Source organism: Chryseobacterium sp. T20, assembly GCF_047345655.1.
Classification (GTDB): Bacteria; Bacteroidota; Bacteroidia; order Flavobacteriales; family Weeksellaceae; genus Chryseobacterium.
On the sequence record NZ_JBLFDU010000001.1, the window covers coordinates 807,134 to 864,804 of the forward strand.

57 protein-coding genes and 1 pseudogene (2 of these 58 running past the window's edge) are annotated in these 57,671 nt (G+C 36.3%); 26 read left to right on the top strand and 32 right to left on the bottom strand.

All coding sequences use genetic code 11. The annotated features are described in order from the left end of the window. The 4 genes from ACMA47_RS03640 to gyrB form a co-directional block, all read right to left on the bottom strand. Positions 1-1,243: the 5' portion of a transglutaminase-like domain-containing protein gene (locus tag ACMA47_RS03640; protein ID WP_413928714.1), read on the bottom strand. The gene continues 692 nt to the left of window position 1, outside the view; 1,243 of the gene's 1,935 nt are visible here — the first part of the coding sequence; the start codon lies at positions 1,241-1,243; its stop codon lies beyond the left edge, outside the window. A 2-nt stretch (positions 1,244-1,245) separates the two neighbouring features. After that, positions 1,246-3,138: a DUF3857 domain-containing protein gene (locus ACMA47_RS03645; RefSeq protein ID WP_413928715.1), complete on the bottom strand. Its 1,893-nt coding sequence runs from the start codon at positions 3,136-3,138 to the stop codon at positions 1,246-1,248. Positions 3,139-3,540: 402 nt separating this feature from the next. Continuing rightward, the gene (locus tag ACMA47_RS03650; protein ID WP_034695994.1) at positions 3,541-3,963 is read right to left on the bottom strand and encodes a DUF5684 domain-containing protein; all 423 of its coding nucleotides are present in this window, start codon (positions 3,961-3,963) and stop codon (positions 3,541-3,543) included. Between the two features lie 82 nt (positions 3,964-4,045). Then, positions 4,046-5,980 (bottom strand): DNA topoisomerase (ATP-hydrolyzing) subunit B, encoded by a 1,935-nt coding sequence (gene gyrB, locus ACMA47_RS03655; protein ID WP_079241114.1) that lies wholly within the window; start codon positions 5,978-5,980, stop codon positions 4,046-4,048. A 234-nt stretch (positions 5,981-6,214) separates the two neighbouring features. On the opposite strand from gyrB, the gene ACMA47_RS03660 reads away from it, so the two are divergent. The 3 genes from ACMA47_RS03660 to ACMA47_RS03670 are packed head-to-tail and all read left to right on the top strand — an operon-like array spanning position 6,215 to position 9,082. Beyond that, positions 6,215-7,558, top strand: coding sequence for a cytochrome ubiquinol oxidase subunit I (locus ACMA47_RS03660; RefSeq protein WP_114820577.1), 1,344 nt, complete (start codon positions 6,215-6,217; stop codon positions 7,556-7,558). After that, positions 7,555-8,559, top strand: a complete 1,005-nt coding sequence (locus tag ACMA47_RS03665) for a cytochrome d ubiquinol oxidase subunit II (RefSeq protein WP_034695999.1) — start codon at positions 7,555-7,557, stop codon at positions 8,557-8,559. Before ACMA47_RS03660 ends, ACMA47_RS03665 begins: the two co-directional genes overlap by 4 nt. A 7-nt stretch (positions 8,560-8,566) precedes the next feature. Next, entirely contained in the window at positions 8,567-9,082 is a 516-nt protein-coding gene (locus tag ACMA47_RS03670; protein WP_413928716.1) for a ClbS/DfsB family four-helix bundle protein, read from the top strand. 20 nt (positions 9,083-9,102) lie between these two features. Here the strand turns inward: ACMA47_RS03670 and ACMA47_RS03675 are convergent, their stop codons facing one another. The 5 genes from ACMA47_RS03675 to ACMA47_RS03695 form a co-directional block, all read right to left on the bottom strand. Then, positions 9,103-9,846 (bottom strand): hypothetical protein, encoded by a 744-nt coding sequence (locus ACMA47_RS03675; protein WP_413928717.1) that lies wholly within the window; start codon positions 9,844-9,846, stop codon positions 9,103-9,105. A 127-nt stretch (positions 9,847-9,973) separates the two neighbouring features. Next, positions 9,974-11,671 carry a lysine--tRNA ligase gene (gene lysS / locus ACMA47_RS03680; RefSeq protein ID WP_034696005.1) on the bottom strand — a complete coding sequence of 566 codons (1,698 nt, stop codon included), beginning with the start codon at positions 11,669-11,671 and terminating at the stop codon, positions 9,974-9,976. Positions 11,672-11,869: 198 nt separating this feature from the next. Further along, complete coding sequence (rlmF, locus tag ACMA47_RS03685) at positions 11,870-12,799, bottom strand: 23S rRNA (adenine(1618)-N(6))-methyltransferase RlmF (protein WP_413928718.1); 930 nt, start codon at positions 12,797-12,799, stop codon at positions 11,870-11,872. 3 nt (positions 12,800-12,802) lie between these two features. Then, positions 12,803-13,177, bottom strand: coding sequence for a c-type cytochrome (locus ACMA47_RS03690; protein ID WP_413928719.1), 375 nt, complete (start codon positions 13,175-13,177; stop codon positions 12,803-12,805). Continuing rightward, complete coding sequence (locus ACMA47_RS03695) at positions 13,177-13,392, bottom strand: hypothetical protein (protein ID WP_034696013.1); 216 nt, start codon at positions 13,390-13,392, stop codon at positions 13,177-13,179. The genes ACMA47_RS03690 and ACMA47_RS03695 overlap by 1 nt, the downstream gene beginning before the upstream one ends. Positions 13,393-13,591: 199 nt before the next feature. Here ACMA47_RS03695 and ACMA47_RS03700 point away from each other — a divergent pair, with 199 nt between their 5' ends. The 14 genes and pseudogenes from ACMA47_RS03700 (at position 13,592) to ACMA47_RS03765 (ending at position 25,362) form a co-directional block, all read left to right on the top strand. After that, complete coding sequence (locus ACMA47_RS03700; RefSeq protein WP_413928720.1) at positions 13,592-14,044, top strand: cupin domain-containing protein; 453 nt, start codon at positions 13,592-13,594, stop codon at positions 14,042-14,044. A 156-nt stretch (positions 14,045-14,200) separates the two neighbouring features. Beyond that, positions 14,201-14,836, top strand: coding sequence for a hypothetical protein (locus ACMA47_RS03705; protein ID WP_413928721.1), 636 nt, complete (start codon positions 14,201-14,203; stop codon positions 14,834-14,836). A 255-nt stretch (positions 14,837-15,091) separates the two neighbouring features. Further along, entirely contained in the window at positions 15,092-16,516 is a 1,425-nt protein-coding gene (locus tag ACMA47_RS03710) for an anthranilate synthase component I family protein (protein WP_413928722.1), read from the top strand. Positions 16,517-16,573: 57 nt separating this feature from the next. Beyond that, positions 16,574-17,176 carry an anthranilate synthase component II gene (locus ACMA47_RS03715; protein ID WP_413928723.1) on the top strand — a complete coding sequence of 201 codons (603 nt, stop codon included), beginning with the start codon at positions 16,574-16,576 and terminating at the stop codon, positions 17,174-17,176. Between the two features lie 41 nt (positions 17,177-17,217). After that, the gene (gene trpD, locus ACMA47_RS03720; RefSeq protein ID WP_413928975.1) at positions 17,218-18,204 is read left to right on the top strand and encodes an anthranilate phosphoribosyltransferase; all 987 of its coding nucleotides are present in this window, start codon (positions 17,218-17,220) and stop codon (positions 18,202-18,204) included. Positions 18,205-18,330: 126 nt separating this feature from the next. Further along, positions 18,331-19,104 (top strand): indole-3-glycerol phosphate synthase TrpC, encoded by a 774-nt coding sequence (trpC, locus tag ACMA47_RS03725; RefSeq protein ID WP_413928724.1) that lies wholly within the window; start codon positions 18,331-18,333, stop codon positions 19,102-19,104. Between the two features lie 11 nt (positions 19,105-19,115). Beyond that, positions 19,116-19,814: a phosphoribosylanthranilate isomerase gene (locus ACMA47_RS03730; protein ID WP_413928725.1), complete on the top strand. Its 699-nt coding sequence runs from the start codon at positions 19,116-19,118 to the stop codon at positions 19,812-19,814. Positions 19,815-19,833: 19 nt separating this feature from the next. Continuing rightward, complete coding sequence (locus tag ACMA47_RS03735) at positions 19,834-20,343, top strand: hypothetical protein (protein WP_413928726.1); 510 nt, start codon at positions 19,834-19,836, stop codon at positions 20,341-20,343. Beyond that, positions 20,340-20,885, top strand: a complete 546-nt coding sequence (locus tag ACMA47_RS03740) for a GNAT family N-acetyltransferase (RefSeq protein WP_413928727.1) — start codon at positions 20,340-20,342, stop codon at positions 20,883-20,885. Before ACMA47_RS03735 ends, ACMA47_RS03740 begins: the two co-directional genes overlap by 4 nt. Positions 20,886-20,890: 5 nt before the next feature. After that, a complete protein-coding gene (gene trpB, locus ACMA47_RS03745; protein WP_413928728.1) occupies positions 20,891-22,075 on the top strand; it encodes a tryptophan synthase subunit beta in 1,185 nt (394 codons plus the stop codon). 83 nt (positions 22,076-22,158) lie between these two features. Next, a pseudogene (gene trpA, locus ACMA47_RS03750) lies at positions 22,159-22,896 on the top strand (tryptophan synthase subunit alpha); the annotation flags it as partial. Between the two features lie 31 nt (positions 22,897-22,927). Then, positions 22,928-23,656 (top strand): lipoyl(octanoyl) transferase LipB, encoded by a 729-nt coding sequence (gene lipB, locus ACMA47_RS03755; RefSeq protein ID WP_413928729.1) that lies wholly within the window; start codon positions 22,928-22,930, stop codon positions 23,654-23,656. Positions 23,657-24,021: 365 nt separating this feature from the next. Then, the gene (locus ACMA47_RS03760) at positions 24,022-24,981 is read left to right on the top strand and encodes a protein-glutamine glutaminase (protein WP_413928730.1); all 960 of its coding nucleotides are present in this window, start codon (positions 24,022-24,024) and stop codon (positions 24,979-24,981) included. 69 nt (positions 24,982-25,050) lie between these two features. Then, entirely contained in the window at positions 25,051-25,362 is a 312-nt protein-coding gene (locus ACMA47_RS03765; protein WP_413928731.1) for a hypothetical protein, read from the top strand. A gap of 6 nt (positions 25,363-25,368) precedes the next feature. Here ACMA47_RS03765 and ACMA47_RS03770 read toward each other — a convergent pair whose 3' ends face one another. Next, positions 25,369-26,121, bottom strand: coding sequence for an SDR family oxidoreductase (locus tag ACMA47_RS03770; protein ID WP_413928732.1), 753 nt, complete (start codon positions 26,119-26,121; stop codon positions 25,369-25,371). Between the two features lie 277 nt (positions 26,122-26,398). Between ACMA47_RS03770 and ACMA47_RS03775 the strand changes: the two genes are divergently transcribed. The 3 genes from ACMA47_RS03775 to ACMA47_RS03785 are packed head-to-tail and all read left to right on the top strand — an operon-like array spanning position 26,399 to position 27,924. Then, complete coding sequence (locus ACMA47_RS03775) at positions 26,399-27,031, top strand: NAD(P)H-dependent oxidoreductase (RefSeq protein WP_413928733.1); 633 nt, start codon at positions 26,399-26,401, stop codon at positions 27,029-27,031. 32 nt (positions 27,032-27,063) lie between these two features. Further along, complete coding sequence (locus ACMA47_RS03780) at positions 27,064-27,498, top strand: MarR family winged helix-turn-helix transcriptional regulator (protein ID WP_114820596.1); 435 nt, start codon at positions 27,064-27,066, stop codon at positions 27,496-27,498. Further along, the gene (locus ACMA47_RS03785) at positions 27,499-27,924 is read left to right on the top strand and encodes an organic hydroperoxide resistance protein (RefSeq protein WP_413928734.1); all 426 of its coding nucleotides are present in this window, start codon (positions 27,499-27,501) and stop codon (positions 27,922-27,924) included. A gap of 174 nt (positions 27,925-28,098) precedes the next feature. Here ACMA47_RS03785 and ACMA47_RS03790 read toward each other — a convergent pair whose 3' ends face one another. From ACMA47_RS03790 to ACMA47_RS03830, 9 genes are all read right to left on the bottom strand, one after another. Continuing rightward, the gene (locus tag ACMA47_RS03790; protein ID WP_051934330.1) at positions 28,099-28,734 is read right to left on the bottom strand and encodes a peptide deformylase; all 636 of its coding nucleotides are present in this window, start codon (positions 28,732-28,734) and stop codon (positions 28,099-28,101) included. Positions 28,735-28,983: 249 nt separating this feature from the next. Further along, positions 28,984-29,856, bottom strand: coding sequence for a ChaN family lipoprotein (locus ACMA47_RS03795; RefSeq protein ID WP_413928735.1), 873 nt, complete (start codon positions 29,854-29,856; stop codon positions 28,984-28,986). Between the two features lie 119 nt (positions 29,857-29,975). Further along, complete coding sequence (locus ACMA47_RS03800) at positions 29,976-31,004, bottom strand: hemin-degrading factor (protein ID WP_034696052.1); 1,029 nt, start codon at positions 31,002-31,004, stop codon at positions 29,976-29,978. A 4-nt stretch (positions 31,005-31,008) separates the two neighbouring features. Further along, positions 31,009-31,659, bottom strand: a complete 651-nt coding sequence (locus ACMA47_RS03805) for a class I SAM-dependent methyltransferase (protein ID WP_413928736.1) — start codon at positions 31,657-31,659, stop codon at positions 31,009-31,011. 2 nt (positions 31,660-31,661) lie between these two features. Next, positions 31,662-32,435, bottom strand: a complete 774-nt coding sequence (locus tag ACMA47_RS03810) for a heme ABC transporter ATP-binding protein (protein ID WP_413928737.1) — start codon at positions 32,433-32,435, stop codon at positions 31,662-31,664. After that, positions 32,435-33,475, bottom strand: coding sequence for a FecCD family ABC transporter permease (locus ACMA47_RS03815; RefSeq protein ID WP_413928738.1), 1,041 nt, complete (start codon positions 33,473-33,475; stop codon positions 32,435-32,437). Before ACMA47_RS03815 ends, ACMA47_RS03810 begins: the two co-directional genes overlap by 1 nt. Further along, positions 33,459-34,337 (bottom strand): heme/hemin ABC transporter substrate-binding protein, encoded by an 879-nt coding sequence (locus ACMA47_RS03820; protein WP_413928739.1) that lies wholly within the window; start codon positions 34,335-34,337, stop codon positions 33,459-33,461. Before ACMA47_RS03820 ends, ACMA47_RS03815 begins: the two co-directional genes overlap by 17 nt. Positions 34,338-34,358: 21 nt before the next feature. After that, entirely contained in the window at positions 34,359-35,474 is a 1,116-nt protein-coding gene (locus ACMA47_RS03825) for an HmuY family protein (protein WP_413928740.1), read from the bottom strand. 16 nt (positions 35,475-35,490) lie between these two features. Beyond that, on the bottom strand, positions 35,491-37,596 hold the full coding sequence (locus ACMA47_RS03830; RefSeq protein WP_413928741.1) for a TonB-dependent receptor plug domain-containing protein: 2,106 nt from the start codon (positions 37,594-37,596) through the stop codon (positions 35,491-35,493). Between the two features lie 95 nt (positions 37,597-37,691). Between ACMA47_RS03830 and ACMA47_RS03835 the strand changes: the two genes are divergently transcribed. Further along, positions 37,692-38,498, top strand: a complete 807-nt coding sequence (locus ACMA47_RS03835) for a choice-of-anchor J domain-containing protein (protein ID WP_413928742.1) — start codon at positions 37,692-37,694, stop codon at positions 38,496-38,498. 194 nt (positions 38,499-38,692) lie between these two features. Further along, the gene (locus ACMA47_RS03840; protein ID WP_413928743.1) at positions 38,693-39,985 is read left to right on the top strand and encodes a T9SS type A sorting domain-containing protein; all 1,293 of its coding nucleotides are present in this window, start codon (positions 38,693-38,695) and stop codon (positions 39,983-39,985) included. Between the two features lie 173 nt (positions 39,986-40,158). Here the strand turns inward: ACMA47_RS03840 and ACMA47_RS03845 are convergent, their stop codons facing one another. From ACMA47_RS03845 to ACMA47_RS03860, 4 genes are all read right to left on the bottom strand, one after another. Then, positions 40,159-40,449 carry a putative quinol monooxygenase gene (locus tag ACMA47_RS03845; RefSeq protein ID WP_034696070.1) on the bottom strand — a complete coding sequence of 97 codons (291 nt, stop codon included), beginning with the start codon at positions 40,447-40,449 and terminating at the stop codon, positions 40,159-40,161. An 88-nt stretch (positions 40,450-40,537) separates the two neighbouring features. Continuing rightward, positions 40,538-41,425: a sulfite exporter TauE/SafE family protein gene (locus ACMA47_RS03850; RefSeq protein WP_413928744.1), complete on the bottom strand. Its 888-nt coding sequence runs from the start codon at positions 41,423-41,425 to the stop codon at positions 40,538-40,540. Next, entirely contained in the window at positions 41,419-41,613 is a 195-nt protein-coding gene (locus ACMA47_RS03855; RefSeq protein ID WP_413928745.1) for a hypothetical protein, read from the bottom strand. The genes ACMA47_RS03850 and ACMA47_RS03855 overlap by 7 nt, the downstream gene beginning before the upstream one ends. 88 nt (positions 41,614-41,701) lie before the next feature. Next, positions 41,702-42,109, bottom strand: a complete 408-nt coding sequence (locus ACMA47_RS03860) for an RrF2 family transcriptional regulator (protein ID WP_047432274.1) — start codon at positions 42,107-42,109, stop codon at positions 41,702-41,704. A 152-nt stretch (positions 42,110-42,261) separates the two neighbouring features. Here ACMA47_RS03860 and ACMA47_RS03865 point away from each other — a divergent pair, with 152 nt between their 5' ends. From ACMA47_RS03865 to ACMA47_RS03875, 3 genes are all read left to right on the top strand, one after another. Beyond that, positions 42,262-42,690, top strand: a complete 429-nt coding sequence (locus tag ACMA47_RS03865) for a DUF4268 domain-containing protein (RefSeq protein WP_413928746.1) — start codon at positions 42,262-42,264, stop codon at positions 42,688-42,690. Between the two features lie 111 nt (positions 42,691-42,801). Next, a complete protein-coding gene (locus ACMA47_RS03870) occupies positions 42,802-43,440 on the top strand; it encodes a hypothetical protein (RefSeq protein ID WP_034696080.1) in 639 nt (212 codons plus the stop codon). Between the two features lie 36 nt (positions 43,441-43,476). Then, positions 43,477-44,295 carry a DUF2314 domain-containing protein gene (locus tag ACMA47_RS03875; RefSeq protein ID WP_413928747.1) on the top strand — a complete coding sequence of 273 codons (819 nt, stop codon included), beginning with the start codon at positions 43,477-43,479 and terminating at the stop codon, positions 44,293-44,295. Positions 44,296-44,562: 267 nt separating this feature from the next. Here ACMA47_RS03875 and gldG read toward each other — a convergent pair whose 3' ends face one another. From gldG to kbl, 5 genes are all read right to left on the bottom strand, one after another. Next, positions 44,563-46,233, bottom strand: coding sequence for a gliding motility-associated ABC transporter substrate-binding protein GldG (gene gldG, locus ACMA47_RS03880; protein ID WP_413928748.1), 1,671 nt, complete (start codon positions 46,231-46,233; stop codon positions 44,563-44,565). A 4-nt stretch (positions 46,234-46,237) separates the two neighbouring features. Next, entirely contained in the window at positions 46,238-46,966 is a 729-nt protein-coding gene (locus ACMA47_RS03885; protein WP_034695387.1) for an ABC transporter permease, read from the bottom strand. A 59-nt stretch (positions 46,967-47,025) separates the two neighbouring features. Then, positions 47,026-47,577, bottom strand: coding sequence for a CopD family protein (locus ACMA47_RS03890; RefSeq protein WP_413928749.1), 552 nt, complete (start codon positions 47,575-47,577; stop codon positions 47,026-47,028). 93 nt (positions 47,578-47,670) lie between these two features. After that, positions 47,671-48,321, bottom strand: coding sequence for a hypothetical protein (locus ACMA47_RS03895; RefSeq protein ID WP_413928750.1), 651 nt, complete (start codon positions 48,319-48,321; stop codon positions 47,671-47,673). A gap of 245 nt (positions 48,322-48,566) precedes the next feature. Beyond that, positions 48,567-49,763, bottom strand: a complete 1,197-nt coding sequence (gene kbl, locus ACMA47_RS03900; RefSeq protein ID WP_413928751.1) for a glycine C-acetyltransferase — start codon at positions 49,761-49,763, stop codon at positions 48,567-48,569. A 158-nt stretch (positions 49,764-49,921) separates the two neighbouring features. Here kbl and ACMA47_RS03905 point away from each other — a divergent pair, with 158 nt between their 5' ends. Continuing rightward, the gene (locus ACMA47_RS03905) at positions 49,922-50,800 is read left to right on the top strand and encodes a cupin-like domain-containing protein (RefSeq protein ID WP_413928752.1); all 879 of its coding nucleotides are present in this window, start codon (positions 49,922-49,924) and stop codon (positions 50,798-50,800) included. A 69-nt stretch (positions 50,801-50,869) separates the two neighbouring features. On the opposite strand, the gene ACMA47_RS03910 is transcribed toward ACMA47_RS03905, so the two are convergent. From ACMA47_RS03910 to ACMA47_RS03925, 4 genes are all read right to left on the bottom strand, one after another. Next, complete coding sequence (locus ACMA47_RS03910) at positions 50,870-52,801, bottom strand: M1 family aminopeptidase (RefSeq protein WP_413928753.1); 1,932 nt, start codon at positions 52,799-52,801, stop codon at positions 50,870-50,872. Positions 52,802-52,884: 83 nt separating this feature from the next. After that, positions 52,885-54,354: a D-alanyl-D-alanine carboxypeptidase/D-alanyl-D-alanine-endopeptidase gene (dacB, locus tag ACMA47_RS03915; protein WP_413928754.1), complete on the bottom strand. Its 1,470-nt coding sequence runs from the start codon at positions 54,352-54,354 to the stop codon at positions 52,885-52,887. A 161-nt stretch (positions 54,355-54,515) separates the two neighbouring features. Further along, the gene (priA, locus tag ACMA47_RS03920; RefSeq protein WP_413928755.1) at positions 54,516-56,963 is read right to left on the bottom strand and encodes a primosomal protein N'; all 2,448 of its coding nucleotides are present in this window, start codon (positions 56,961-56,963) and stop codon (positions 54,516-54,518) included. A 244-nt stretch (positions 56,964-57,207) separates the two neighbouring features. Next, positions 57,208-57,671: the 3' portion of an AEC family transporter gene (locus ACMA47_RS03925; protein WP_079241068.1), read on the bottom strand. Its footprint extends 445 nt past the window's final position; the window shows 464 of its 909 coding nt (coding positions 446-909); the start codon falls outside the window, past its right edge; it ends in the stop codon at positions 57,208-57,210.

The following is a 57,671-nucleotide window of genomic DNA, read 5'->3' on the forward strand; positions in this document are numbered from 1 at the left end:
TAAGAGGAATTTCATCCAGCGAAGACTGTTTAGAGGTAGCATCATAAATATGCAGCTGATTATCTATATTGATGGCACTCAACACGAAGTTCATATTGGATATATTGGGAGATACCAAATTAATCAGCCCGTTTTCTACTGTAGAAATAACCAACGGATCGGCTTTAAGACCAGCTTCACGAAGCATCATAACCAGAAAAAGATTGATTTCTGCAGCATTTCCGGTTTTAGTTTCCAAAAGCTTTTTAATTCCATCTTCAGTGTAAATACCTTTATCTTTATTCCAGGTAAAAGTCTTTTGAACATATGAAAAAATAGCATTTGCTTTTTCAAGGTCAGTTTTCATTCCTAAAACTCCTGCCGGCATATTTTCTTTTGCCAGTTTTGATCTTTTCAGCTCACCACCAAAATCATCGCTTTCATAAAGTCTCTTAGAAATCTGATCCCATGAAGATGAATACAGTTTAAGCTCACCGAAATTCGTAGAGTTTAGCTCGGCACTGATTTTTGTTCTGAAATTTCTATCATTTCGCACAAATTTCTCAGTTTTAAAGCCATTCAGATTTTCATAAGCAAATCTAAAGGTTTTGTATTGAGCACCATACAGATATCTTTCTTCCATTTCTCTATACTTAGGACTGATTCCTCCCGTATAGTTTACATTATAAGACATATTGATGGGCGTATCAAAAACATATTCCGTATTCAGTGAAGGAGTATCAGATTCTATCAATACCTCTGGAATCATAAATCGGAACGGAGATATAATTTCATATTGATATTCTATTACCGATCCGTTTTTCACGCTTGGAAAAGCAAATTTCGTTAAAGTAACATATTTATTCTCTTTGCTTTTATATTGAGAACTTTTTTCCACTTTTACGGGAACTGTAGCTCCATTTTCAAGATTATAGGTAAAAGCTTTGAACTTTCCTAGTGATTCTCTGTTGGTTCCTACATTATAAATAGGAATTTCAAGATTCAACCAATCTTCAGCTTTATCTTTATTATAAATCTTAACTCTGTAAAAATACCTTTTGTGAAGATTTCCTGTATTGGCATCTACCATAAAATAAGCAGACTTATACAAAATTTCGGCAGGAGCATTTTCATCTAATAATGATTTTGCTTTAGATAAATCTGCATCATTAAATTTAGGAGGATTCAGAAATTCATATTTCTTCTGAGCACTGATCAATATTGTATTGGCAGAGCAAAGAAGCAATACTATAATTTTTTTCATGGTTATATTTTTGTTATTAAAATTTTTGAGTTGTCCATATTCAGAATCTTTTTTCTGAAATTGATATAATCATTGTACTTTTCTTTTGGATATAATCCTTTATTAACCTGCATTTTTCGGATCACCTTTACCTCGCCATCGGTTTTAACATAGCTTAGCTTATAAGAGCCAAATTCAGAAGTAATGTTTGAATTATCTGGTATTTCATCCACTTTATACCCCATAGGAAGAACAAAAGCAATTTCATATTCATCTTCGTAAGACATATTTACTTCAAAAGGGAGTTCACGATTTTCGTCTGTTTTAAAGATCAAATCTGAAAAAATAGGAACCGATCTGAAGAGAAGGCTGTTTCCTGCTTTTTTAGAGAAATTGTTGGTTTTAAAATCAACATCATAAGTAATAACAGCATTATCTCTGTCATTATTAAAGTTTTTCATTTCAACTTTTTCAAAGTTTAAAACATCAAAAGTTCCCTTCAGGGCATCATTTTTTTCTTTCGGATTAAGATTAGCAAATCTTAAATTATAATCATACTGATTTCCTGTATAGGAAAAGTTTCCTGTTCCGGTAATGCTGTTATCTTCATTAAGGTTAACTCTTAATATTTGTTTTTCTTTGTTCTGTTCAGCTTTATAAACCGGTGTATTGATCAGCTCAATTCCTTTTGATGTTACAGCAAGTACATTTCTATCCGTAGTACTGTAACTTAAGTGGTTAAAAGCTATTTGCTGAGAAGTATTTTCAAGCCAGATATTTCCCTTTTCCGTTGGGACCATCAGAATAATATGATTCCCGCCCATAGAAGGAAATTCCGGATCAAATGAAACCTGTGAACGACCGGAATTGATAATACAATAATTGGAAGGAATTCCAGCTTCATTCAAAAGAATCTTCATATAGTTGGTGAGCCCTTTACAGTCTCCATACCCTTTTTTCTGGACCTCATCCGGCAACATGGGCTGCCAGCCTCCTATTCCTAATGAGACAGCAATATATCGGGTTTTGTTCTGCATGTACTGATAAATTTTCTTTACTTTATCTTCTACAGATCCTTGTAATTGCAAAGAAGCTACTTCAGCTTTAATAGCAGGAGTAGATGCAGAAACAGGTACCAAAAGATCATTGTAAATCCAGGTTCCAAAATCTGTCCAGGTATTTAAAGTTCCCTGCTTTCCTGCCAGATTAAATTTCGCAAGTGCGAAGTTGACTGCAGGTAAAATTTTAACAGGTTGTGGAATTATAAAAGCATCATCAATTGCTGGAACATTTTTATATGAATACGTTTTATCATTTCCACTCCCGCTTTCTATCACTGAGGTATAATTATATTTTGAAGGGTAAATCTTAGATCTAAGTTCAATTCCCGAAGTGTTAATGATTTTAAACTGTGCTTCTTCCAAAGAGATTTTGGGAGAAGTAAACGGTACAAAATCCGGAATAAAAACAGTATCTTCATCTTCCGCTTCATACGAAAAGTCAATAGTGTAGGGATATTGAACTGGAGTATATGAATAAACCAATATCCTGTTATCAGAATAAAAAACTCCCTGAGGATTGTTAGCTACATCTTTAAAATCAGATTTTGAAACACTTTTAATTTTTTTCCCAGCTTCATCATAGATCGTCACTTTGATGTTTGAAATACTTTTTGATTTATCATAAGAAATATAAGCTACGGCTTCATTATCCCCATCTTTATTTAAGACTGTAGTTACCTTATTTTTCTGATATTTTATTTCATCAATTTTATTGATCTGAATTGTTGTAAAATCCTTCCGAATCACAACATCTGCATTTTTCTTTAAATTCTCAGGAATAGCAGAGGCAGGATAGCTCTGTGCGAAATACAATGAGGCGGTAGATAAAGCCCCCAAGACTAATATTTTCATCATAGTTATTAAGATGGTACAAAAATAATAAAATCTTAATAACTGTTAAAAAAAATATAAAAGGCTTCAACATGTGAAGCCTTAACCTATTACTTAAAAAAGTACTGTATTAAATGTACCTATAAGAAAATGAACACATTATCAACTTTTCATCATTCAATTTTGAAAAGTTAAAAACAGAATATTTATACTCATTCTATATTGGGAGAAGGGTGTATCTATTCTGTGGCATGAAGGGATAAACTTCATATTATCTGCATTTCAAATTTAAAATAAATTACAATTCGTGTAATTTAAATAATGTAGAATTAATAACAATAAGAAGTACAATAAATTCTACAGTTGAAAAATTATTTATAAAAAAAGACCTCAAAAATGAAGTCTTTTAATTTTTTTGTTTCTTTTTTAATCATTTGGGACCAGTTTACTATCAAACTGATCACTTCCAAGTCCCAATACAGGAATAAAAATAAATCCGAAAAGGAGAATCAGAATCGTGTAGAGAGGAGTTTCTTTGGCAAAGCCTTTGGCTAGTCTGTCATATACAACCCAGCATGCATAGATATTTACCAATGGAATAAAGAAAAGAATGATCCACCAAATTGGTTTTTTCACAATTTCCAGCAGTACGATGGTATTATAAATAGGAATAAAGGCAGCCCATGCATCTTGTCTTCCTGCTTTCTGGAAGATTTTGTACATGCAATATCCATAGAAAATATAGCAAAGTAAGCCGAAGAACATTGTTCCGATCCCTAATCCTGCAGCTACTGCTCCAGAAGCTGCATCTGCCCCGTTGTAAGGGTCTGTTTGTAAAAGAGTTAACATATTATTGTTTTTTTGGTTTATCCAAATATAAAAAAAGCTTCTAAATAATTAGAAGCTTTTTTTATTATATTTTTAAAAACGTTTATGCATCAATTTTTGCATATTTCGCATTTTTCTCGATAAACTCTCTTCTTGGCGGAACTTCATCTCCCATCAACATTGAGAAAACACTATCAGCTTCTACAGCATTATCGATAGTTACCTGCTTCAGAATCCTGTGTTCAGGATTAAGGGTAGTTTCCCAAAGCTGCTCAGGGTTCATTTCTCCAAGACCTTTGTAACGTTGTACTTCTACTCCTTTACCGTCCGGAGCCATTTCTAAAGTAAACTCTTCACGTTCTTTTTCGTTATAAGCATATACTTTTTTGTTTCCTTTCTTTAATAGGTATAAAGGAGGTTGAGCAATATAGATATATCCGTTTTCAATAAGCTCCTTCATATATCTGAAGAAGAAAGTAAGGATCAGTGTCGAAATATGAGATCCGTCAATATCGGCATCGGTCATGATAACGATCTTGTGGTATCTCAGCTTAGCCATATTCAATGCTTTGCTATCTTCTTCAGTACCTACAGAAACCCCAAGAGCTGTATAGATATTTCTGATTTCCTCGTTATCATAAACTTTATGAAGCATAGATTTTTCTACGTTCAGAATTTTACCTCTTAAAGGAAGGATAGCCTGGAAGTGTCTGTCTCTTCCCTGTTTAGCTGTTCCACCTGCGGAATCTCCCTCTACAAGGAAGATCTCTGATTCTGCCGGATCTTTTGAAGAACAGTCAGATAGTTTTCCCGGAAGACCAGAACCTCCCATCGGAGATTTTCTCTGAACCATTTCACGGGCTTTTTTAGCAGCCTGTCTTGCTTTTGCAGCTAAAACAACCTTTTGAACGATCAGCTTAGCTTCATTAGGATTTTCTTCAAGGAAATTGGTAAGCATTTCCCCTACAATTTTATCTACAGCCCCTGAAACTTCAGAGTTTCCTAATTTTGTTTTAGTCTGTCCTTCAAACTGAGGCTCCATTACTTTTACAGAAACTACAGCTGTTAACCCCTCACGGAAGTCATCTCCTGTAACTTCTACTTTTTCTTTCTGTGGAATCCCAAGATCATCAGCATATTTCTTAAGGGTTCTCGTTAAAGCACGTCTGAAACCTGCCAGGTGAGTTCCTCCTTCATGCGTATTGATATTGTTTACGTAAGAGTGAAGATTTTCGTTGAAAGATGTATTGTAACGCATTGCCACTTCTACAGGGATATCATCTCTTTCGCCTTCCATGAAAATTACGTGTTCCATGATAGACTCACGGTTTCCGTCAATGTAAGCAACGAATTCTTTTAATCCACCTTCTGAATGAAAAATTTCTGAACGGAAAGATCCGTCTTCTAATTTCTCTCTTTCATCAGTTAATGTAATGGTAATTCCTTTATTAAGATAAGAAAGTTCTCTTAAACGGCTTGCTAATGTATCGTAATTATAAATTAATTCTGTAAAGATGGTATCATCCGGTTGGAAAAACTGTTTGGTACCTCTTCTTTCACTGTGACCAATTTCCTCTACACCTGTCTGAGCTTTTCCTCTTGAATAGATCTGCTGGTATACGTTTCCATCTCTGTAAACAGTAGTGATCATCTCATTGGAAAGTGCATTCACACACGAAACCCCAACCCCGTGAAGACCTCCGGAAACCTTATAAGAGTCTTTGTCAAACTTACCTCCGGCTCCAATTTTCGTCATTACAACTTCAAGGGCAGATTTCTGTTCTTTTTCGTGGAAATCAACCGGGATACCTCTACCGTTATCACTTACCTCAATTCCGTTTCCTTCCTTGATGCTAACGAAGATCGTGTCGCAGTATCCTGCCAATGCCTCGTCAATAGAGTTATCTACTACTTCATAAACCAAGTGGTGAAGTCCTCTGACCCCTACATCACCAATGTACATTGAAGGACGCATACGAACGTGCTCCATTCCTTCCAATGCCTGAATACTACTAGCTGTATATTGTTTTTGACTCATATTAAATATTAAAAATCCTGCTATATGCAAAGACTTACAAATATCGTGATTTTTTTCGAGGTATGAAAGTTAAAAAGTGTCAAAAAAATGTAGAGTTTTCTTAGTAAAAACATAAGAAAAAGGAAGCCAATAAAAGATTCAAAATTAAAAGGTATTGGTGAAATACCAACTGTTGTAAATCATATTCAACATCAATAATTTATGCGTAAATTTATTTACTGAAAAGTTGATATTATGGATGATTTTATAGCAGCACGCGCTCAGATGGCACTCTCTCTGGGCTTTCATATCATATTCTCCTGTGTGGGTATGGTGATGCCTTTTCTGATGGCTTTTGCCCATTGGAAATACCTAAAGACCAATAATGAAGTATATAAAGGACTGACAAAAGCATGGAGCAAAGGGGTAGCCATCCTTTTTGCTACCGGAGCGGTTTCAGGAACAATGCTTTCCTTTGAACTTGGACTTCTATGGCCTGGATTCATGAAACATGCAGGTCCGATTTTCGGGATGCCGTTTTCTCTGGAAGGAACAGCCTTTTTCATTGAGGCTATTGCTATCGGCTTCTTTTTATATGGATGGGAAAGGTTCAATAAATGGTTTCACTGGTTCTGTGGATTTCTTGTAGGAGTAAGCGGACTCGCTTCCGGAATTCTGGTGGTTGCCGCCAACTCATGGATGAACTCTCCCACCGGTTTCGATTATATCAATGGACAGTATCTTAATATAGATCCTATCAAAGCAATGTTCAATGATGCATGGTTTCCTCAGGCTCTTCACATGACGGTTGCAGCATTTTGTGCGACAGGATTTGCTGTAGCTGGAGTACACGCCTTTATGATCATGCGAAAAAGAAATGTTGAATTTCACACCAAGGCTTTTAGAATTGCCGTCGGATTTGCTTTGATTGGAGCCTTCGGAGCACCTTTAAGTGGTGATGTTGCTGCAAAATCAGTGGCAGAAAGACAACCTATCAAACTGGCAGCTATGGAAGCTCATTTTGAAACTGAAAAAGGGGCTTCATTTGTAATTGGAGGAATTCCTGATGAGGAAAAAGAAGAAGTGAAATATGCGGTGAAAATTCCGAAAGTTTTAAGTTTTCTGGTGAGCAATGATTTCAATTCTGAAGTTAAAGGTCTTAAGGATTTCCCTAGAGATGAATGGCCTCCGATTGCTGTGGTTCATTATGCTTTTCAAATCATGATTTTCTTCGGAGTGGTGATGATTGTTATTGGAGCTATTTATTTATATGCTTTCTTTTTCAAAAAAGAATGGCTGAACAAGCACTGGTTACTGAAAACATTTTTAATAGCAACACCTTTTGGATATATTGCGCTGGAAGCCGGATGGACAGTAACAGAAGTCGGAAGACAGCCTTGGATCATTTATGGGATTATGAGAACGGTTGATGCCGTAACTCCTATGCCGGGAATACAGTATTCATTCTATTTCTTTACTGCTATTTTCGTATCATTATCATTAATCCTTGTTTTCCTTTTAAAGAGACAGATTCAAATGGTACCGAAGCTTTACGATCCTACCGATGCTCAGTTTAACGATAAAAACAAAAAATCATGATTTACATTGTAATAGGTTTTCTCTGGCTATCCATCTGTCTTTATATTATTTTAGGCGGAGCTGATTTCGGGGCTGGAATTGTGGAACTTTTCACACATAAAAAAGCCAGAAATAAGACCCAGGAAATCATGTATGAATCCATAGCTCCTGTGTGGGAAGCCAATCATATGTGGCTCATCATCGCCATTGTAATCCTCTTTGTAGGGTTTCCCGAGATTTATACCACCATGTCTACCTACCTTCATATTCCTTTAGTACTGATGCTTTTGGGAATTATTGCAAGAGGAACAGCCTTTACCTTCAGACATTATGATGCTGTAAAGGATAACTGGCAGGTTTTATATACTCAGATCTTTTACTATGCCAGCCTTTTAACTCCTTTCTTTTTGGGATTAATTGCTGCTGCTACCGTTTCACATTCTATCAATCCTGATGCTGTAGGTTTTCTGGATTTGTATGTGTTCAGCTGGCTGAACTGGTTTGGAGTTTCCGTAGGTTTATTTACGGTAGCGCTTTGTGCTTATCTTGCTTCTATTTTTTCATTAAGAGAAACGCGTGATAAGGCTGATCTTTTATTAATGATCAGAAAATCCAAGCAGACGATGATCTTCGTGGTGATTACAGGAATTTTGGTATTTGTGACCGCTTATATTTCAGACATTCCCCTTTTGATGTGGGTATTTTCTAAACCTTTGGGGATTATGGCGATTGCCTTTGCTACGATTGCTTTATTGCTTATTTTAAGAGCGATGAACCGTCAAAAACTACTTCCTGTACGTGCTTTGGCTGGATTCCAGATGGTGATGATTTTAGTGGCAGCAACGTATCAGCATAATCCGGATATTATTTTATTAGGAAACGGGCAGCACCTTTCATTACTGGAACATATGGCTCCTCCAAAAACTATTGCTGCGTTGGGATGGGCATTGATGCTGGGTTCATTATTTATTCTTCCGTTTTTATTTTATCTGATGGCTTCTTTCAGTAAGTTGAGAAAATAGGTAAAATATGCAGACTTATAAAGACAAAACAGAACTCATTGAAGAGCTCAAGAAAAGATATCTGCTCTATGATCAGGAATTTAATGATGTAAAAGAAGAGGAAAAAGATCTTCTGCAACCAGGAGTTGACAAAACTCCGTCCCAAAATATTTCCTATCAATTGGGCTGGACTCACCTGCTTTTACAATGGGAATCTGATGAAAACAAAGGAATTGAAGTGAAAACTCCCACTCCTGAATATAAATGGAATAATCTGGGAGGATTATATCAGTCTTTTTATCATGAATACGGTTCTTATAGTTTACAACAGCAACGAGAACTGCTGCGAAGTAAGGTTGATGAGATTATCACTTGGATAGAAAATCTTGACGATGAAACATTATTCACTCCCGGACAGAGAAAATGGGCAACTACTCCCGCCCAGTGGCCGGTTTGGAAATGGATTCACATCAATACTGTAGCTCCGTTTAAAAACTTCAGGGCACAGCTTCGGAAATGGAAAAAAGAAAAAGGTACAGCATAGTTCTGTACCTTTTTTATTGTTTAAAAACGCTTTCTGATCCTCTGAAAAAAGAAATTGAGTATTCCTAGTGTTATTTTGACAACAAGCATAATGACAAATGCTAATATAGCACCTGGAATCAAAAGAATTGGCCCTATAACGATCCATCCGGTTTTAAAAATTACGACAAACGCAAGAATCGCTACAGCAATCATGATGATATACATAAGGGGCTTCATCCACCAGTCTTTACTTTCAGAATAATCTACATTGGAAAGAATGTACCCGGTTCGTTTACCATATAAAATTTCAAGAAAAACTTTGTTTTCAGAAGTAATTTCAAATTTATCTTTTTTTACAAGTGTTTTAACACTCACATCTGCATTATTTTTATCATAAAAAAGTTCCAGATACTTTTCCTTTTTCCCTGAATCATAATTCCTGCTTAGTTTTACTGCCGTATTATTTTCTTCATTTTCTATTCTTGAAGCGCTGAATACTTCAGAAAAAGACCGTTTTCTACCCTCGTTTTCTTCAATAAATACAACGGTGCAGGAATCATCGGAAAGCCTGGCATCTCTCACAATATACATTTTAGAAAAATCTTTCTTAATATATAAGGTCTTTCCGGCAATATAAATTTCCATCCAGTTAATCCCATTTCGTCTTTTTTCACGGTTAAATTCTACAATTTCTCCTTCGTGTAAAAAGTCAGAAGTTTTGGAATTTTCTTCATGAGCCGAATATAGTGCCACAGGCTGAAGAATCTTAATTCGCTTTGACATGTTTAATAGGTTTTCAGTTAGTTTTTCAGGAGATGAATATACAAATAAAACCTTCTTTTACAATGCCCTACAAAAAAAGACTGCCCAAAAGCAGTCTTTCTATTTATACTATTTATTGTATTAAATCTTAAGCCAATTTCATCAAAAGATTTTCATCAATCTTTTCTACTTTCACAATATTATTTTTTGTCAAAGTTTTAGAAGCTTTATCCCATTTTTTACCGGATAACTGGCTTCTTTCTTTTACTTCAGCTAGAGACATTGCTTCTTCCTGAGAGTTAAGGATTTCAAGGATTACTTTTTCATCCTCCCCTAATTCAATTTGTGGAACTGCTTTTTCAGGTCTCATCTGAGGGAAGAACAATACTTCCTGGATTGAGGCATTATTTGTTAAGAACATAATTAATCTGTCCATACCGATTCCTAACCCTGATGTTGGTGGCATACCGTATTCCAGGGCTCTTAAGAAGTCCTGATCGATGAACATTGCTTCATCATCTCCTCTTTCAGATAATGCCATCTGTGCTTCAAAACGTTCTCTCTGATCGATAGGATCATTAAGCTCTGAATAAGCGTTAGCGATTTCTTTACCGCATACCATTAATTCAAAACGCTCTGTTAAACCTTCTTTGCTTCTGTGTTTCTTTGTCAGTGGAGACATTTCGATCGGATAATCTGTAATGAAAGTCGGCTGAATGAAGTTTCCTTCACATTTTTCACCGAAGATCTCATCGATTAATTTTCCTTTCCCCATTGTCTCATTCACTTCAATACCGATAGACTTGGCAAAATCATATAATTCCTTCTCAGTTTTTCCAGTAATATCGAACCCTGTAAATTTAAGGATCGCTTCTGTCATGGAAACTCTTGGATAAGGAGCTTTGAAGTCTACATTATGTTCTCCGAAAGTAGCCGTAGTCGTTCCGTTTACCTGGATAGCACAGAATTCCAATAATTTCTCAGTGAAATCCATCATCCAGTTGTAATCTTTGTACGCTACATAGATTTCCATAGCCGTAAACTCCGGGTTGTGTGTTCTGTCCATCCCTTCATTTCTGAAGTTTTTAGAGAACTCATATACACCATCAAAACCACCTACGATCAATCTCTTCAGATATAATTCGTTGGCAATTCTTAAATATAATGGAATATCTAACGCATTGTGGTGCGTGATAAACGGTTTTGCTGCTGCTCCACCAGGAATTGACTGTAGAATTGGTGTTTCCACTTCAAAATACCCTGCATCATTAAAGAATGTTCTCATGGCATTGAACAATTTTGTTCTTTTCACGAAAATTTCTTTTACCTGTGGGTTTACCGTTAAATCTACATAACGCTGTCTGTATCTTAATTCCGGATCGGTGAACCCATCGTGTACAACACCGTTATCATCAGTTTTTGCCTGAGGAAGAGGACGTAAAGCCTTTGTAAGAAGCGTAAAGTTTTTCACTAAAACTGTCTTCTCTCCTACCTGAGTAGTAAACAATTCTCCCTCAATACCGATAATATCACCGATATCCAAAAGGTGCTTGTAAACTTCATTATATAGTTCTTTATCTTCACCCGGACAGATCTCGTCTCTGTTGAAATACACCTGGATTTTTCCTTTAGAATCCTGCAATTCTGCAAAAGAAGCTTTTCCTTGAATTCTGCGGGACATCAATCTACCAGCGATCTTCACCTGTTTACTTTCAGAAAAGTCCTGTTTTATAGATTCTGTAGTATCTGTAATTATATACTCATCCGCAGGGAACGCATTAATCCCCATTTCAGTAAGCTTATTAAGCTTTTCTCTTCTAATGATTTCTTGTTCTGATAATTGCATTTCTTATTTTTCTAAAAGCGTACAAATTTAGGCATTTTTGACATGACCATCAATGGCTTTTTTCAGAAATTTTAAAAAGTGGTTGAGATGCAGGGTATTGGGATACGTGTTGCGGGATACGGGGGATAAGAATGCGAGAGTTGAATTATTGCGCTATTAACCTTAAACTTTGAATATTAAACTTTAAACCCTCGAACTTTAAACCAACCAGGCTTTTCTGTTTTTTTGAGGAATAAACGTCCACGCCAGCATTCTACTAACTTTTTGTCCCTGAGCCATATCAATGGTTTTCACTTCTACAGCTTTGACGTTTTTTAAAAGGTTAGTCAACTTATTGAGATTATCTTTTTTAGAAACCAGACATGTGAACCAAAGAACCTGTGATGAAAATAATACGCTTTCATTAATCATTTTTGTGATAAATGCCAGCTCACCACCTTCACACCAAAGTTCCGACTGTTGCCCACCGAAGTTAAGAAGAGGTTTCGTTTTCTTTGATTTACTAAGGTTTTTGGTTTTCCTGATATTCCCTTTTATGGCAGATTCTTCAGAATCATGAAAAGGAGGATTGCACATCGTAAATGTAAATCTGTCGTCAGTATTAATGATATTGGTAAAGATATGATCAGCATCAGGCTGACTTTTCAACTGAATGACAGTGGATAAATCTTCATTCTGGTCCAGAATATTCTGAGCATTTTTCAATGAATCCTGATTGATATCTGTTCCCAGCATTGTCCAGCCATAAGATCTGTAACTGATTAAAGGATATACAAGATTGGCTCCTGTTCCTATATCCAGGCCTTTTACAGAATTTCCTGTCGGAATTGTATCAAATTGTTCAGCTAAAAGATCCGCAATATAGTGTACATAATCTGCCCTTCCCGGAATGGGTGGACAAAGATTGGTATCGGGAATATCCCAGCCTTTAATGTTGTAGAAATGTAAGAGTAAAGCTTTATTGAGCAGTTTAACTGCTTGTGGAATGCTGAAATTAATGGTTACCGTCTGATAAGCATTCACGAAAACATAGTGTTTCAGTTCCGGCACACAAGAAATAAGCTGATCAAAATCATAGGGATTACGATGCAGATTTCTTGTGTGCAGACTGGATTTTTCAGCAGACATATTTTATTTCTTCTGACTTAAAATATATTCTACCATTTTTTTGGCATCTTCTTTAGACACCTGTGGATGGGCGGCCATAGGCACACTTCCCCATACTCCACTTCCGCCTTCTATAATTTTGGAAGCCAGCAGTTCTGTATCCTTTTCAGAATACTTTCCTGCAATTTCCTTATAAGAAGGTCCTATCATTCTCTCATTAACAGCGTGACATCCTGAACAGTCCAATGTTTCGATGATCTGATCACCTGAAAGATTAGATTGAGCAGGTTCTGAAACAGCGGCTGTTTCAGAAGAAGATGCTACCTCTGCTGTATTTTCTTTTTTAGAACAGGAAATGATCATAAGACCTAAAGTTCCTGCTAAAAGTATTTTTTTCATTATTTCTTCGCTGTAGAATCTGTTTTAGCAGCTTCAGGTGCAGGAGCAGCCGGAGTTGCAGCAGCTGGAGCAGCAGTTTTAGCCGTAGAATCAACAGTAGCTACTTCTGGCTCTGGAAGCATTGTGTTGGTGTCCTGTAAAGAGTGATCTACTTTTTTAGAACAGCTTGCTAATAATAAACCTCCGATAAATGCGATTGCTAATACTTTTTTCATTTTTTTCTAATTTGGAAGCAAAAATATAAAAAATAACCTTTTAAACTTATGACAAATGTTTTCTTTGAGAAATATTTTTGCGGTCAGAGTTTTAATTTAACAATAAAAAATAATTCAATCAATAGGGAAATTTAAAATAGGTTATTATTTTTGTATATCTGATGATCCAAACCAAAACCGAAATATAAATATGAAGCTTATGACTAAAAAAAATTTGTTGGCTGCAGCTTTCTTTGTTGTATCCTCTTCCCTCTTTCTTTCGTGTGACAATTCATCTAACGAACCACAATCAGAATATTCTGATAAAATTGAATCGGTGACCCTTTTAAAAACAACTAAATCATGGGATGGAACGGTATATCCGGCCTATCCTACCACACAGCCGGAAATCACGGTTCTTAAAATTGCCGTACCTCCCAATTCTGCACTGAGTTGGCATAAACATCCTGTGATCAATGCAGCTTATGTAGAAAAAGGTGAAATTCAAGTGGAAAGAAAAGAAGATGGCAAAACACAGTGGATACGTAAAGGCCAGGTGCTGCCGGAAATGGTGAATGTAGGCCACCGAGGAAAAACGGGTGACAAAGGGGTGACTCTGATTGTTTTCTACAGCGGAACTCCTGATATTCCTTTGTCTGAACCGGTACAATAAATGGTTTTAAACGCTGAGTCCGCAAGGGCACTTCGTTTAGCTAATGATAGCGTCTTTTGCTGAGTGAAACGCCTTTGCGGACATTTTAACAATCATTTAATAACAACTTTGTGATCTTAGCATTTAACAAAAGATTATTATAGTTATCTTTAATCCATGGTTTTAATTTCAAAAATTCTGTTTTTCACCAGCCATCATGGTTTTTATACTGTGGTTCTGTTGTTTGCGTTCTTTGGATTACTCTCCTATCTGACCAAAAAAGCATGGTTTTTAATTCCAATTATTCCACTGGCTATAGTAAATGGTTTTGGCGGACAGTTTTTAAATGCATGGTTTTTAAACAAATACGGAGTAGAAAGTACTGCGATTATCACCTCTGATGTAGAAACCAATTCTACCCTCAATGATATGTACATCCACGATTATGAGGCTATTGTGAAAAAGCAGGACGGAAAATATACTTCAACCTTTTTCTCCACGACCAGCGCAGCGATTTATCCGATTGAAAATGCCATCAGGATTCCACAGGCAGAAGTTTCTTTCCCTGTAAAATATATTCCGGGATATGAAAAAAACATAGTCATTCTTTATTATCAATCTGATGAAGGACGGGCCAATCTTAAGTATTCCAAACTGGCTCCTGTTAACTCTGCAAGAATCAAATATGAAGCAGACAAGACGAATAAGGAATTTATAGAAGAATACATTTCTGCACTGGAAGACTATGTAAAATACTATGATGATGAAACTTATAAAGAAAAAATCAAAGAATTAAAACAGGAGCTCAAGTAGCTTAAATAAAGGATTTCTATATTAAGTTTTAGTATTTTCTGATATTTTTTAGTTTTTTTATTAAAAAAATTTCTACATTTGTCCCATGTTAAAAATGAACAACAATATTTGGTGGTGGCTTTCAAACTCTTCGTCGGGTCTGAAGGTATTGTCATGTTGTTAACTACAGCAGAAATAATCAAAAAACAATATATAGGCTTTGACGGATACCGTTAAAGCCTTTTTTTATTCCTTAATCTCACAAAAAACAATAAGATGTTGACCAACACAATTACAATAAAAACTGTTTCGAAAAAAACACTGGGAGACCTTCATACTCCCATGAATATTTATCTTAAGATCAGGGACAAATTCAGGGATACCATTCTTCTGGAAAGTTCAGATTCAAAGAGTATTGATAATAATTTTTCCTTCATTGCGGTGAATGCTATTGCCGGAATTGAAGTGAAAAACCTCAACGAATATGAAATCAAACTTCCTGCTTCTGCTCCCGTAAAGCAGTTTATTATGGAGCGAAATATCACAGATATATTTGAAGAGTTCCGAAAAATTTTTAACTGCAAAGAAACCAATGATCCGATTGAACAGACGGCTCAGAGTCTTTTTGGCTACACAAGTTTTGAAGCGGTACAGTTCTTTGAAAACATCAGTCTTAAACCACAGAGCAAGGAAGTAGAAATCCCTGTGATGAGATACAGATTATACCAATATGTAATTGCGATCAATCATTTCAATGATGAAATGCATATTATTGAAAACTTTATTGATGGGGTAAAATCTGAACTTCATCTGCTGGAAAACCTTATTAAAAATCAGAATACTCCGGTTTATCCTTTTGAGAAAACAAGTGAGGAAACCTCTAATATTACCGATGAAGATTATCTTGAACTTGTAAAAACAGCTCAGAAACATTGTATGCGTGGTGATGTCTTCCAACTGGTTTTAAGCAGAAGGTTTGAACAAAAATTCAAGGGAGACGAGTTTAATGTATACCGTGCTTTGAGAAACATCAACCCTTCCCCTTACCTGTTCTATTTTGATTATGGAAATTACAAACTATTCGGTTCAAGTCCTGAAAGCCAGTTAATCATTAAAAATAATAAAGCAATTATTCACCCGATTGCAGGAACTTCGAAAAGAACCGGAAACTTTGAAGCGGATCTTGAAGCTATTGAAGTTTTAAAAGCTGATCCCAAAGAAAATGCTGAGCATACCATGTTGGTAGATCTGGCAAGAAATGATCTTGGAAAGCTTGGAAAAAACGTAACAGTTACTAAACTTAAAGAAATCCAGCTTTTCTCCCACGTTATTCATATGGTAAGTGAAGTGACGGCAGATGTTGAAGATGATATCAATCCTCTTGAAATGGTTTCTGCCACTTTCCCTCAGGGAACATTAAGTGGTGCTCCAAAACATAAAGCACTTCAGTTGATCAACCAATATGAGAAAGACTCCCGTGGATATTATGGCGGCTGTATCGGAATTATCGGATTGAACGGAACCTGCAATCAGGCCATTATGATCAGAACCTTCTTAAGTAAAAACAATACGTTATTTTATCAGGCTGGTGCCGGCCTTGTGGCAAAATCTGTCCCTGAAAGCGAACTGCAGGAAGTCAACAACAAACTGAACGCCCTGAAAAAAGCCGTAGAAAAAGCTGAAAAAATAGTTGAAAAATAAATCAACCAACTATCTAACAGTAACAAAAACAACCAGCAACTCTCTAACAAAAAAGCAATGAACAACAATATAAACACTCAACAACCACAGCTTAAAGTTCTCGTTTTCGACAACTACGACAGCTTTACCTATAACCTTGTCCAGATTATCGAAAGAATTCTGAATCAAAGAGTTGATGTGGTAAGAAATGATAAAATTACTCTTGAAGAGATTGGAAAATATGACAAAATCATCCTTTCTCCAGGTCCCGGAATTCCTGAAGAAGCCGGTATTTTATTAGACCTTATTAAAAAATACGCCCCTACCAAAAGTATCCTTGGAGTATGCCTGGGTCAGCAGGCTATCGCCGAAGCTTTCGGAGGAAGTTTGATTAACCTTTCTGAAATCTTCCACGGAGTAGCCACCACTACTGAAATTGTAAAAGAAAACACCAAAGTTTTCAAAGATTTACAATCAGGATTGGAAGTAGGAAGATATCATAGCTGGGCAGTCAATCCGGAAGGATTCCCGGAAGAACTGGAAATTACGGCTGTAGATAAAGACGGAATGATCATGGCTTTACAGCACAAAACATATGATGTACACGGAGTACAGTTTCACCCTGAAAGTATTTTAACGCCGGAAGGAGAAGTAATCATTAAAAACTTTCTGTTGTCATGAAAACCTTAGAAATCTCTTCAACAACCATAAAAACACCACAAATGAAAGAAATACTGCAATATCTGTTTAATCATAACACACTCTCAAAATCTGAAGCAAAAGCGATGATGATTGAGATTGCACAGAATAAGTTCAACGCCGCAGAAGTGACTGCTTTTATGAGCGTTTTTCTGATGCGGAATATCACCTTGAAAGAGCTGGAAGGCTTCAGAGAAGCTTTATTACAGATGGCTGTTCCTGTAAACATCGACGCCAATGATGCTATTGATATTGTAGGAACGGGTGGAGATGGAAAAGATACCATCAATATCTCCACTCTGGCCAGCTTTGTAGTAGCCGGAGCCGGACAAAAGGTAACAAAACATGGAAATTACGGAGCTTCAACCACCACAGGTTCATCGAATGTACTGGAAGAACTGGGATATCAGTTTAAAAACAGCTCGGAACAATTGAATGAAGATCTTGAAAGAGCCAACATCTGCTTTTTACATGCACCTTATTTTCATCCTGCTCTGCAATCAGTTGGATTATTGAGAAAATCTTTGGGATTGAGAACATTCTTTAACCTTTTGGGCCCATTGGTAAATCCGGCAAAACCAAAATATTCAATGATTGGAGTTTATAATCTGGAAATTGCAAGAATTTATCAGTATCTCCTTCAGAAAGAGGAACGTGATTTTACTCTGGTCCATGGTCTTGACGGATATGATGAAATAAGCCTTACTGATGATAGTAAAATCATTACAAAAAACGGTGAAGAAATCTATTCTGCAGAAGATTTAGGTTTCAATCCGGTAACACTGGAAGATATTAAAGCCGGAAGTTCCATTCAGGAAACGGCAAAAATATTTATGAATATTCTGGAAGGAAACGGTACAGAACAGCAGAACTCTGTAATTCTTGCCAACGCTTCAGTAGCCTTACACAACACTCATAAATTCGGGACGTATGATGACTGTCTTTTAATGGCTCAGGAAAGCCTTCAAAGCGGAAAAGCATTGAATAGTTTTAATCTTTTAATTAATTAGTCTTACAATTTTTTTAACCGTTAAGAATTTTTAAGTAATGAAGTATACAATCTTAATGGTTCAAAAGAAAAAAGTTTAGACAGGTTCGAATAAAATAATCATTGATTAAATTTTAAACACAAAAAAATGACTATACTGGATAAAATTATTGAACGAAAAAAAGAGGAAGTTGCTGCAGCAAAATTGCGAATTTCCCTTGACCGATTAAAAAGCACAGCCTTTTTTGGAAGACCTACGTATTGTCTGAAAGAATCTATCAAAAATAAGAGAGGAATTATTGCTGAGTTTAAAAGACAATCTCCCTCAAAAGGAATCATAAACAATAGTGTACAACCATTGGAAGTAGCTTCTGCTTACGAAAATTTCGGAGCAAGTGGAATTTCTATCCTGACTGACCATGATTTTTTTGGAGGAAACCTCAATGATATTCTAAGCGTAAGAAATGAGATTACTATTCCGATTCTGCGAAAAGATTTTATGATTGATGAATATCAGTTTTACGAAGCCAAAAGTATTGGAGCTGATGTTGTTTTACTGATTGCTTCATGTCTATCACCAGCTCAGGTACAGGAATTCACAGAATTAGCTCATCAGCTGAAATTGGAGGTTTTACTGGAAATTCATACGGAAGATGAACTGAAACATTTCAATTCAAAAATCGACTTAGTTGGGATTAATAACAGGAATCTTAAAGATTTCAAGGTAGATCTTCAGCATTCGGTTCAGTTGAAAAATCAACTTCCAAAAGATGTTTTATCAGTTGCAGAAAGCGGTATTTACAGCCTTGAAGATTTCCAATTTTTAAAGGAAAAAGGATTTGACGGTTTCCTGATGGGAGAATATTTCATGAAAAATACAGATCCTGCCAAAGCTTTTGAAGAATTCGCTTCTCAAATTTAAACTCAACAACAATGAAACTGCAACCTACAACCACCAATCTGCTACCTCAACTCAAAGTCTGCGGTCTTACAAAACAGGGCCAGATTCAGGAATTGATTGCTATGAATACAGATTTTCTCGGTTTTATCTTCTACGAAAAGTCACCGAGATATGTTCTGAATCATCTGAGTCTGGAAGAGATCTCAACTCTTGAGCATCGCGGAAAAGTAGGTGTTTTTGTCAATGAAGAAGTAGATATCATTGTAAAGATCGTTCAGCACGCAAATTTGAATTTTGTACAGCTTCACGGTGATGAAAGCAATGATTTTATAACGGAGCTAAGACAAAAACTGAATCCTGAGGTTGGAATCATTAAAGTAATCAGAATAGGAAGTAATACGGCAGAAAATCAAAATAAAATAACACAAATTCTTGATCTGCAACAAGCAACCTGCAACCTGCAACCTATCACCTACTACCTATTCGACACTGACAGCAAAGCCTTTGGCGGAACGGGAAAACAATTCGACTGGAATATGCTGAATGAATTTGAAATTCCACTGCCCTACTTTTTAAGCGGCGGTATTTCTGAGGAAAATATAGAGAATATTGATACATTGAAACAACAACCTTTTGCTTTAGATATCAATTCGAAATTTGAAACAGAGCCCGGAAATAAAAATATTGACCGCATAAAAAAGTTTAAAACTTTATATCAGCAAAATAAATAACACATAAAAACACACAAGGATGAATATACATTTGCTCAAAAAGACATTTTACAAAACCTTATTTCCCCCTAAGTTCGGGAATGAAAAAATTCAGAATCTGTACCACTTTGTTGCACAGAACGACAGTAATACGGAACATTGGGAAGTGGGAGGACTATTGTCTGATTTCATTTGTATTATTAAAGATTTTGAAGAAACAGATATTCAGTATTTTTTTGAAAGAATCAGCTTATGGAACAGCTATTATCTGGTTATTATTTCAGATAAATTTTTAGAAAACCATGTCAGATCAAGTATAAAATATGACCTGGGATTAATTTATGCTAAAATATTCCTGTTGTATGAAGACTCTGACCCTTATTTTATGATTGATAACCTGGAAATTGCCATTACCATGTATCAGTCGAAAATAGATAAAGCGACCTTAATTGATTTAATGCACAAAATAGAATTACTGTATTATAAAAAACTGATTACCAAACAGCAAAATGATTACCATCTCACATTTATTAATAGCTTAAACCCATGAAATATAAGATAAAAGAAACGAAAGATTTAACGGAAGCCGAGATCAAACATATTCTTGAACTTTGGGACATTTCTGCATGGAACACGATGAAATCTACCTATTTCCGATCTTTTTTCAAAGATTCAGAATTTCATTTTCTGGTAGATGCCCATGAAAATATTCTGGCTGTTATAAGGGTGAATTTTGATTTTACCTTAAAAATAGCAGACACAGCATATACTTTTGCAGAAGCTGTAGGGCTTGTAGCAGCTCATAAAAAGAAAGGATATGGTGCTGCATTGGTAAAGAATTTCAAGGAAAATGTTATTCAGAGAAATTTGGAAACGATTGGTTTCTGCCATTCCGATCTTCGTTCCTTTTATGAAAAATGTGATATAGAAATTCTCCACGAAAAAGCCAAAATGATCAAAGAAAGTATCGGCTCGGATTGGGTGAATTCTGAAGATGATGATATTTTAATTTTTCATACCTCGCAGAAAAGAAAAGAACTGCTGAACCAGCTGAGTGTACAAAACAACGCTTATTTAATTACTAAAGAATAAAAAAAATGAATTATAAAAACCCCGATGAAAACGGATATTATGGAGAGTTTGGAGGTGCTTTCATCCCCGAAATGCTCTATCCTAATGTAGAAGAACTGCAAAAAAACTATCTTGAAATCATAGAATCTGAAGATTTTCAGGCTGAATATCAGGATTTGCTGAAAAATTATGTCGGAAGGGCTACACCACTCTATTTTGCTAAAAACTTAAGTCAAAAATACCAGACACAGATTTATTTAAAAAGAGAAGATCTCAACCATACCGGAGCTCACAAGATCAATAATGCTCTGGGACAGGTTTTATTGGCAAAACGTCTTGGAAAAACCAGAATCATTGCTGAAACCGGTGCAGGACAACATGGCGTTGCTACTGCTACAGCGTGTGCTTTGCTTGGTCTTGAGTGCATTGTTTATATGGGAGAAATTGATATCCAGAGACAAGCCCCGAATGTAGCAAGAATGAAAATGCTGGGTGCAGAAGTTGTAGCAGCTACTTCAGGTTCAAAGACCCTTAAAGATGCAGTAAATGAAGCATTAAGAGACTGGATCAACAATCCTGTGACGACTCATTATGTGATTGGAAGTGTGGTAGGACCTCATCCTTTCCCTGATTTGGTGGCAAGATTTCAAAGTATTATTTCAAAAGAAATCAAAGAACAGCTGAAAGAGAAAATTGGAAGAGAAAATCCTGATTATGTGATTGCCTGTGTAGGTGGAGGAAGTAATGCTGCAGGAACTTTCTATCATTTTGTAGAAGAAAAAGAAGTAAAAATCATTGCTGCGGAAGCCGGAGGATTGGGTGTAGATTCAGGAAAATCTGCTGCGACTACATTCTTAGGAACGCTTGGAGTTCTTCACGGAAGCAAAAGCCTTGTGATGCAGACGGAAGACGGACAGGTGATAGAACCTCATTCTATTTCTGCAGGGCTGGATTATCCTGGAATAGGCCCTTTCCATGCGCATTTGTTCAAAGAAAAAAGAGCAGAATTCTTTAGTATTAATGATGATGAAGCTTTACAATGTGCATTTGAATTAACCAAACTGGAAGGAATCATTCCCGCACTGGAAAGTTCTCATGCGCTGGCAGTTTTAGATAAGAAAAAATTTAATGAAAATGATATTGTCGTTATTTGTCTGAGCGGCCGTGGAGATAAGGATATGGAAACATATCTTAAAGAAATTAGAAGTTAGATACTAGAAATTAGTAAGTATTACCTAATAAAAAGTATTCACCTTCTAACTTCTAATCTCTAACTTCTAACCTCTATAATAAAAAAATGAAAAAACTAAATATATACTTCACAGCAGGAATTCCACAGTTGGAAGATACCGCTGATATTATACAACTGATTCAGGAATCCGGAGCCGATATGATTGAAATCGGAATGCCTTATTCTGATCCTGTGGCAGACGGACCTGTGATCCAGAAAGCTCACGAACTGGCTTTACAAAACGGAATGACCATTGAAAAACTATTGTCTCAGCTGAAAGCAATCAAAGACGAAATCAGAATTCCGATTATTTTGATGGGTTACATTAATCCTGTTTTGAGCTTCGGATTTGAGAAATTCTGTGCGGCATGTGCGGAAAGTGGTGTTTCAGGATTAATCCTTCCCGACCTTCCTCCTATTGAGTTTGAGAAAAACTATCACCATATTTTAAAACAGTACAATCTAAACTTCACCTTTCTGGTAACTCCGGAAACTTCGGATGAAAGAATGATCTATCTGGATTCTTTAAGCTCAGGATTCCTGTATGCCGTAAGCTCCTCTTCCACTACCGGAAATGAAAATGCTGTTTTGAAAAATGAGAGTTACCTTTCCAGAATCGCAGCTCTTCCACTTAAAAATCCGGTAATGATAGGATTCGGTATTAAATCGAAAGAAGATTTTGAAAATGTCACGGAAAAAGCAGATGGTGGTATCATTGGGACAGCCTTTGTGAATATTTTGCTTCAAGATAGAGACTGGAAGAAAAGTGCTATAGATTTTATCCATTCCATAAAAGGGTAAAATTCACTAAATTTGTATATCAAAAATTGAAATGAATACAAATCAAAATAAAGCAGTAGAATTTGAAGATTTAGGAGTCAAAGAATATCAGCCTGCCTGGGATTATCAGGAACAGCTGATGAAAAACATCATTGACACCAAAATAAAAAACAGAGATCTTCCTGCAGAACAGCATACCACTACTCCCAATCACCTTCTTTTTGTAGAACATCCTCATGTGTATACCTTAGGAAAAAGCGGGCATGAAGAAAATATGCTTGCCGGCATTGACAAGCTGAAAGAAATTGATGCTACTTTCGTGAAAGTAAATCGTGGCGGAGATATTACCTATCATGGTTATGGACAAGTTGTAGGTTATCCTATTCTGGATCTTGAAAACTTTTTCACGGATATTCATTTATATATGAGAAATCTGGAAGAAGTGATCATCAGAACCATTGCCGAATATGGTATTAAAGGAGAGCGCTCTCCGGGAGAAACCGGAGTTTGGCTGGATGTTGGAAAACCTTACGCCAGAAAAATGTGTGCGATGGGAGTGAAAGCTTCCCGTTGGGTAACTCTTCACGGCTTTGCATTGAATGTAAATACGGATATGCGTTATTTTGAATACATTATTCCATGTGGTATCAAAGATAAGCAGGTAACTTCATTAAAAAGAGAACTTGAAAGAGAATTGACACCAGAAGAAATGGAAGAACTGAAAGCAAAGATCAGAAAGCATTTCGCTGAAGTTTTTCAGGCAGAATTGATTTACAAATAGTCAAGTTTATTTACAATATAACAAACCCGGTTTCAATAGTTGAAACTGGGTTTTTAGTTTTATGATAATGTTATTTTTATTCGCTTAGACTATCCACAACGTTTGTCATTCCGTAGGAATCCAAATCGCAAAAAATAACGGATTTCACCATTTTAAAAATTTTCTATTTTCTCTGAATATCCCTATAAAAATCATCATTTTCCTACCTTTTTCACTATCATTAAATCAATAAAACAACAGAATAATTTATTTTTTTTGAAAAAAATATTGCTCATATTTTAAATTTTATTACTTTTAATGTCACAAAATAGTGAACTATCACCATTATACAGTTCACTAAAAATTAACCACAAAATATAAAAACTATGAAAAAATTTCTGTTATCCATGATGGTATTCGTGACGGTACTGTCATTTAATTCCTGCTCGGATTCAGGTGCCAATCAGGATCCTAATCTTGTTGCTAAAGAGTCTAACGAAATCGCAATGAAAGACTTTGGCAAAACTGTTCCGGTAGGGATAGAAAAAGAGGATGGAAAATTTAAAGTTTCATTTATGGTTTCCGCACAACCTTATCAAATTAAGGATACCAAAGAAAATGCGGGATTTATCTCCATGATCAAAGAAGCTGTAGAAAATGAAACACCTGTTCAGATTTTTCTGAAAGCTAATTCTAATGAAATCGCAAAAGTAGAAAAAGCAACAGCTGATGACATCCGTTATTTCAAATCAGTATTCAACAAAGAAGAAAGAGGTGACAGCAAAAAAGCGGTAAGCGTTATTCCTAATCTTGCAACGCTGAACAGCTTATTCACTCAGATCAAAAACCAGTCTTGTGGAACTTCTACTGCATCCTCACCGTGTATCACATTCAGATATCCTGTGGATGGATGCTATGCAAGAGCGCACAAAATGAGACAAATCCTTTTGAATGCAGGTTACGACTGTGAAAAACAATTCGTATATGGTAACTTAAGAGCTTCTACAGGAACATGTTGTGTTTCATGGGTATATCACGTAGCCATTTTGGTAAGCTTCAAAAATGCTTCCGGAATTGTTGAAAAAAGAATCATTGACCCATCATTATTCTCCAGCGGACCAGTAACTGACGCTGCATGGAGAGCTGCATGTACCAATACCAGCTGTGGATCTGCTTCTGTATCTTCTTATGCCAATACAGCAGGAAACGTATACTACAGAAGTCCATCTGGTTCTCTGTTATATGATAACAATTATGTAAATACCAACTGTGTATTAAATATATTCTCATCCCTTTCAGGATGTTCTCCTTCCCCTGCACCTAGTGTAGCAAGCTGTGGATTTTAACTAATTTATATAGAGCTCCTGTCTATATATTGATATATTGCAGGAGCTTTTTACTTAATCTTTTTTATTATGAAAGCCTGGTCCTATTTACTATTACTTTTTATTATGATTACATCCTGTTCCGGTAATTCCAGTTCACAGAACTTAACCTGGTACAATAATGCCACAATTTCCAACATCATGGAAGATCCCGATAAACCTAATGAAATGGTACGCGTTGCTATAGGAATCAGCGCTCAGGTTTTTTATCTCTCTAAAAAATCACCGGAATATAAAAGCCTGATGGAAAAAGCAACTCAAAGCTTTAAAAAAGGTAAGACCTATAATATTGGTATTGAAAATAAAACCAATATCATCAAAGAAATTAAAGAGGTCAAATAATCCGGATTATCTGATCACAGAAATCCCGGCATCCACTTTCACTTCTGCCCCATGGATATAGGAAGCTTCTTCTGAAGCCAGAAACAGAACTACATTGGCTATTTCTGACGGTTCACCCTGCCTTTTAAAAGGAATTGTAGGAATAATATCATCTATAGCACTTTCAATCTGCTCTCCGGTTAAACCTGTATTATTAAAAATATTGGTTTTAATGTGCCCGGGACTTACTCCATTCACACGGATTCTACGTTCTGTAAGTTCTACGGCAAAAGTCTTGATCATTGACTGCACCGCAGATTTTGCTGCAGAATACACCGAAAAATTAGGCATCGCAATCTCTGTCGCCACGGAAGTATTGAAAATAACGGAGCTTCCGCTTTTCATCAATGGTAATATCTGCTGTACAGTAAAAAATGGTCCTTTTACCAGCATATTAAAGAGCTCATCAAACTGATTTTCATCTACATATTCCACGGGAGCAAATCTTCCGTATCCCGCATTGGCAAAGACCAGATCAATATGTTCTGTATATTTTCTGACTTCCTGCTGAAGATTCATCAGATCTTTTATATTTCCTGAATTGGATACAATTCCGCAAGCACTTTCTCCAAGCTTTTCCAAAGCATTATTCACGGTTTCTTCACTTCTTCCTGTAATAATGACTTTCCCTCCTTCTTCTATAAATTTCTGAGCGGTAGCCAAACCCATTCCATTAGTTCCTCCTGTAATTAAGGCCGTTTTGTTTTTAAATCTTTGCATTGTTTTTAGTTTAAAATTCTAGGGCAAAGATTGGAATTCAAAGGTTTTGAAAAAATCCGAATCATGCTGAAATGATTAAAACTGAAACTAAAAATTTCTCATTGTACTCTTCATTATTTTACCTTTTTAAAGTTTATCAATAATTGCTATCAATAAAATCTTTCAAAATTAAATTGCACACAATTAAATTGAGTGTACATTTGTACTGTTCATTTACTTCAACATTAAAATAGAGGTGATAAAACACAAAGTAGTTTAATTTAAAAACAAAATAAAAATGTCATTAATAGAAAATCTAAACTGGAGACACGCTGTAAAAGCTTATGATCCTACCAAAAAAGTTTCACAGGAAGACCTTAATACTATCTTAGAATCAGCAAGACTGGCTCCTACTTCATCCGGACTACAACCGTTCAGAATTATTGTAGTAGAAAACCAGCAACTGAAAGAAAAAATGGTAGCAGGCGCTTTAAACCCTGAAGTCATGAGAGATTCTTCTCACGTTTTGGTATTTGCAGCATGGGACAGTTATTCTAATGAAAAAATTGACAAAGTTTATGATTATCATACCGATGTAAGAGACCTTCCGAGAGGACGTTTCGGCAGCTATACGGACACCATCAAAAAAATGTATGGAGCACAAACTCCTGAAGAGCATTTTGCCCACACTGCCCGTCAGACTTATATTGCCTTAGGAATTGCTCTTGCACAGGCTGCAGAACTTAAAATCGACAGTACACCGGCAGAAGGATTCAACAATGCTGTGGTGGATGAAGTGCTGGGATTGAAAGAACTAGGATTAAAAAGTGTAACTCTTTTATATCTTGGATACCGTGACGAAGCTAATGACTGGCTTTCTTCTATGAAAAAAGTCAGAATTCCAATGGATGAATTTATCATAAAAAAGTAATACCTTCATCGAATCTTTCGTACTCAAAAATTATGGAAAATCCGAAAACACCCAAACTAGAAAACCAGATTTGCTTCCCGCTGTATGTCATCGCCAAAGAGATTACAGGGCTTTACCGTCCTTTTCTTGATGAACTGGGCATTACGTATCCGCAATATCTTGTGATGATGATATTATGGGATGGTGACGGACTTACGGTAACGCATATCGGAGAAAAACTGTTTCTGGACAGTGGAACCCTAACCCCTCTTCTTAAAAGACTGGAGTCTAAAGGATTTATTATCAGAAAGAGAAAAAAAGAAGACGAAAGAGTGGTTGAAGTATTTTTAGACGAAGCTGGAAAACAGCTTCAGCAGAAGGCTTGTGAAATTCCGGGAAAAATCCAGGAAAAACTGGGAATACAACCGGAAGAGCTGCTGCACCTTAAAGACACAGTCTTAAAAATATTAAACAAAATAGAAAAATAAATGAAAACGTTATATACCACTAAAGTTACTGCTCAAGGAGGCAGAAACGGACATGTGAAAAGTGAAAACGGAGTTTTGGAACTTGATGTAAGAATGCCAAAAAGCTTAGGAGGAGCCAACGATGATTTTGCTAACCCGGAAATGCTTTTTGCAGCAGGATATTCTGCATGTTTCGACAGCGCTCTGAACAGAGTCATCAGTCTTTCTAAGGTAAAAACCGGAGAAACTACAGTAACCGCTCAGGTAAGCATAGGCCAGATTGAGAATGGCGGTTTCGGACTGGCAGCAGAACTGGATGTGAACATCCCTGGAGTTTCTCTTGAAGAAGCGCAAGCTTTGACAGAAAAGGCACACCAAATCTGTCCTTATTCTAATGCTACCAGAAATAATATGGAGGTGAAACTTTCAGTAACCAACAACGATTAATCCAATTTTTTTAAGCATAGTTATAACGAAAGGAGCTGTTTGTACTGAAACAGCTCCTTTTTATTTTTTTTATTTTCCCGCAGATTTCGCTGATGATGCAGATGATTGAGGATATTTTTATATGCTTATAATGGTTAAGAATTTCATTCATAATTTATAATTTATAATTCATCATCACCTCCTGTCTTTATTTACGTCACTTTTCTGATAGGCATCTACCTTTTTATAAGAATCGTTTTTTTCTTTTTCCTTTTTATCGGAAATCAGAATTCCGAAAAGATGGTCGATCTCATGTTGAAAAATCACCGCGGTAAAACCTTCTACAATTTCTGAATATTTCTGCCCTTTTAAATCCACATATTCCAGTTGGATAACTTTACTTCTGTAGAACTGATCTCTGAAATCAGGAATAGACAAATCACCCTCAGGACCAAGATTCTGCAAATCGGAGCGCCAAACAATTACCGGATTAATAAAATATTCCAACGGAGTTCCTTCTTTATCAAAACGCTGTACCCAGATGATTTTTCTGTTGATTCCCACCTGAGGAGCCGCAATGCCTACTCCACCATCTGTTGACAGTAGAGATTCTTTCATTCTTTTTACCAAAACAGCTGTATTGGGATCAAGAGGATCTGCTTCTGAAGAAGTGTTCAGCAATGTTTGATGCTGATTATTATCCGTCGTCTGATAAATTGGTAACGCCTTATTTACATCTCCCTGATTGATGATGGAAAGTTCATTGGAAGTCAATTTTTGTGCATTGAACAGTCCGATAAAAAAGATCAGCAGAATGGGTAATTTCTTCATATTTTTTTTATGTTACACAAAGATAAATATTGTGACATAAAAATGATTTATTTACCGATGAATTTTAAGTTTTGGCTAAAGCCGATGGAATTTTGATATAAAAAAATGAACGGGCTAAAGCCCGTTCCTATTGAATTGAATGTAAGTAATTGATTTTGTCATTCTGAAAGGAATGCAATAAATTGAAGAATCTTATAATAAATTAATAGTGAGATTCTTCCTTCGTCAGAATGACACTTTTGTAAAAAATTAAAAAGTCTTCGTCATATCTCCCGGAATAATCAGATTGAAGTCTGTCGGGATATAATCTTTGGCGGGTACTTTCAATTCAGGATCATCCGATTCAAAAACGGAGATTACTGCCATTTTCAGGTTAGGATTTTTCTGTTTGATGTACCAATAAATTCCACCGAATTCTTTACTGTGATAGTTTCCATTATAGTGGATGAAGGTTTTTCCGGCCTGATAGCTTTTCAGGATAGATTCAGCCATTGTAGCATCTTTTGTAGCCTGAGCTGAAATGAAATTCATCACTTTGGTTCCTTCTGCATGGTCTCCCATCATCTTTTTCATTTCCGGATATCCGGGAGTATCCAAAGTCACTTTGATAGGCAACTGAGCAATATAGGTTTTCTCTTTTTCGCTTAGTTTATTTAAAGATTCAAGACCTTCTTTTGCCGTTTGAGAGGCATATCTCCTTGGGATATTGGTAGCAACAAAATTCAGCTTTTTATCCTTAGCAAAATCTACCAAAGGCTTGTAATCAGTTGCATAATTGTTCCATAAACGGGCAGAATCTTTCAAAGTTTTAGCATCAAACTTTCCGTTTAAATATTGATCCAGTTGCGCCTGATTGTCTCTTTCAAACATTTCTGCACCTAAGATCAGCTGACCGTTCTTTTTGGCAAACAGTGCTTCTGTAATTTTAAGCTGAAGCCAGTGATTGATAGAACTGTTATGATTTTCACCAAAAAAGACCACATCATAATCTGCCAATTCTTTAACCAGCTTTTCCGTCTTTACTTCTTTTCCTTTTTTATCATAAAATTGATACGCTTTTAAGTCCTGTGCCTTTAATGAACAGAATCCGGCAAAAAGTATCGCTATGAAAATATTCTTCATTATAATTTTATATTTAATCCCAAATTACACAAATATTCTGGTAGCTGCAGATCACTTGTCATAAAAAAGACCGCTTTGAATTTTACAAACAAAACGGTCCCATTCAAATCATCTAATTATTATTTCTCTAATGCGGCTACAAGGTCCTTCCATTCCTGAAGTTCAGGAATTCCAGGCTTTCTTTTTCCGAAGAACTGAACGATGAAGTCACCTTCATTGTTGAATACTTCGATAGCAGTTACTTCTCCGTCTTCAGTTGGTTTTTTCACGATCCATGCTTCTGCAATTTTCGTTACATCAAGGTGTAAGTTGAAATCAGGATCCATCACGTTGAACCACTGTTGGTGCCAAAGTGTTTTCTTCACATTTCCTGTGTGGATCTGGATAATTCCTCTGTTTCCAACGAAAACCATGATCGGTGTATTTTTCTCAGAAGCATCTTCAAGGATGTTCACTACTTTAGCATTATCAATTTTCTTTGCAAATCCTTCCGGAGCCAATCTTAATGCCTGCGTTCTGCTTACTCCATATTTTCTGGTCATCATGAAGAAATCATGAGTATCTTTCAATTCTGTCCATGCTTTTTTGAAACCTTCCACATCAATGTCTGAATCTGCTTTTTCAGCCTGTTTTGGAGCTACTGCTTCAAAAACAAGTACTTGATTCTGATCTTCTGCTTTGAATTTTTCTACGATCGCATCGAAAGCAGCTTCATTACTGTCTTTCGTCAGATAAATCTTGTGAAGTGCCAAACCATCTTTTCCAAAAAACTGAAGGCTTTTCTTCTCTCCTTCCAATACTGCAAACGCAAATTTCCAGTGGTTAAGGAAAATTCTAAGATCGATATCTTCACCCACAAAAAGCTGTGCATGAGGGCTGCTGAAATCTCCGTTCAGGTAAGTTCCTTTTCTTTCATGAACACATTCATCATTACGGGTAAGAGCCATTACTTTTCCTAATTGCTCAGCTTCTGTAAGGATTCCCTGGAAATCCGGATTCAGGACCGTAACGCCTTCTCCAATGCTTGTTGCCAATAATTCTGCCTCACTTACTTCCAGCTGTGCTGCAGCATTTCTTATTCTGATATGTGGATTTTCTGCTTTCAGAGCTTCCCATTTTTCCTTTAAATCATTAACTAATGTGCTCATTACTTTACTTTTTTATGGTTAAAATTGTATAAATTCTTCGTATTGTTTCGTTTCCTGTTTTACTTTTTATTTCTTCTTCTCTTTCAGAAGTTTTCATTCTTTTAAATTCGCTTTTGGAGACCAGCTCTTCCATTTCACGGTTGCTGTACAGAGTAAAATCATATTCCGTAAACGGCAGTTTTTCCATGAACTCTCTTTGTCCGAACGTAAGAACGAAAGTTCCGTCATCTTTTAAAACTCGGTAGATTTCATTTAAAAATTCAACCGGATTTTCCCAGAAATAGACTGTGTTTACGGTAAATATTTTATCAAAAGATCGATCCCGAAAAGGAAGCCTTTTGCCTTCATACAGAACAAAATCTGCTTCGCTTTCAAATTCTTTATTGAGCCTTTTGGCTTCATTATGCATGGTCTCAGAAATATCAATTCCTGTATATCTGAGGTTTTTAGCAAGACTCATTAAGCTTTTCAGATGGGCAGCGTTTCCGTGTCCTATTTCAAGAATCTGTTGCTCATCTTCTATCACAAGTGTTTTGATGCTTTCCAACGTCATGCTGATGTTGGTAGCATTCATCATTTCACCAATCTCGATGCCTTTTTCTCCCTGAGGATTGGCAAGATTCTGTGCGAGGATTTTGAGTTCGTCTTTTTCCATGGTTATCCAAAAATGATCATTGGGTTATTGGTAATAGGGTGCCCGCAAATGGTACAGGGAAAATTATAGGCATTACTGATATTTTCTTCCGTAAAAACTTCCTCTGGAGTTCCATAGGCGGAAACCTGTCCTGATTTCATTAATAAAATCTTATCTGCAAACTGTGCAGCAAGGTTCAGATCATGCAAAACAACAATAGCACTGTTGGCTTTTTTGGTAAAATTTTTGATAATTTCCAATGCTTTGTACTGATGTTTTATATCTAAATTATTCAATGGTTCGTCCAGAAAAACTAGTTTATGGGCGATATCATTTTCAAGCTGTGCCATTACTCTTGATAGATGTACACGTTGCTTTTCTCCTCCCGAAAGAGTATTGTATTCTCTTTCTTTGAGATGAAAAATATCCGTTTCGTACATCATATTATTCATGGCTTCCAGATCTTCTTTTCCGGGCTGGGCATCGAAATACGGATACCTTCCCATCATGATGACATCTTTTACCTCAAGCGGAATATCGTTGCTGTTATGCTGTGAGAACTTTGCTTTGTGTTTTGAAAGTTCTTGTATATTCCATTCTTTAATAGGTTTATCTTTAAACAAAACTTTGTTATGGCTGGATTTCACTTCATCTGCCAGTACGCTCAGAAGGCTTGACTTTCCTGCTCCGTTCGGTCCTACAATGGCCAGAAATTCACCGTATTCCAGAGAGACATCTACCCCGTCCAGAATCCTGAATTCTTTATGTTTATAATTAATCTGGTGTGCCTTGATCATTACAGTGATTTTTTAAATTTAACCAAAATAGCGATAAAAATAGGGCCTCCCATTAAGGCTGTTAAAATTCCGATCGGCAGTTCTGACGGTGCCACAATACTTCTGCTGAAGGTATCTGCCGTCAATAACAAAATACTTCCACACATTGCTGATAATGGCAAAATAAAAGTATAGTTGGATTTGAATAACAATCTTAAAATATAAGGTACAATAAGACCTACAAAACCGATGGTTCCTGAGAATGCTACACAACTACCCACCATTAACGCCACGATAATAATAATCTGCTTTTTCAGTCTTTCCACATTAATTCCCAGATGTTGTGCATCTTTCTCTCCCAGCATCATTGCATTCAATGCTTTTCCTTTTGGAAGTAAAATAATGTAAGCAATGAGCGCAACAATAGCCAGAATGATATTCTTTGTCCATGTAGCGGCTGCCAGACTTCCTAAATTCCAGAAAGTAAGATCTCTGAGCTGCTCATCTTTTGAGATATAGATCAAAAATCCGGTTATCGAAAACCCGATAGCTGTTATCGCAACTCCGGTAAGCAGCATCATCACTACATTTGTTTTTCCTCCGCTGGTCGAAATTCTGTACACCAACATCATTGATAAAAAAGAACCGATAAAAGCCGCTATTCCTACCAGTGAAAATTGTACAGCTTCAGGAAGATATTCTTTGAAATGTCCTCCTAAAACAATCGCAATAGCTGCCAGCAACGTTGCTCCTGATGTAAGTCCTATTAAATCTCCCGTTGCCAGAGGATTCTTGAAAAGTCCCTGAAGACTCGTTCCTGAAACCGACAACATACTTCCTACTAAAATCGCCATGATAATTCTGGCTGCTCTTACGTCCCAAATCACATATTTATCACTGAGTGACAAACCGGAATCTCCTTTTATAAATTGCCACAGAGCCCTGAACGGAGAGTTTTCTCCGAAATCATAAACGCCTGTATTAAGTGACAGTACTGCTATAATGATCAGCAGTACCGCACTTATAATAAGATAAAAGTATAGTTTACTTTGTGCTTTCAATTAAAAGTTTGTTTAATCCTACTGCTGCTTCTCCTACTCTTGGTCCAAAACCTGATACTAAACCTCCATCCATTGCAATGATTTTCTTGTTTTTACCTGCATTGGTCTGAGATACTCCCGGCATTTTTAGTGCTCCTTCATTACCTCCTGCTCCCTGTAAACCAGTTTCGAAAAAGAATAATACATCAGGATTAGCTTTTACAACCGCTTCCGGTGTCAATGGTTTGAAATCTTCAAAATCAGTCACTGCATTTTCTCCTCCTGCAAGGGTAATCAATGCAGCCATTGGGGTATTTTTACCACTTACCATCAGCATATTTCCTCTTGCGTAGATGAACAATACTTTTGGTTTTTTAGCAATAGGTTGTACCTGTTTCAGATCGGCATCAATTTTATCATTTAATTTCTGATAATCTGTATTTCCAACAGCTTTTGCTACCTGTTCGATTAGTTTTTTGGTTCCTTCAACCGTGTATTCCTGTTTGAAAACTTCTGTTTTAATGCCTGAAGATTTGATTTTACCCATTAATTCCGGGTTGATATCTTTATCAGAAGCAAGGATCAAAGTAGGACTTACAGCCATGATCGGCTCGATTGTCATCGATCTCATGTGACCCAAATCTTTAGCCGTAGCTTTTAAAGACGCAGGGTAAGTACTGGTAACATCAGTTCCTACGATTTCTTTTTCGTGGCCTAAAGCAGCTACAATTTCAGTAATTCCTCCGTTTAATGTTACTATTTTATTGTTAGTTTTTGGTGCTTCAGAAGTAGCTTCTGTAGTATTTTCTTTTGCTCCTGCTTCTGCTTTTTTGCAAGAATATACTGCTACAAGAACAGAAGCGGCAAGGATGAATTTTTTCATGATATACTATTATTTGATTATTTATAAAGGTTCGAATTCAAAATTGGTGTACCCTCTTTCTCCTTTTGTATTTTTCATGGTATTGAATCTCAGCTTGAAATAAAAACCTTCAGCATCTTTCAATACAAAGAAACGGTCTGCATACACAAAAGGAACAGGATTGGAAGCTGTACCGGTAGTGGTTCTCCACTTATCACCAATCGCTCTCTGGTCATTGAAAACAAATTTCGCAGGCTCTACATCTTTCAGTTTAAAGGCATTGTAAGCAGCATCAAGACTTCCTGTAACCGTTACCTGATAAGCTCCCACACCATTCAGGGTATTCGTTGCTACAAAATCAGCATAAAAATAACTTCCTGCACTGGTAGTAGGCCCCATGAATACTTCATTGGTAAATGTGGTAAATACAAGATCCCATTTTTTCTTCTTTGGCTGAATTTTTACCGGAGTTCCTGTTTTCAGGTTAAAGAATGAAAAGTTGTATTCTGTATCTTTGGTAATGATATATTCTTTGATATCTGTTCCTGTTGCATTCACATCGGCATAACGGATTTTATATCCATTCTGCGCTCTCAGAATCTGAATTTTTTTCCATCCTCTCGGATCACCGGACAATGAAACAGAACCAGCTCCGATATTGGCAGAAGAAGGTATTTCTCTTCCCAGATTGATCAGATACACAGGGTTATCAGCATCATTTTCTTTGATGGCATCAATTCCTGAAGTCTGATTTAAGAAGTCTCCGTTCGGATTGTCAACATATTTCATGTTGGCAGCATCAAATGTTCCCACCTGAGCAATGTCTTTTAAACTTGAAATATCAGTTTCCTTTACTTTACTGATGTCAGAAGCGTTGGGTATTTTGATCACTGTCATCGCAAGAGAGCCGTTCATAATCACCCTGTAAGCATCACCACTGTAAAAACCAAGGTCCCAATCTGTTCTGCTGTTGACTGCAGGATTGGTATAATCACTTAAATCGATCCAAACCTGATTAGGTTCTGTAGGACCACCAACTTGCACACTTACTTCAGATCCTGTCATAGGAGGAACCGGAACCGGATCTTCGTCTGCAGATAAACAAGACTGTGTGGCAGCCATGATAGAAAGAACAGATAATATTTTTAGATACTTCATAATCGTAACGTATTATTTAAAATTGAAACATTAATCGGGCAAAATAGCTTCTGCCATAGAATAAATTAACAAACCCGTTCGCTGCAGTATGGGCTGAGCCTGCCACTGCTGTAGAGTTTAATCTTGTTACATCGAATATATTTTTCACCCCTGCGGAAATTTCAAAATGTTTGTTCCAGAAAGGCTGGCTCACAATGAAATCCATCATATGAAAGCTATCTACTTTTCCAAGACGGAAGTCGTTTGCTCCATCGGATACATAAATTCTGTCCGGACCTGTGAACTTATAATAAAGGGAAAAATTGGTATCGGTACTTTTCAGTTTGTAGGTTGCTGAAGCTCCTGCCTGCATCAGATACTGGAAGTCTGTAGGGGAAGAAGATTTTAAATCAATCATCGATACTGATGTTCCGCTTACGGATCCTCTTAAAGACAGAGCAAACTGATCTTTTCTGAAATCTACATTAGCTGTAACCAATAGATTTTTAAATTTATTAATGTTCATGTACTTGTAGGTGGAAGGCTCTTTTACCATCACCATTTCAATTCTGTCACGTACATCCAGATATAATGCATCTACTCCATAAGCGATTTTCCAGCCATTATCTACTGCAAAATTCTGGTTCCAGAAAAGTCCTGCGGAAAATCCTTTTTCGGGATTCAAATCGGGATTTCCTTGCACATCATGATTGATGTTTACAAAATAGGTGTACAGTTCTTCATATTTAGGATAACGGTTGGCTGATCCTACCACTGCTCTAAGGTTTGAATTCTCAGAAGTTTTATATCTTGAGGATAAAGAGTAATTGTATTGATTGCTGAAATTCTCACTAAGAGATAATCTTACTCCCGGTCTTAAAGAGAATTTGTCTGAAACATTCCATTCCGCAGAAAGGAAATTGGAATAGGTAAATATTTTTCTCTTTACCGCCTCACCAAAGAAATCACCTGCAATAAGTGCGGCATATCCGTTGGTATAGTCTAGCTCATACCCTAACTGAAAGTCAAAAACTTTACTATCCAGGAAGTTGCTGAACATCCCTCTTGAGTAGATAACATCTGTTTTATAATAAGACTTTTCGTCCTGGCGGCTTTTTATGGTTCTGTTGGGAATATCGTAAACGTAGTCGTAATATTTTCTGTCCTGGTTCTGATAGGAGAAGTCTCCCATATATCGGATGTGCCCCAGGTTGGTTTGAATATTAAATTGGTGAACCCAACGGTCTGTATTGTATCTTTTGTCTCTGCTTTCGTAGGCAACTCCACCTAATCCGTCATTAAGAGGATTTCTGTTAACCTCCGGATTGTAGAAATTGAATTTTTCATTCAGATAAGACAGTTTGTAGAAGAATGTAGTTTTATTTTTGGTATATCTTAACAAAGCAGAAGCATCATACTGATCTTTCGGGTTCCATTCATATCCTCTTTTGTTATCCTGTCCGAAATACTTGTAGCCTTTACTTTCTCCTTCATATCCCATAAACTGGTTATGGTTAAAATTGATACTTGCAAACCATTCATTATTGATATTATAATCTACATTCAGATTCTGAATATGTCTCCCGTTTCCTCTTTTCTTAAGATCATAATTGTCTCTCACCGTTTCTTCCTGCAATGAGCCTCTTACGCTGATCTTTTTGGTACTGGATTTCTTGGTAATAATGTTGATGACTCCGGCAACAGCGCCATTTCCGTACTCAACTCCCATACTTCCTTTTACAATTTCGATTCTTTCGATATTGCTCAAAGCAATTTTAGTAAGGTCAATATTACTTCCCAGTCCTGTATCCCCTACTACCGGAATATTGTCTATAAGGATTTTTACATAATCACCATTAAGTCCCATGATCTTGGCTGTAGAATTTCCTGAACGGGAATCCGGAGTAATCTGTATATTAAGACTTTGATTTAAAACCTCGGCAACATTGGTAGCGGCCATATTTTTAATCTGTTCTGCATCAATAACATCAACCTTATAGATAGATTTGTTAATGGACTGTTGCATGTACTGTCCTGTAATAACAACTTCTTCAATTTTCTTTTGATTAAGAGAATCCTTTTCTTGTGCATTTACCCATAAGGCCACGGATAATGATAGAACGGAAAGCACTTTCTTCTTCATAAGGGTACAAATTTTCGACAAATATAAAACTTTATTTAGACTCATTAAAAATAATTATATATTTTTGTGGAATAATTCTAAATAAAAATAATCTCATGAAATTAAAATTACTTTTAGGAGCTCTGATGTTTACAGCCTTAACTGCGAATGCTCAGGTATCTAACATCAATGAAAATTTCAACAATTTTACCGCTGGGAACACTACTTTCCCTCAGTTTGGATGGTCTGCCATCGTTGCACCGATAACGGGTGAGTTTCCTCCTGTACCTCCAAGAATGATTGTAGCAGGAGATTCCAACAGATTCGTTCAGTCGTATGCAGGAAACAATGCAACAGGTTCTTCTTATCTGATTACTCCACAGATTGAAACTCCAACAGGAAATAAAACGTTGACTTTTGATACTACCCTGGTATCTCCCTCTCCTGGTCCGGGAAGCATTCAGATAGGAGTAGCATCCAACCCTGCAGACATGTCAACATTCGTTCCTGTAGGAAGTCCTATTAATGTTTCGGTTATTGGGACAGTACAGAATATCAGTGTTAATATTCCGGCATCCACAGGTTCTTATATTGTATTCAAATTCACACCTACAGCTACTCACGTAGCGATTCAGGTAGATAATGTAGTGTATAACACGACTGCTTCTTTAGGCGTATCAGACAACCATAAATCAACAGAAAATTTCAGATTTGCCTTAAATTCTGATCAGTCTGCTATAGAATTTATTGTAAAAAAAGATCCTAAAAATATTCAGATCTATTCTGCAGCAGGACAAAAAGCAGCGGAAGGAAAACTGAACGGACAAAGATTTGATATCAGCACCCTTCAAACAGGAGTATATTATATGAATATTGAAACTGCAGAAGGAAAATTGATCCAATCAAAATTCATCAAAAAATAAGGTTTATTAGACTATTATTTGCCTTTTTAAAGCCGGCAGGAGTGATCCTGCCGGCTTTTTTACAGCTATTTTTTATGCTTTAACATGAGGATTAAAATAAAAACACGATAAAAATCATGTTTTTATTTAGACTGATTAAAAATAATTATATATTTTTGTGGAATCATTCTAAATAAGGATTTAAAGAATAAATTATGAAAACAAAACTATTATTGGCTTCAGTACTGGCATTGTCTGTTCAGCAGACTGTTTTGGCGCAGACTGACGCGTTGGGATACTCACAGGTAAATATGACAATGGGGAGCGGATACCAAAACCGTGTGTTTGTAGATCTTGCAGATGGTAATATGGTTTCTCAGCCAGCCAATACTTGGGATATTGCTTTTTATAGAAACTCAAACTACGCTTTTGGATCAAGAGTCAATGATGCTAAAGATATTGAAGTATTCACTGCTTCTACCAATTTAGCCGATTGGGATAATATCAATATCAGCAATGAATCTTCATGGGGAGCCCCTCTTTACAATCCGGATCAGACCACTGACTGGAGTCAGGGAGCTTTTGAACAGGGACCTGTGACTTCTCCAAACCCTAATATCCCTTCAACAGGATGGGGAGTTTACAACCCGGTGAATCACCATATTCAGGGGAAAGCTATTTTTGTTTTAAAATATGCTTCTGGAACTTATATCAAGTTTGCTATTGAAGATGCTTTTGCAGGGTATACTTTCAGATATTCAAAATGGAACGGTACTTCATGGGGAGCTACGGAAACAAGAACTCTGGCTAACGGAACGGATGATTCTTATTTCAACTATTTCTCTTTTGATAGCGGAGCAAAAGTTCCAAGTCTGGAGCCTTCCAGAACAGCATGGGATTTTGTATTCTCAAAATATTATACATTCTATATGGGCGTGCAGATGTACCCTCTTTCCGGAGCAATCCAGAGTCCAAACGTAAAAGTAGCAATGGTACAGCCGGAAACTCAGCAAACAGCAGCCAATTCTATTCCTGCCAGTACAAGTTTCTCTTCAGCTATTACTACTGTAGGACATTCTTGGAAAGGAATCGGGACCGTAAAAAGTGATGTTGTATACTACGTTAAAAAAGGAAACGATTACTACAGAATGTATTTCACTACCAATGGTGGAGCCAGTACAGGAAACATGTATTTTAAATACAAAAAGATCACGGAAACTTTAGGAATTACTGAAGTAGGCAAAAAAGCTTCTTTTGGTATTTATCCTAACCCTACCACGGCGGATAAAAAAGTAACTGTTCTTTTTGATGTTAAAGAAAAAGCAGGCAACAAAGGGAATGTAGAAGTTTATGATCTTACCGGGAAAAAGGTATATTCAGATGAACTTACAAACCAGGCAGGATTTTACAAGCAGGACCTGAACCTTTCTACCCTTCCATCAGGAAATTATCTTGTAAAAATTACTTACGGTGGCCATTCGGAGACGAAAAAGCTTATCGTGAAATAAATTATTTTATTTTAATACTTTCTATTTTTTCTAATAAAAAGGGCGGTTTCAGAATATTGAAACCGCCTTTTATTTTTTCTTCATTAAAGAACTTAAAAATTTATAAAAACAATAGTTCTATACCGCTATTCCTTAAATCATTAAATCATTAAATTTTTAAATCTTCAATCCCATTAATATATTTTAAACCCCTTATAAACCTCTACAGAGCTTTCCATAATTTTGGAAGCATCTTTACGGAAGTCTAACAGGTGATCCTGACCGTTATGTCTGTTGTGGTGCTCAACACTTTCCCAAAGCTCGATCAGGAAGAAAGTTCCTTTATTATCTTTATCTTCAATAAGATCATACTGCAGGCAGCCTTCTTCTTTTCTTGTTTCTTTCACAAGGTTCTGAAACAGCTCTACAGCGTCCATCAGATAATTTTCATTAAACTTAAAAAGTGCAATGATATGTAAATTCATGTTCTAATATTTAGTGATGTAAAAGTAAAATATTTTCAAAACCGAATATGTTTTTAAACCTTTTATTTTTCCACACCAAGCATAATTTTTAATTAAAAACTGATTTATAAATAGTTATAGAACTCATTACAATCACCAAAGTTCCGATAATCACAAACATTTTCTTCACAGGAAGCTTAGCGGTAAGCATGGCAGAAAAAGGAGCGGTAATAATTCCACCGATTAAAAGACCGAGAATAATATTCCAGTGCTGGATTCCCAGGGTAAAGAAAAAAGTAATGGCAGCGGTTAGGGTAAGAATAAACTTAGCTACAGTAGAACTTCCTACGGCAAATCTTGGGGTGAATGCATTTTTAATCAATGTTCCGGTTACCAAAGGTCCCCAGCCTCCACCAGCAAAGGAATCTATAAAGCCTCCTATCACTCCCAATCTGGTTAGATTGGTTTTCCTTTTCAGCGCTTTGCTTTGTTTTTCTTTAAAAGCATTTGATAGAATCTGGAATCCTAGATATAAAGTGTAAAAAGCAATGAGTGTTTTCGTGATTTTCGCATAATACTCTCCCAGATAAGTAAGACTGACAGCTCCGATAATGGCTCCGATCACAGCTGGAATGGCGAGCTTTTTCACCAAACTTTTGCTTACATTTTTCAATCTTATATGACTGAGACTTCCTGCGGCGGTGGTAAAACTTTCCGCAGAATGAATACTTGCGCTTACAATATGCGGTGGAATATTGAGCAGCATAAGGGTTGTGGTACAGATCACTCCATATCCCATTCCCATGGAACCTGCAACAATTTCTGCAAAAACACCTACCAGAAGCATCCAGTAAAAAATATAATTATCTTTTGCCAGAATGATCTGCAGTTCTTCCAGATATCCCAGTTCGTACATGGAAAAAACAGCAATGGATATAATAGCAGCAGTCACCAAAAGGACATTAATCCTTACCTGAATTTTTCTTGAAATCACCATATCACAACCGTTTTAGTCCATACTCCTTCATCATCATCATTGGCAATCGAGACATTTAAAGTTGGGGTGTTTTCTGTAGTTCTGTGCGAGGAAATCTTTCCGGATATAATACATGCAGGCACAGAATACACTGCAGTAATAGAGGGCGTAAGCTTTTGTAATTGGGTTACCTCTTCTTTTGAAATCATAGTTTATTCATTTGAAGTAGTGCAAATATCTGATAAAATATTTATCCTACAAAACAAGTAGACTATTAATTCAAAAAAAAGGATCAGGTTAATCTACCAGATCCATTAAAGTTTTACTTTCCAGAATATTCAGTGAAGCATCCCGAACCTCTATTAGTACATCATGAAGCCCGCAGTGATCTTCATTGCAGTCATCACATTTTTCATAAAAATTGAGACTCACACAGGGAAGCATGGCAATAGGGCCATTGACAAGACGAATGATTTTCGCCAGTTTCACATTTTCCGGGTTTTCTTTTAAAAAGTATCCTCCACCCTTTCCTTTTTTACTGTCAAGGATTTCCGCTTTTTTCAATTCAAGAAGGATGTTTTCCAAAAACTTTAAAGGAATCTTTTTATGTTCCGCAATTTCAGAAATAAGAATCGGGCCTTCATTTCTTTTTTCTACAAGATATGAAAGCGCCTTAAACGCATATTGAGATTTTTTTGAAAGCATTAGAGCAAAAATACGAAAATTGTTTAATATTTGAAAAAGACCCGAAAACAGGAATAATAAACGAATAAAAAGGTAAGCTTGTCTATCCGTAATTTTACGGTTTTAGGTACCACATTTTTGCCTTTCTCCTATTAAATCATTATGTTTGCGCTATGTTCAGTAAACAAGAGGCACAGCAATTAAAAAAGGAATTTTGGACAGCTTTTGGAAGATCATTTCCCAGAAAATGGATTCTTTATGATACCAAAATCAAGGACATGGCATTTAAATTTTCTGCCGACAACAAAAAAGTAGAAGTTTCTCTGGATATCGAAATGAAAGATGAAATCTTCCGAAATGCTTACTACGAGAAGATCTGGTCTTTGGAAGATATTTTAAAAGATTTTATCGGAGATTTTCAGAAAGAAGAATATTTCACCCTTGAAAACGGTAAGATAATCAGCAGGATATGGGTTGAAAAACATAATGTTTCTATTTTTAACAAAAACACCTGGCAAGAAATTTTTGAATTCTTTGTGGACAAAATGGACGGTTTCGAACGGTTTTACTACGAATATGAGGATTTTATAAAGGATATATAGAATACTTACGAAATAAATACTACTTTACACTTCAGGTTAAGATAAAAAAAGAAAACTTATCTTTGCCCTACCACTTAAACTAATAGATGAAACAAACTAACATGATTAAAAATGAGAAAAGTGTACAAAAACATTTTTGGAGAGATTATCTCCAAAAGTAATGCTGTGAAGCTGAGCGAATATCATCTGTATTATTATGAGGAAGGTTCCGATTTCCTGAAAGAAATTGAATTTATTAACGAAGACAGTGTTTATAACATCAATTATTTTTTAAGTGACGAAGAAGACGAAACTCAGGTAGTCAATTATCTTAAAGAAAAGTCAGACTTTTTTGATATTGAAAAAAAAGAAACAACCGACGGCTTTATTATTTCTACCAATAAATTGTATTCCTTATCCGTAGATGAACTGCCTTTAATTTCTAAAACTGTTTTCAAAACAGACGATCCTGAAAATTTCATCTGTTCACAGGTTATTGATAACGAAACCCACCAACCCCAGCTTGAAAGAACCATAAAATGCTGGTATACCAACGACGAGAGCGGTGAAAAATATGCAGCCATAGAATGCAGCTATCAGGAAGACGGAAAACTGGAACTTGCTGTAGACAAAACTCCGGATCCGGATCATGAAGAAAACTGGATTCATTATGATTATGATACTTTCCAGGACCTTCAGTCACAGATTTCCACTGACATCAGCTATTACAAAACTGCCGCCTTGCTCCCCAAAGAAGCCTTTCAGCAGTAATCTATATTCTTTAACACACCACATCAAAATTATTACATGGAAGAGAACCCCATCTTTTTTGCAGACGGAAATGACCCGGAAATGATTGAAGCTTACAGAAAAGCTCAGGAAACCTTTAAGTATTTCTGGCGTGAACAGTCATGGGAATACAGAAGAATCATTCCCGGACTTAATGTATCATGCGTTAAAACGGCTTTTGAAGAACAGGATGAAGAAACAGGAGAAAGCCTGGTAGAAAATATGTGGATTAATGAAATATTCTTTGACGGAGATCACGTGAGAGGATATTTGATTAATGAACCTAATAGTCTTAAGAACATCCAGGTGGGTGATTATGTTGAAATTCCTTTACAAAATATCAGTGACTGGCTTTTTGCCATCACTCCGAGTGTACAGAAACCAAAGGGACTTTCCAAACTATTTTCATCATCATCCTCACCTCTTCCGAAAGCTTACGGAGGTTTTACCATCCAGAAAATGCGTGCTGACATGTCTGATGCAGAAAGAAAAGAACACGATAATGCCTGGCAACTGGATTTTGGAGACTTCAATGATATCCTTGTTGTGAATAACCAGAAGGAAAATCCCGAAAATCTTATTGAACATCCGATGAGTAAAAATATGAAGGAGGAATTTGCAAAGTTTTTACAACAATATCCGGATGAACTTACTCAAGCTGATGAAGACGGACTGACTCTTCTTCACAAAGAAACTATTGCTGGGAATTTAACCACAGTAAAGGTTGTTTTAGAAGCTGGAGCGGATAGAAACATCCAGTCTAAAAAAGGAAAAACAGCTTTAGATTATGCAAAACAGCTGAACTGGGAACATCTTATTCCTGTATTGGAAGGATAAACTATTAATTAAGACTATTATAACTCAGAATTTGTTTAAACTTTTATTTTTGAAACATTAAGATTGTATTAAGTTGTTGAGAGTATTAAGATAAGCTTCGCTTTAAGCTTAAAAATCAGAATGATTCATCTTAACTATACTTTATTTCTTAAATCCTTCTTAATGGTTTTTAATATATTAAACATTTTTATAAGTCTAAACAACCACTCAATACTAAGTTGTTAAAATAAAAATTCCGGAAGAAAATCTTCCGGAATTTTTTATGTTTTATCCAAATTTCTTTTTTCTTAACCAGAAGAACAATCCTCCGATAAGACCGATAATGGCCAATGGAAGCAGTAAATTGATCCATTGCCAGGTCGATTTCTCTTCAGTAATTCTTTGTCTGTCAAGAAGCCTTTCCTCGATATTTCGGTTTCTCAATTCCATCAGATTGCTGTCATCAAGAAGGTAATCTAAGGCATTTCTAAGAAACTGTTCGTTTCCAAACTGCTCGTTTGTTAAAAGGTCTACACCTAATGGAAGTGGCTTTCCTTTGATTACTTTATTTCTTCCTACATCTCCGTCTGCAATCACAATCATTTTGTTTTCCGGGCTGGATGCTTTGAATCCAGGGTACGATTTTCTTTCAATCCTTGATGCATAGGCAGAGTTAAATTTTCCTTCCAATGCTACAGCGAAGATCTTGGGTGTGCTTGGTTTTTCCATTTGCCCAAGACTGTCTACACTTGCAATTTCTTTCAGATCCACATAGTTGGGAACCTGTTTCAGCAATGTTCTTTCACTGGATTCGAAAAGAACTTTTGTTTTGATATTCTTTCTCCCTCCTAGTGTATCAATAGAAGTCGGGAATTCAAATTTTACAGGGTTGATATTTTTGGTGACCGGATTATTATTTTCAGCAATACCAAGCGGATAATAAGGCCACGGTAAGCTTGTGTACTGAGGATTTCCACTCACTTCTCCTGTAACCAGTCTTAAAAGAGCAAACTTTTTCACATCTTTTACCAAAGCAGGATTGATTCTTATCCCGTAATTGAAAAAGAAGTCTGTCATATTGATATCAACCGGGAAAGGCATTACTTTTTTGGATCTTGTTAAGGTGTCCATTTCAGCATTCACGGCATCAATCATCCAAAGAGTTTTCCCTCCGTTCATGATGTACTGGTCCAGAATTACTTTTTCATTATCTGTAAAAGCTTTTCTTGGTTTTGCAATCACCAAAGCACTCATCTGTTTTAATAGCGGAATATCTTCCACTGAAAGTTCTGTCTGATTTTTAGGAATAATAGGTCCTGCATCGTAGTTTTCCATTGCAAGCTGTACAAATCCCTGAAATTCATCCGGATTCAATTCATCGTGGTTGACCAGAATTCCGATTTTCTTTCTCTTGGCTGCTGCAATATTTTTAATATTAGAAACAAGATTATATTCCAGTCCTTCGATAGATCTTGTCAGCTGCTGATCAGCATCGATTCCTGCCTGCTGTACCACTAACGGGATAGAAACTCCATCGTTCCCATGTTTAATCACCGCATAAGGGAAAAGGGTGATCTGTGAGATCTTACCATCTTTTACATCCGGAAGAATAGACGGTTGCATTCCCATTGCCATCAAAGTGTCCTGAGACATTTTTGTTTTAATCGGATCGATGAATTTAAAATCAATCTTCGGATTAATTTTTCTGAATTCTTCCAGCATAAATTTCGTTTCGCTTTGCAGCTGTTTGAAACTTGCAGGAAAATCTCCTTCCAGATACACTTCAACCGTCAGAGGCTTTTTAACAGACTCTAATACTTTGATGGTGTTATCAGAAAGGGTATATCTTTTTTCTTTTGTTAAGTCTAACCGGATTCCCGAATAGGTCAGGATAATCACTAAAGGAACAATTACAATTAAGAATATTCCCAGTGGAGATTTAGCATTGAACTTCTTCATGATTCTACTTCTTTTTGTTAATAAAATGATTAGACAATACTAATGAAGCCCCGATAACGAGTACAAAATAGGCAACATCCTTAAAATCAATAAGCCCTCTTGTAAAGCCTAAGAAATGCTGATAGAAACCAATATTCTGAAGGATAAAATCTGCACCTCCCAATAGTTTATAACTCGCCAGCTGTTCAATTCCAAAATACATGATAAAGCACATGAAAACGCCCAGCAGATAAGCCATAATCTGATTCTGTGATAATGAAGATGCCAGGATTCCTACTGCTGAAAAGGCAGCAATTAAGATCATCAGTCCAATATAACTTCCGAAAGTCATCCCCAAGTCAATATTCCCTGCAGGAACTCCCAAAACATAGACTGTATACAGGTAAATTAAAGAAGGAATAAGGCATAAAATTCCAACAATCCATACAGAAAGAAATTTTCCGGCTACCAGTTCTGAAACCTTTAACGGTTGTGAGAAAAGCCAGTTTAATGTTCCGGTTTGTTGTTCTTCCGCAAAAGTTTTCATGGAAAGTGCCGGAATGATAAACATCAACAGCCATGGAACCAATACGAAATAGCTCTGCAATGAGGCCATTCCGATCTCAAAAATATTAGAATCGTTGTCGAAAAAGAACAGGAAAAGGGTTGCTATCAAACTGAAGGCGGCAATAATCACCCATGCACTCCAGTTTCCAAAGTAACTCCAAAGTTCTTTCTTTAAAATTGCAATCATAGTTTTTTTGTAAGATGTAGAAAGGATGAATGTTTCAAAACAGACGCCCTACTCTACAATTATTTGTTTTTTTTATTTTTATTAACCAGTTTCACTGTCATCATGATCAGCAATACAAGAACGAAAAATCCTGCAATTAATTGCCACCAGTATTCGATCACCATTGATTTTAATATAACGGTAAATACCACCATAAACAGAATGAATGTTGCAATTTCATTCGCCTGTCTCAGTTTGATATTGGCAATCGGCAGGGTATCTCCATGTAATTCTTTTAAATGAAGGACTTTTTTCCAGCACCAGTAATGGTAAATGGCAAGCCCGATAAGGAAGGTCAGTTTTAAATGAAACCACGGCATTTTCATCAGCCCGGTATTTAAAAAGATCATGACCAATCCGCAAACTGCCATGATTACCCCCGCAGGAACGGTGATAATATTCCACAGCCTTCTGGCCATAAAAGTGTACTGCTCTCTCAGAATTTTCTTTTTTTCTTCCGGAAATTCATCGGTATCTTTATAATAAACGAAAATCCTCACCAGATAAAAAATTCCCGCAAAGTAGCTTACCATGAAGATAATATGTAAAGCTTTGATGACGGTATACAGCATCCTAAAAATTTGTTTGCAAAGATAGTTTATTTCGGAAAAAAAGAGAATTTAATCTAAAATCTTTAGCTTAAAATAATAAAGATTCAATATTTTTTAGAATTTGAAAATGAATTTCATATCAACATTAAAATTGAAACGCAAACTGGAACCTTGCCGATTAGAATGATAATCAAAAGGAAGACCATCTACAGGAGCATACTCTTCTTCCTTTCCTGTCATGTTAGTATAAGAGATATTTTTTTGCCTGATACCAAAGCCAATTTTAGGCATAAAGCCAAACCATGAGGATTCTTTATGAATCAAAATGCTGTAGTTGATATTTAATCCATATTTGGTTCTTTTATAATCTGCCGAACTAAAAGAATAATAAACATCATTTTCATCATAATATTTTCCTGAAATATTTTTCCCTGTTTGATTTAAATAGAAAACTTCTGCTGATACAAAATGCTTTAATCTTGATTGTGGTGCCAAGCTGTAAAAAACTTCCGGTCTTATCTCAAAAATCATGTTTTTCCCTTCAAAATTGCCCATACTTACGGGCATTATTTTGTCGGTTCCATAGGCCAATTCGCTTCCCACCCACCATCTTTCACTTATTTTCCGCATATACCCTATATTATAGCGTTGGTCACGAAAAGGAGCAAAAGCACTTACGGTAAGTATTGATTTGTAATCATTAGATTGAGCATAAATGGTATTGAAAAAGCTAAAAAAAGCAAAAAGAAGTAAATATTTTTTCACAAACTGGTTATTAGAATTAGTGATCCAAATATATTATATTATCACTTATTCAGCAATAGCTTTTTTTTAATTACAATTATTTAATTATTAAAAGAAATAGTATCAATCATTTTAAAAATTGGTATATTTTTAATGCATTTCATTTTTTCACTATCAATACTTCCAATACAGTGAATAAAAAAACAGGATTTCTCTCAATATAAGAAATCCTGTTTTTTACTCTACAAACGTAGAACTTTTTTATCTTAAGAGATCACTCCTAATTCTTTTCCAACTTTTTCAAAAGCAGCAATCGCTTTATCCAAATGTTCTTTAGTGTGAGCAGCTGATAACTGTACTCTGATTCTCGCTTTTCCTTTCGGTACTACAGGATAGAAGAATCCGATGACGTAGATTCCTTCATCCATAAGCTTTTCAGCCATTTTCTGAGAAAGCGGTGCATCGTAAAGCATTACCGGAACAATAGCAGCATCTCCATCTGGAATATCGAAACCTTTCGCTTTCATTTCCGTTCTGAAATATTCTGCATTTTCCATTACTTTATCACGAAGAGAAGTATCATCAGAAATCATATCCAATACTTTTAAAGCAGCTCCTACGATACCAGGTGCCAGAGAGTTGGAGAATAAATAAGGTCTTGAACGCTGTCTCAGCATATCAATGATCTCTTTTCTACCGGAAGTAAATCCTCCTAAAGCTCCTCCTAAAGCTTTTCCTAAAGTAGAAGTGATGATATCTACTCTACCCATTACTTCATTAGCTTCGTGAGTTCCACGACCTGTTTTTCCGATGAAACCTGTTGCGTGAGAATCATCTACCATTACCAAAGCATCATATTTATCGGCAAGGTCACAAACTCCTTTTAAGTCTGCTACAATACCGTCCATTGAGAATACTCCATCAGTAACGATGATTTTAAAACGGTGATTTTTTTCAGAAGCTGCAATCAACTGAGCTTCCAGATCAGCCATATTATTATTCTTATATCTGTATCTCGCTGCTTTACACAAACGAACACCATCAATGATTGATGCGTGGTTCAGTTCATCTGAAATAATAGCATCTTCTTCTGTAAATAATGGTTCAAAAACACCTCCGTTTGCATCAAATGCTGCTGCGTAAAGGATGGTATCTTCAAGACCTAAGAAATCAGCAATTTTTTTCTCCAAATCCTTGTGAATATCCTGTGTTCCGCAGATGAAACGTACAGAAGACATTCCATATCCGTGAGATTGAATCATATCCTGAGAAGCTTTCATCACTTCCGGATGGTTGGATAATCCCAGATAATTGTTCGCACAGAAGTTCAAAAGTTTTTTTCCGTTCGCTTCTATTTCTGCACTCTGCTGAGAGGTGATGATTCTTTCTCTTTTGTAAAGTCCGTCATTCTCAATATTCTGAAGTTCGTTCTGTAAATGTTGAAGGTATTTTTCAGAGATCATTTTTAGTAATTTTTTAGATGTGCTAATTTACTAAAAAGGCAGTAAAATAAAACCTTTTATATGCTTAATTCTAAAAAATGAATATAGATTTCAGTTTTAACATTATTAGTCTATAAATTTAGTAGGATAATATTTATATTTGTTTAAAATTTTAATGCATGAGATTAAAGCCGGTACAAAAAATAAAGATGGTCAGTTCGGAAACCTTTATCAACAACCACATGAAGCCAGGAGTTCCGATTATTATTGAAGACTTTGTGCATCCGGAAAGTCCAGCTTTCAAAAAGTGGAATTATGAGTATTTTAAAAAAGTTGCGGGAGATTATATGGTGAATATCTACGGCAGCGAGCTTGATTCCCTGGACAGAGTGGCCAGTGATCCTATTGCACAGACTACATTTTCAGAATATCTTGATTTGATTCAATCCACTCCTACTGAACACAGGCTCTTCTTATTTAATTTATTAAAAATAAAACCTGAGCTTAAGAACGACATTATCTACAATGATGTTACGAATGGTAAAATACTGAAATGGCTGCCCTTTATGTTTTTTGGTGGAGAAGGTTCTGTTACGAGAAATCATATCGATATTGACATGTCCCATGTTTTTATCACCCAATTCCAGGGAATCAAAAGAATCTGGCTCTTCCCGTGGGAACAGTCTGATTTTATGTATAAACTCCCCTACAACTTCCATAGTCTGGCTCAAATTAAAAATCCCGATTACAGAAAATATCCGGCTCTACTTTATTTAAATGGTTATGAAGCTGTCATTCATCCCGGAGAAACCCTTTATATTCCTTCCGGTTGGTGGCATTATATTCAATATGATACGGAAGGTTATTCCATATCGGTAAGAGCCCTTCCATCAAGTGCTCTTGAAAAATGGCGTGGATTTAAAAACCTGGTCATTACCAGACATTTTGATAATCTTATGCGAAAAGTATTCAAAGAAAAATGGTTTGAGTATAAAGTGAAAACGGCAAGAAAAAGAGGAGCCAGAGCAGCAAGAAAACAAAGAAGCTTTCAAATCTGAAAGCTTCTTTGGTGATATTATGATTGATTTTGGTAAAAGTAATCATTCATACTTTACCGTTTGTCATTTTTAATGCTTGATAAATTTGATATTCTTTTCATCAATCGTAATGAAATAAGCTCCGGGAACCAATTCTGTTATTCCAATCGCTTTACCTGGCTGATACGTTCCTTTTCCAACCAATTTTCCGTCTATTGCATGAATCGTAAAATCTACAGCTCTGTTAATACCTTTCAGATTAATTTCATTTTTGGCAGGGTTAGGATACAAACCAAAACCTTCTTTCTCAACAGAAGAAACACTTAACGTATTATCCTGAGTCACTGTAGAGTTTTTCTCAATAATCTGGTAGTCATAATTAAACTGAACACTTGCTATCGGGAATGTTACCGACTGTAAAAAGCTTTGATTATTGGATGTATTATTAAGGACAAAATAAGCAGTCTGCCCGGCAGTTCCGGTTACTTTAATAGGTAAAGGCATTTCAAAGAAGCTAACGTTAGCACTGCTCTGTGTCTGAGAAACTTTAAATAAAGCCTGATTTCCGCCCTGCATCCATTTGATGGTGTAAGTAGGATATCCTTCGCCATAAACCCAGTCATTGAAAAATTCTGTAAAGTCTGTTCCGGTAGACTGAAGCAAAGAAGCATTAAAATCTGCCGTACGTGCGTAGCTGTATGCCAGGTTCGGTCTTGCATGATAGTCTTTAAGTGCCTGGTAAAATGCAGCATCACCTAAAATCCACTTCAGCATTCTCAATACATATCCTCCTTTAGCATAAGACAATCTGCTGTCAAATATTCTGTTGATGCTGGAAAGTCCGGAATCCGGTACATACACAGTTCCTGTTGTACTTGCGGTAATGTAGCTGGACTGACCCTGTAAGTAATTCAAAAATTCTGTGTTGCTCATCAATAGCTTTTCATTGGCAAGATGCTCTCCAAAAGTTGCAAAACCTTCATTCAGCCAGATATCATTCCATGCGCCACAGGTTACTTTATCTCCAAACCACTGGTGAGTTAGCTCATGGGCAATCAACTGCTTGCTCCATCCACCCATGGAAGACATTGTCTGATGCTCCATTCCTCCACCATACATGAATTCCATATGTCCATATTTTTCATTACGGAAAGGATAAGTCCCAAAATAGGTTTCAAAAGTATCCATTACCTGCTTTGTCCAGTTAATATTCGCAATGCTTGTTGGATTTGAATTCGTGGACGGATAGATATAGTTTACAAAAGGAAACGGAGGATTTCCAATGGTGTCAGTAAGTTTAACAAAATTTGTAATCGACAGCGCGATCAGATAAGCTGGCGTAGGATACATTGTTCTCCAGAAAGTAAGTTTGGTACTTCCTGTAGGAAAAGTTTCAGACATCAGTTTTCCATTAGCGGCTACACTATAATTGGAGGGTGTCGTAATTTTAAAATCAAATCTTTCAATTTTATCATTTAAACTCTGCTTGGTAGGAAACCAGTCCTGTGCTCCGTAAGGTTCATTCAAAGTAGAAAGTACCGGAGTTCCGCTTTGAAGAGCAGTTTTGAAAGCATCATTACTTGTAGATGGTGCTCCTGCATAATAAATAGTAAGAGAATCTACTGTATTGGCAGGAATGGAAGCCGGAAAATCAATTTTCAGTTCTTTTGAAGGAAGCTGCTGAAAACTTGTAATGTTGGTTCCATGATACTTCACCTGAGAAACCGTTAAAGAATTGGAAAGATCAAAATAAATACTTCCCATATTTTGGTTAGGCTTAAAGTGAGAAGTCACTGATCCGGAGATGTTATATACCGCAGGATCCAGGCTCACATCCATTCTCTGATACTGCAAGTCGTAATTCAGCGTATTGGGATTCGTATTCCCGATGTTCATTTTTTGAGTGAAGGATTTTTTCTCTTTTTCAATGAGTCCCTTCATATCAATGTTTTGTTCTTGCTTCTGGCTATAGAACTGTTGGGAAAATAGAAATCCCAACACCAAAAGGTACAATTTTGTCATGTTTAGAAAAATTTAATCAAATATAAAAAAAACCTTTTAATCAATGATTAAAAGGCTGTTATAATATATAAAATAAAAAATTTTTAAAGATCTAATACAGGTTCAAGAATTTTCTCCATTCTTTTTTTCACCATATCTACCGATCCGGAATAGTTATTCACCATTAAAGAGAAAACCAATGTTTTTCCTGAATTTGTTTTCAGATAACCGGCTAATGTTTTTACTTTATTCAAAGTTCCTGTTTTAGCAAAAACCTGTCCGTTTCCTCCAATATTGAACATTCTTTTTAAAGTTCCGGATTGTCCTCCGATCGGTAAAGAAGTCAGATAAGATCTGTAATATTTCTGATCCATCAGAGAAGTAAGAAACTTCACCTGAGAAATTGGAGTTACATTATTGCTTCTTGAAAGTCCGCTTCCATCTATATAGTTAAGCCCAATCATATCAAAACCTGCATCTTTCAGGTGATTCGTCACCACCATTCTTCCGGATTCCGAAGTCTGGTCACCCATTTTCTGATATCCTACCGTTCTCAGCAAAGCTTCTGCCAATGAATTGTCACTGTGCTGATTGGTATAATAAATAATATCATTTAAAGTTGGGGACTTATACGCTGAAAGCATTTTTCTGTTTTCCGGTGCTGCATCTGTCATTTTCGGAGTTACTTTTCCGGTAACAGGAATTCCGCTTTTTACCAGTGTTGTTCTGAAAGAATTGGCAAGATAAGCCGGAGCATCAGGAAGTTTGGTTGTTAAAGCTCCGTTTCCTTCATATTTATCAGCATATACCATCTGATGATTGTAAGGAGAAACGTAGAAGAATTTCTTTTCTGTAGAGAAACCTCCTTTTTTAACAATCAGTTTTTCGTTGGCCGGGTTGATATCGCGGGTACTTCCTGCAGGCAGATAGTAATTATTATTTTCCAACCATACAACATTTTCCGGAAGCACTGAAATATTGCCTTTGAAAAGCGCTGTCTGAATGATAATATCACCATTTACCTTTTTGATTCCCTCTCTTGAAATACCGCCTACGAAATCTGAAATAATATCTCGATAAGATGCTGCACCCGCTTTGTTTGTTCCCAAAGAAGGGTCACCACTTCCTATCACATAAAGATTTCCATTCAACACTCCATTTTCATCTATCGTTCCTGAGTACTCCAGCTGAGTCATCCAACGGTAGTTTTCACCCAGCATATTTAATGCCGTTTCCGTTGTAAGCAGTTTGGTAGTAGAAGCAGGTACTAAAGGAGTATTTTCGTTATACGAAGAAATTACCTTCTTCGTTTTCGGATCATACACTACGAATCCCCAGGTTGCATTTTTCAGCACAGGATCCGCCATCATTGTGTTTACATTAATGTCTACCAGTTCTTTTGCTGACAAAACAGTCTTCTCCACCATCGTACTAACGGGTGACGGCAGGTTTAAACTGCTTTTCTGATTGTCATAATTCTGAGAATAAAGAACGGTAGAAACGGTAGATTGAGCCAGGAAAAGACCAGAAGCCAACACCGCCGCACTTGAAATATATTTTCTGAAATTTACCATCTATCTTCTTTTTGTTCTATAGTTTTGACTCTATAAAAAATGACAGGTTAAATCATCCAATAAAAGAGCCAAACACTTAATCAACGTCCAAAAGTAGAAATTATTGTCATATAACGGACCACCGACCCATTATAAAAGAGTGTAAAGTTTGTTAAAAATCGTTAAAAATCAACAAAAACATCTTTTTTAATGCTTTGATATGCAGTGATTTCATCAAATTCTTTCAAACTTATCAAAACCATGTTTTTGAATTTCTCATAGTTTTTCCCACGCGGAAGCTTCAGCATAATCTGAAACTGATAGAGATTATTCAGTCTTGCAATCTGAGCTCTTTCTGGACCTAAAACACAATCTTCAGGAAGATATTTTCTGAGAATAGAACCCAGAAACTGAGAAGCACGGTCTACTTTATCTTCTTTTCTGTGTTTCATTTCAATCATAATCAGCTTGGTGAAAGGCGGATAATGAAATTTCTGACGTTCCGTAAGGATATATTTATAGATCTTGGCAGGATTATTCATCTTGATCAGCTGAAATACGGAATGATCAGGATTAAAGGTCTGAATAAGAATTCTCCCTTTTCCGGAAACTCTTCCAGCCCTTCCCGAAACCTGTGTGATCAGTTGATATGCTCTTTCTTCCGCTCTGAAATCCTGTACATATAATAAGGAATCCGCTTTAGGAATCGTAACCAGTTCAATATGATCAAAATCAAGTCCTTTTGAAATCATCTGTGTTCCTACAATGATATCTGTTTCTCCATCTTCAATCTTCTCGTACAATTTTTCGTAGGCGAATTTTTTACGCATGGAGTCTACATCCATTCGGTCTACCTCATTTTCCGGGAACAGTTTGGTAACTTCCTCATGAATCTGCTCTACACCTACTCCTCTTTCGTTCAGCTTTTCAGAATTACATTTCGGACACGTTCTTGGCTTGGAAGCTCTTTGTCCGCAGTAATGGCACTTCATTTCATTGGCGGCTTTGTGATAAGTCATTACCACATCACAATTGGAACAGTAATTCACATACCCACAACTCTCACATTCTATAACATTGGAATAGCCACGACGATTGTGCAGAACGATTGCCTGATTTTTTTCATCCACCGTTTTCTTAATCTCCTCGATAAGCTTCAGAGAAAAGTTCCCGGAAACCTTTTTAGATTCCTGAGCTTCTTTGAAATTGATCAGTTCATATTCCGGCAGATTGACATTCCCGAATCTTTCATTCAGGAAAACATATTTCATTTTATCTTTTCGGGCTCTGTAGTAGCTCTCCACAGAAGGCGTTGCTGACCCTAAGATCACTCCAGCATGGTAAAATCCACCCAAGACCAAAGAGGCATCTTTAGCATTGAAATAAGGAGAGACTTCTCTTGGTCTGTACGCAGAATCGTGTTCTTCATCTACGACAATAAGTCCGAGATTCTGATAAGGTAAAAACAGTGCATTACGGGTTCCGATCAGAATACGGATATCGTTCTGCCTGATTCTTCTCCATACTTCAACCCTTTCAAAATCGGTCAGCTTCTGATGATAAAAACCAAGCTGTCTGCCATATTTTTTTTCTAATCTTTGAGTAATCTGTTTCGTAAGAGAAATTTCCGGAAGCAAAAACAGAACATTTTTTCCGTCACGGATACATTCATCAATTTTCTCTAAATAAATATGAGTTTTTCCTGATGAAGTAACTCCATGAAGCAAAACATTCTTTCCTTCTACAAAAGCTTCATCAATCTCAGATTTTGCTGTTTTCTGCTGTTCGGAAAGTTCTTCAAGCTCTTCAATTTCTCCTTCATAGCTTTCAATTCTGTCTTTCTGCATAAAGTATTCCTCTACAAGACCTTTGTCTGCCAAAGGTTTGAAGTGGGAGCTTCCGAAATAACCGTCCTCAAACAGTTCAGATTTCTTAATAGGAGCATCCGGCTTTTCCGTCTGTTTTTCCAGAATAAGCAGGAAAAGATCTTTCTGTTTTTGAGCTCTGTTTAATTTTAAAAGAATATCCGTAAGATTCTGATTGGCCAAAACCTCATCATTAATTCTTACATAAGCCACTTCTTTGGCTTTGTATTTTTCAGCAATTTTCTCATCAATTTCAATATATTGAAGATCAATAAGCGAATTGATGGTTTTGATGATATCTTTTTTAGGAATAAAAGCTTCAATATCCGTCAGATTGATCAGTTGTCGTACTTCCAATGCCTGAACCAGATACATTTCGTTAACATCCAGGTTTTCAAAATCTATGATGGCACCAGGTTTTAATTTTAAATAGGTTTCACTTTCCAGTTTTAAAGAAGAAGGAAAAGAAAACCTGTAAATTTCTCCGAGGCTGCACAAATAGTATTCTGAAAGCCAGTTCCAGAAATCAATCTGCTCCTGAGGAAGAATCGGTTGATCATCCAGCATGCTGATGACTTCCTTGGCTACAAAGTTTTCCGGTGCATTATCATGAAGTTCAAATACAATTCCTGTATAGATTTTCTTTCCTCCAAACGGTACCAATACACGCATTCCAGGCTGAATTTCGGGCATCATTTCTTCAGGAACTTTATACGTAAAAGATCCTTTGAGGTTCAGGGGTAAAACAATTTGAGCGTATTGCAAGGGAAATATTTAAAATGTAAAATTAGAATTTTCCTGAGAGAACTGCAACTTTACAGAAATTCTTTCAGGACATTGAAAACTTTAGTTTAAAAGCCAATCCTACCACAAAAGTCACAAAAGCTTTAACTCTTTAAGTTCTAAGCTTTATACATAAAAATACATATAAGTTTAAGAATCTGAAGATTTTCATTTTGTGAACTTTACATAGTTCATATTTAACCTTAAACTTTTGTGGATTTTGTGGTTAAAAAAGCAGTTCCGTGATCTCATACCAGAATGCAGAGGTAAAAAATCCTACAATAATACTGACTCCGATAATCAGGTTGGTCAGTTTTGTATTCAGCCTGAACTGTTCTGCAATGATACTTGAAGTAACCAATGTTGGCATGGCAGCTTCAAATACTGTAATTTTAGCTACATCTCCTTTTATTCCGAATAATAAAGCCATTCCCAGAACAATTGCTGGTGCCAGAATCAATTTATAAAGCATCGACATAGACATTTGAGGAATCAGTTTTTTCCATCCGTTAAATTTCAGCTGTAATCCGACTGAAAACAAAGCTAAAGGGCTTACCGTAGCAGCCAGTTTATCAAAGAAAGGTTCTGCAACGGTAAAGTCGATGAACCGCGACAATACCAAAGCGGAAATACATCCTATTAATGGAGGGAATGTTACCAATCTTTTTAAAATAAATATGGCACTTACTT

Bases quoted from the DNA above. Each gene is read 5' to 3' on its own strand.
- ACMA47_RS03730 (WP_413928725.1), top strand. From the start codon at position 19,116: ATGAAACTGCAACCTACAACCACCAATCTGCTACCTCAACTCAAAGTC.
- ACMA47_RS03780 (WP_114820596.1), top strand. From the start codon at position 27,064: ATGGAAAATCCGAAAACACCCAAACTAGAAAACCAGATTTGCTTCCCG.
- ACMA47_RS03875 (WP_413928747.1), top strand. From the start codon at position 43,477: ATGGAAGAGAACCCCATCTTTTTTGCAGACGGAAATGACCCGGAAATG.
- ACMA47_RS03830 (WP_413928741.1), bottom strand. From the start codon at position 37,596: ATGAAGAAGAAAGTGCTTTCCGTTCTATCATTATCCGTGGCCTTATGG.
- ACMA47_RS03740 (WP_413928727.1), top strand. From the start codon at position 20,340: ATGAAATATAAGATAAAAGAAACGAAAGATTTAACGGAAGCCGAGATC.
- ACMA47_RS03790 (WP_051934330.1), bottom strand. From the start codon at position 28,734: ATGAAGAAATTACCCATTCTGCTGATCTTTTTTATCGGACTGTTCAAT.
- ACMA47_RS03905 (WP_413928752.1), top strand. From the start codon at position 49,922: ATGAGATTAAAGCCGGTACAAAAAATAAAGATGGTCAGTTCGGAAACC.
- ACMA47_RS03850 (WP_413928744.1), bottom strand. From the start codon at position 41,425: ATGGTGATTTCAAGAAAAATTCAGGTAAGGATTAATGTCCTTTTGGTG.
- lysS (WP_034696005.1), bottom strand. From the start codon at position 11,671: ATGCAATTATCAGAACAAGAAATCATTAGAAGAGAAAAGCTTAATAAG.
- ACMA47_RS03675 (WP_413928717.1), bottom strand. From the start codon at position 9,846: ATGTCAAAGCGAATTAAGATTCTTCAGCCTGTGGCACTATATTCGGCT.
- ACMA47_RS03885 (WP_034695387.1), bottom strand. From the start codon at position 46,966: ATGATTGCAATTTTAAAGAAAGAACTTTGGAGTTACTTTGGAAACTGG.
- ACMA47_RS03705 (WP_413928721.1), top strand. From the start codon at position 14,201: ATGGTTTTAATTTCAAAAATTCTGTTTTTCACCAGCCATCATGGTTTT.
- ACMA47_RS03715 (WP_413928723.1), top strand. From the start codon at position 16,574: ATGAACAACAATATAAACACTCAACAACCACAGCTTAAAGTTCTCGTT.
- lipB (WP_413928729.1), top strand. From the start codon at position 22,928: ATGAATACAAATCAAAATAAAGCAGTAGAATTTGAAGATTTAGGAGTC.
- ACMA47_RS03645 (WP_413928715.1), bottom strand. From the start codon at position 3,138: ATGATGAAAATATTAGTCTTGGGGGCTTTATCTACCGCCTCATTGTAT.
- gldG (WP_413928748.1), bottom strand. From the start codon at position 46,233: ATGAAGAAGTTCAATGCTAAATCTCCACTGGGAATATTCTTAATTGTA.
- ACMA47_RS03665 (WP_034695999.1), top strand. From the start codon at position 7,555: ATGATTTACATTGTAATAGGTTTTCTCTGGCTATCCATCTGTCTTTAT.
- ACMA47_RS03795 (WP_413928735.1), bottom strand. From the start codon at position 29,856: ATGAAGAATATTTTCATAGCGATACTTTTTGCCGGATTCTGTTCATTA.
- ACMA47_RS03700 (WP_413928720.1), top strand. From the start codon at position 13,592: ATGACTAAAAAAAATTTGTTGGCTGCAGCTTTCTTTGTTGTATCCTCT.
- ACMA47_RS03805 (WP_413928736.1), bottom strand. From the start codon at position 31,659: ATGGAAAAAGACGAACTCAAAATCCTCGCACAGAATCTTGCCAATCCT.
- ACMA47_RS03825 (WP_413928740.1), bottom strand. From the start codon at position 35,474: ATGAAGTATCTAAAAATATTATCTGTTCTTTCTATCATGGCTGCCACA.
- ACMA47_RS03650 (WP_034695994.1), bottom strand. From the start codon at position 3,963: ATGTTAACTCTTTTACAAACAGACCCTTACAACGGGGCAGATGCAGCT.
- ACMA47_RS03765 (WP_413928731.1), top strand. From the start codon at position 25,051: ATGAAAGCCTGGTCCTATTTACTATTACTTTTTATTATGATTACATCC.
- ACMA47_RS03820 (WP_413928739.1), bottom strand. From the start codon at position 34,337: ATGAAAAAATTCATCCTTGCCGCTTCTGTTCTTGTAGCAGTATATTCT.
- gyrB (WP_079241114.1), bottom strand. From the start codon at position 5,980: ATGAGTCAAAAACAATATACAGCTAGTAGTATTCAGGCATTGGAAGGA.
- ACMA47_RS03770 (WP_413928732.1), bottom strand. From the start codon at position 26,121: ATGCAAAGATTTAAAAACAAAACGGCCTTAATTACAGGAGGAACTAAT.
- ACMA47_RS03870 (WP_034696080.1), top strand. From the start codon at position 42,802: ATGAGAAAAGTGTACAAAAACATTTTTGGAGAGATTATCTCCAAAAGT.
- trpD (WP_413928975.1), top strand. From the start codon at position 17,218: ATGAAAGAAATACTGCAATATCTGTTTAATCATAACACACTCTCAAAA.
- ACMA47_RS03670 (WP_413928716.1), top strand. From the start codon at position 8,567: ATGCAGACTTATAAAGACAAAACAGAACTCATTGAAGAGCTCAAGAAA.
- dacB (WP_413928754.1), bottom strand. From the start codon at position 54,354: ATGGTAAATTTCAGAAAATATATTTCAAGTGCGGCGGTGTTGGCTTCT.
- ACMA47_RS03775 (WP_413928733.1), top strand. From the start codon at position 26,399: ATGTCATTAATAGAAAATCTAAACTGGAGACACGCTGTAAAAGCTTAT.
- ACMA47_RS03840 (WP_413928743.1), top strand. From the start codon at position 38,693: ATGAAAACAAAACTATTATTGGCTTCAGTACTGGCATTGTCTGTTCAG.
- ACMA47_RS03785 (WP_413928734.1), top strand. From the start codon at position 27,499: ATGAAAACGTTATATACCACTAAAGTTACTGCTCAAGGAGGCAGAAAC.
- ACMA47_RS03695 (WP_034696013.1), bottom strand. From the start codon at position 13,392: ATGAAAAAAGTATTAGCAATCGCATTTATCGGAGGTTTATTATTAGCA.
- ACMA47_RS03690 (WP_413928719.1), bottom strand. From the start codon at position 13,177: ATGAAAAAAATACTTTTAGCAGGAACTTTAGGTCTTATGATCATTTCC.
- ACMA47_RS03710 (WP_413928722.1), top strand. From the start codon at position 15,092: ATGTTGACCAACACAATTACAATAAAAACTGTTTCGAAAAAAACACTG.
- kbl (WP_413928751.1), bottom strand. From the start codon at position 49,763: ATGATCTCTGAAAAATACCTTCAACATTTACAGAACGAACTTCAGAAT.
- ACMA47_RS03890 (WP_413928749.1), bottom strand. From the start codon at position 47,577: ATGCTGTATACCGTCATCAAAGCTTTACATATTATCTTCATGGTAAGC.
- ACMA47_RS03910 (WP_413928753.1), bottom strand. From the start codon at position 52,801: ATGACAAAATTGTACCTTTTGGTGTTGGGATTTCTATTTTCCCAACAG.
- ACMA47_RS03865 (WP_413928746.1), top strand. From the start codon at position 42,262: ATGTTCAGTAAACAAGAGGCACAGCAATTAAAAAAGGAATTTTGGACA.
- rlmF (WP_413928718.1), bottom strand. From the start codon at position 12,799: ATGTCTGCTGAAAAATCCAGTCTGCACACAAGAAATCTGCATCGTAAT.
- ACMA47_RS03810 (WP_413928737.1), bottom strand. From the start codon at position 32,435: ATGATCAAGGCACACCAGATTAATTATAAACATAAAGAATTCAGGATT.
- ACMA47_RS03835 (WP_413928742.1), top strand. From the start codon at position 37,692: ATGAAATTAAAATTACTTTTAGGAGCTCTGATGTTTACAGCCTTAACT.
- ACMA47_RS03860 (WP_047432274.1), bottom strand. From the start codon at position 42,109: ATGCTTTCAAAAAAATCTCAATATGCGTTTAAGGCGCTTTCATATCTT.
- ACMA47_RS03735 (WP_413928726.1), top strand. From the start codon at position 19,834: ATGAATATACATTTGCTCAAAAAGACATTTTACAAAACCTTATTTCCC.
- trpB (WP_413928728.1), top strand. From the start codon at position 20,891: ATGAATTATAAAAACCCCGATGAAAACGGATATTATGGAGAGTTTGGA.
- ACMA47_RS03845 (WP_034696070.1), bottom strand. From the start codon at position 40,449: ATGAATTTACATATCATTGCACTTTTTAAGTTTAATGAAAATTATCTG.
- trpC (WP_413928724.1), top strand. From the start codon at position 18,331: ATGACTATACTGGATAAAATTATTGAACGAAAAAAAGAGGAAGTTGCT.
- ACMA47_RS03760 (WP_413928730.1), top strand. From the start codon at position 24,022: ATGAAAAAATTTCTGTTATCCATGATGGTATTCGTGACGGTACTGTCA.
- ACMA47_RS03660 (WP_114820577.1), top strand. From the start codon at position 6,215: ATGGATGATTTTATAGCAGCACGCGCTCAGATGGCACTCTCTCTGGGC.
- ACMA47_RS03855 (WP_413928745.1), bottom strand. From the start codon at position 41,613: ATGATTTCAAAAGAAGAGGTAACCCAATTACAAAAGCTTACGCCCTCT.
- ACMA47_RS03800 (WP_034696052.1), bottom strand. From the start codon at position 31,004: ATGAGCACATTAGTTAATGATTTAAAGGAAAAATGGGAAGCTCTGAAA.